The sequence below is a fragment of the Streptomyces vinaceus genome, from assembly GCF_008704935.1.
In the GTDB taxonomy this organism is placed as follows: Bacteria; Actinomycetota; Actinomycetes; order Streptomycetales; family Streptomycetaceae; genus Streptomyces; species Streptomyces vinaceus.
On sequence record NZ_CP023692.1, the window covers coordinates 6,914,618 to 6,972,074 of the forward strand.

Sequence of the window (57,457 nt, forward strand, 5' to 3'; positions counted from 1 at the left end):
CTTCCCGAGGGGCAGCTGATGGAGGAGTACCTGGGGCAGTTCGGGATCGGGTCGGCGACGCAGCACATGGCCTGGCTGGACTGCGGCAGCGGAGCCGACGGGCTGGAACGGGAGTGGGACCTGGGGGAGGACGGCGCGCACGGGCTCACCGATCAGGAACGGGACGCGGTGCGGTTCCGCGTGGCCCAGGGCATCCGCGGCCGTCCGGGCAGGACCCCGGCCGGGTGGAAGCGGTGGGCGGAGGAGGTCTTCCATCCCCCGCAGCCGTGGCGGGAGTTGCTGGGGGCCGCGGTCCGCTCGGCCGCCACGGGTTCGGGCGCGGGCGAGGACTACACCTACGGCCGCCCGTCACGGCGCTCCGCCGGAGTACCGGGCGCGGTGCTGCCGAGCCTGCGGCGCAGGCCGCCCCGGGTCTGCGTGGTCATCGACACCTCGGCTTCGGTCAGCGACGCGGAACTGGGCAGCGCGCTGCTGGAGGTCGCCGCGATCTCCCGCGCGGTGGGCGGCCGCCGGGACCTGGTCACGGTGGTGCCGTGCGACGCGGCGGCCCACGTCGCGCACCCGCTGTGCCGCGCCGAGGGCATTCCCCTGGTGGGCGGCGGAGGTACGGATCTGCGTACGGGCTTCGCCAAGGCCCTGCGGTCGGCGCCCCGGCCGGACGTCGTCGTGGTCCTGACCGACGGCCAGACGGCCTGGCCGGCCACCCGCCCCCCGTGCCGCACGGTGGTCGGCCTGTTCGCCCGGCAGGGCTCGTACGACGAGGACGACCCCGATTACGCCCCCGACACCCCGCCCGCCTGGGCCCGCGTGGTCGAGATCGGCTGACCCCCAGCGCCGCGCCGCGGCACGGCCGACCGCCGAGATCTCCTCGCCGGGACCCGCCGCGAGGGCGATCCACGGCGGCCTTGGGCCGACCGGTGGACCGGGGGGTCTGGGGTGAGCTGCGGCGCACTGCGATCGTCTACAGTGCCGGGCACCGTCCACGGACCTGTGGCCGGTCGCAGGTCGGGTGTCCTCCTCGGCTCCCGTCCTTTCACCGTACGGGAGTTGTTCCGCATGGCCCCCTTTCCTCTCCCGCTCGCGGCGGCGGCGCAGGGGCTCAGCCCCCAGGCCGTCAACCTGCTGGACGCCGGTTCCCTCCTCGCGGCCTTCGGGACGCTGGGCATCGCCGTCGTCCTGTTCGCCGAGACCGGCCTGCTCATCGGCTTCTTCCTGCCCGGCGACTCCCTCCTGTTCACCGCCGGCCTGTTCTGCGTACCGGGCGCGCACGGTCCCGTACACCTCTCGCTGCCCCTGGTCCTGTGCTCGGCCTCGGCCGGGGCCCTGCTCGGGGCGCAGGTCGGCTACCTCATCGGCCGGCGCGGCGGGCGGGCCCTGCTGGCGCGCAGCCGCAGCCGCAAACTCCACGAGGGCGCCGAACGGGCCGAGGAGCTCCTCGACCGCTACGGGCACGCCAAGGCCATCGTGCTCGCCCGCTTCGTCCCCATCGTGCGCACCGTGCTGAACCCGCTCGCCGGCGCCCTCGACGTACCCGCCCGCGTCTTCGCGCTCTGGCAGGTCATCGGCGGGCTCGTGTGGACCGTGGGCCTCGTCCTCGCCGGATACGCGCTCGGCTCCTCGGTGCCCGACGTGGACCGCTACCTGTTGCCGATCGTCGCCCTCGTCGTCCTGGTGTCCCTCACCCCGCTGGCCGTCGAAATGATCCGCAGGAGGGGCAGCCGTACCCCGAACGAAGGCTCGCGTTGATCCGTCTGTCGCTGGCCGCGGGGCTGTGCGCAGCCCTGTTCGGCCTGCTCGCCGCTCTGGTCGTGGCCCGGCACGGCGCCCCGTACGGCCTCGACCAGGAATGGCACCGCTGGTCCGTACAGCACCGCCCGTGCGTGGCGGTGGCCCTCGCGCGGGGCATCACGGCGACCGGTAGCGGGCCCGTGCCCTACGCGTGCGCCATCACCGCCGGGCTCGTCGCGGGCCGGGGGAGGAACGGCCGGCTGCTGACGGCCGCGGGCGCCCTGGGCTTCCTGCTCCTCGCCCAGGGGGTGCGCTACCTCCTCATGTACGAAGTGGCCCGGCCGCGTCCGCCCGTCGCCGACTGGGCCGCGCTCGCGACGGGGTCCGCCTACCCCTCCGGCCACGCCGCCACCTCGGCCCTGGTCGCCGGACTGCTGGCCTGGGCCGCGTGGCGTACGGCACCCCCGACGGCCGCCCGCCTCTACGGGGCCCTCGCGGCCTGCTGGGCCGTCGCCGTCGGCCTGACCCGGATCTACCTCGGCGTGCACTGGCCCACGGACGTCCTCGGGGGCTGGCTCTACGCGCTGACCTGGCTGACCGCGGCCGGGTCCGTGGCGGCGGCCGCCGAAAGCCGTGTGCGGGTCCGGCATCCGGTTGACAGGCTGGGGCCATGAAGGACCAGCCCGCATCGGCACCCGGCCCCTCCGACGGGACCGCCGCGACCCTCACCACGCCGCTCTCCGCGCACCTCCTGCGCGGCGCGCTCGACCTGGAGCGCACCGCGCACGGCCTCCTCCCGCACCGGCTCCCGGCGTGGGCCCGCGCGCAGTACGCCGACGGGCAGCTGGCGATGGCGCAGGCGCAGCCCTCGGGCGTACGGCTGGTCTTCCGCACCCGGGCCACCGTCATCGAGCTCGACGCGCTGCGCACCAAGATGGCCTACGTGGGCGCCCCGGCCCGCCCCGACGGCGTGTACGACCTGCTCGTCGACGGCCGCCTCGCCGGGCAGGCCGGCGTGAGCGGCGGGAACGTCCGTACGGTCGACATGACCACCGGATCCGTGGAGACGCGGCCGGGCCCGGTCGGCACCGTCCGGTTCGCCGGCCTGCCCGACCGCCCGAAGGACATCGAGATCTGGCTGCCGTACAACGAGCTCACCGAGCTCGTCGCCCTGCGCACCGACGCCCCCGTCGGGCCCGTACCGCAGGGCGGCCGCCGGGTGTGGCTGCACCACGGCAGCTCGGTGAGCCACGGCTCGGACGCCGCGAGCCCCTCCACGACGTGGCCGGCGCTGGCCGCCGCGCTCGGCGGCGTGGACCTGGTCAACCTGGGCTTCGGCGGCAGCGCCCTGCTCGACCCGTTCGTCGCCCGGGCCATGCGCGACACCCCGGCGGACCTGGTCAGCGTCAAGTTCGGCATCAACCTGGTCAACCACGACCTGATGCGCCTGCGCGCGTTCACCCCGGCCGTGCACGGCTTCCTCGACACGATCCGCGAAGGGCACCCCACCGCGCCCCTGCTGGTCGTCTCGTCCATCCTCTGTCCCCTCCACGAGGACACCCCCGGACCCACCGTGCCGGACTTCGGCTCGCTCGCCGAGGGCAGGCTCCGCTTCCGCGCCGCGGGCGATCCGGCGGAACGCGCCGCCGGGAAGCTGACGCTGGGCGTCATCCGTGAGGAACTGGCGCGCATCGTGGAACAGCGGTCGGCCGAGGACCCCCACCTCCACTACCTGGACGGCCGCGAGCTCTACGGAGAGGCGGACTCCGCCGAACTCCCGCTCCCCGACCAGCTCCACCCGGACGCCGCCACCCACCACCGCATGGGCACCCGTTTCGCGGACCGCGCCTTCGGCCCGACCGGCCCCTTCACCCCGTAGCCCGTTCTCGCGCGGGCAGCCGCCCCGACCGGACGGCTGCCCGCGCGGTCCGGAGTCAGGAGGAGGGGCTGACCTGGACGGTGGTCAGGGCGCCGGAGGAGGCTTCCTTGACCACCGCGATGCGGGTGCCGGTGTCCGGGACCTTGACGCCCACCTGGGGCAGGTCGGCGTTCCAGTAGGTGCCGCGGTGGTCGTCGAAGACGGGGACCCCGGGCCGCGACGGGACCAGTACCGGAACGCCCGCCTTGTGCAGGACGATCTCGTCGCTCGGGCGCGTGGAGAACGTCGCGTCGAAGGTCTGCGCCCGCGCGTTCAGCAGCGTCCCGTCGGCGTTGCGCAGCGGCTCCGGCCGGGCGTCGACCGGGAGCAGCAGGCCCGCGCCCGGGTGCGCCTTGGTGGTGTTGTCGCTGTACGCCGTGTCCCAGAGCCAGATGAGCACGCCCTGCTGGTACGGGTAGAACTCCACCGTGTCGTTCCCGGCGCCGAAGTTGTACGGCCCGGTCTTGAGGTAGGCCCCGTAGCCGGTGTAGCGCCGGTTCTCGACCAGGTACGCGCGCGGGTGCTCGGCGCTTCCCGTACGCCCCTCGGTGCGCGACCACTTGAGCGCGCTCCAGCCGTTCGCGCCCTCCTCGGCGCCGTCGTGCAGCAGCTCCCGCTCACCCGCCGTGATCCGGATGTCGTCGAACGCGACGCCCTTGCCGTGGGTGTTGCCGTCCGAGGTCACCCGCAGCCGCAGTTGGACCGCGTGGCCCGCGAACCGGTCGAGCGGCACGCTGAGTTCGGCCCAGCCGCCCGAGGTGCCGGAGACGCCCTTCGCCGGGATCGCCGCGCCGCCGACCGTGCCCGGCAGCGGGGACCAGGCGGTGCCGCCGTCCGTCGAGGCCTCCACCGTCAGGAAGTCGAAGTCCTGCTCGATGTCGTACCAGACGCGGGCGTCGAGCCGGGCGCTCTGTCCTGCCGCGCCCGACAGGTCGACCGTCCGGGTCAGGGTGTTGTCCATCAGGTCGCCGGTGCCGCTCCACCACTGGCTGGCGCCCTCGTACGGATCGGTGAGGTCGGTCCGCGTCACCGACGGCGGCAGATGCACCAGCAGGGCCTGCGGATCCTCGGTGTTGTACCCCGAGACGCCGAGCACGGCGCGCGTCTTGCGGCCCGCGTCCGCCTCCGTGTACTCCAGCCAGCCCAGTTGCAGCTTGCTCCAGGGGTCGAGGTCGCCGGGGTAGTCCCCGGTGGTGTTCTTCCCCTTGCCGAGGTAGGAGGCCGTGGACATCAGCGACCAGAAGTTGACGCCGTTGTCCCCGTCTGAGCTGTAGAGGTCCGGCAGCCCGAGATCGTGACCGAACTCGTGCGCGAACAGGCCGACCCCGCTGTTCTCGCCACCCGTCAGGTAGTCACCGGCCCAGATGCCGGAGTCCCCGACCGGGGCGCCGCCCGCCTTGTTGCCCGCGGGCCCCGCGCTGCCGGCCTGGTCCCAGTACGCGAACCAGCGGTGCGCCCAGACGGCGTCCTTGCCCTGGTCACCGCCGCCCCAGGTCTGGTCCTTGCCCGCGTGGACGACGACCAGGTGGTCCAGGTAGCCGTCCGGCTCGTCGAAGTTGCCGTCGTGGTCGGCGTCGTAGCGGTCCCATACGTCGTACTCGGCCAGCTGCGCCTTGATCTCCTCGGGCGTACGGCCCTTGGCGCGCTCGGTGTGGTACCACGCGTTGGTGGCATCGCGCACGAGGTCCCAGTTGGTGCGGCACTGGCCGGGCTCGGAGCAGTTGTCCGTCCCGTACCGGGCCTCGTTCCACGGCAGCCGCACCCAGTCGCTGACCTGGCCCTCCATGTCGTAGCGGCCGGAGGACTGGAGCCGGTAGTAGTTGCGCAGCGTGGCGGCGCCCGGGTCGGTGCCGAAGAACTGCCGCTGGTAGTAGGCCTGGTCGAAGTCCTTGCGCCACACGGTGTGGTTGTCGGTCTTCGCGGGCTTGGCGATGGTGTCGTGGCGGGGGCCGGGGGTGCCGCCGAAGCGCGGCTTGCCCTCGAACTCGGTGGTGTTGTCCACCTGGTCGCCGAACTCGGCCAGGATGACGAAGACCTTGTCCTTGCGCTCCTGGGCGAGTTCGACGTACCGCTTGCCCACCGCGGCCTTGCGGGGGAGCGTGCCGTCCGCCTCGGCCGCGGTCGTGCCGGCGGCTACGCCTTCGAGGGCCTGGCGGCGCAGGCTCTGGCGCTGGACCTCCAGCGGGGCGGAGGGCGGGGCGGGGGAGAGTTCTGGAGCCTGCTGCGCCGCGGCCGCCACCGGAGGCGGGGCGGCGGGTGCGGCGAGCGCGGGGGTGGCGAGGAGGGCGAGGGATATCGCCGCTACCACCGCTGGGAGTCTGCGCAACGTGACGGACCTTTCGGGGAGTTCGGTCGGAGCGCAGGTAATATTTCACATGTCACAGGTGACGGATAGACTGTCGACGGCACAAAAAACCGCCGCGGCAGGCGCCGGAAGGCGCCCACCGCGGCGGTGCGTACCCGGGCCGGAGTCCGGCCCGGGTGTCAGGTCAGCCGTCGATGCGGTGCTGGGTCCAGAACGAGGTCAGGTCCGTGGTCGTGGCCGCCTGGGCCGCGGCCTTGAACTCGGCGGTCGTGGAGACGCCGTACCAGTGCGAAGTGGCGTAGTCCTTCAGCAGCTTGGCCATCACCGTGTCACCGAGGACGCGCCGCAGGTCGTGCAGGGCGCACTTGCCGTACCCGTACACGACGGTGGAGTACCGGGAGGAGTGCGCGTCCCAGTAGCCCATCGAGTTGGTGATCTTCTCGGCGGACGAGGCCCACGAGACGCCGCTCCAGCAGTTGGCGCCCGTCTTGTTCAGCGCGAGGTCGGTGGCGTAGTCGGTGAACGCCTCGTCGAGCCACGGGCTCGTGTACTCGTCGTCACCGACGATGCCGTACCACCACTGGTGGCCGATCTCGTGGGTGAGCGCGGTCGTGCTGACCAGGTCGAGGACGAACCCGGGGTACTCCATCCCGCCGAACCAGTAGTTGTTGTCGATGACGGCGTCCAGCTCGCCGTAGGGGTAGGCGCCGAACCGCGCCGAGTGCGCGTCCACGGCCGACTTGGCGGTGGTCAGCATCGACTGCGAATCCGCCGAACTGATGCCGGACACCGAGTAGATGTTGATCGGGGTGCCCGCCGCCGAGGTGCCGGAGATCTTGCTGAACGGGCCGGCCGCCCAGGCGAAGTCGCGCACCTTGGTGGCGGTCGCCGTGGTGACCGTACGGCCGCTGCTGCCGGGGGTGTCCACCGAGGCGCCGGTGGCCGGGACGAGCAGGCCGCTCGGGTGGTCCAGGGCCACGCGGAAGTCGGAGGCCAGCGAGTAGAAGGACTCCCCGTTGTTGGTGTACGGGTCCAGGTGCCAGCCCGCGCCGTCCCTCACCGCGAGGACGGGCAGCGCGTTGCCGAGCATGCTGAACGCGCCGTCGTAGCCGAAGCGGTCGGCGCCGCTGGGCACGGTGATGCCCAGGTCGAAGCCGATCGTGGCGCTCTGTCCCTGGGTCAGGGGCGCCGGCAGGTCGATCTTGAGGGCGGTGCAGGCGACCGAGAGGGCTCCCGCCGTGCCACCGGTGACGTTGCTGACCGTGATCGGCATGGCGGAGCAGGTGCCGTGGTAGTTGTCCCACAGCCTCAGGTACACCTCGCTGAGCGGGGTGGGGGAGGCGTTGGTGAAGCTCGCGCTCTCGTGACCCGTCCAGGCGGTGCCGCTCGCGTTGCTGCTGAGGTCGACGGTGTACGAGGGCGCGGCGGGCGTACGGGTGGAGTCCCCGGGCGGAGTGGTGCCGCCCGAGGTGTCGAGCGCGACGTCGTCGACGACGAAGCTGGTCTGGAGGCTGGAGTCCTCGGTGCCGGAGAAGGCGACGCTGACGGTCTGCCCCGCGAACGCCGATACGTCGAAGGACTTCTGCGCGTACCCGGTGTTCTTGTCGAGGTTCGAGTACGTCGCGAGCGTCGTACTGCCGATCTTCGCCGTCAGCTTGTCGTACTTGGTCGACGTGGTCGTCTCGGCGGTGTCGACGTGCAGCCAGAAGGTCAGGGTGGTGGCGCTGCAGCCGGCCGGGATGGTGACGCTCTGGGAGAGCGTGTCGGTGTGGGTACGGCCGACGCCGTTGAGCCAGGCGAAGGAGCTTCCGCCGTGGGCGGCCTGACCGGCGCGGTTGGTGATGAGGCCGGTCTGCGACTGGCTCCAGGGCGAAGTGCCGCTCTCGAAGCCGCCGTTGGCGACGACCTGGCCTGGAGTGCAGGCGGCGGCCGTGCTCGGCGCCTGCTGCGGCGCGGCCACGGCCGCGGTGATGGACAGTGCTGCGGCGGCCAGGGCCGTGACGGCGGATACGCTCGCGGCGAGGGCCTTGTGGGGGGTGGATCTCACGCGGAACTCCTTTGAGGTGGCCGGGATTCCGGCCTGCTCGGGGGCCGCCCATCGGCTCGGGTGCGCCGGAGGGCGGCCGCGGGCTGTGCGTGTGGTGTGCCGGAAGGAGCCTGGCAGATTTGACCTGGGCATGCCATCAGGGGTGGGTAAAGTGTTCGTACTCCCTCGGCGTCTGACGTCCCGCCTTGCGGCCGCCGGGAATCGGCACCGGTTCCCGGGTCAGTACGATCACCGAGTCCTGTGGTCCCAGCCGCACGTGTTCGCGCTTGTCGGGGTTGATGCGCACCCCGTACGCGGGTCCTTCCCGGGCCTGCCCGTACAGCCGGTATCCGAGGACGCAGTGTCCCTGGCGGCGGCCGGACTCCACGACCGTGGCGAAGGTGACCTCCCGTCCCGGCAGGACGTAGTGGGGCGCGGGCTTCAGGTGGAGCGAGTCGCCCTCGGCCGAGAACAGGGCGTCGAAGACGTCGGCGAGGTGCCGGTTCTCCGCGATCTGCGTCATCAGCAGGCTGATGAGCCGGCCGCCGACGATGAAATCGCTGCCCTCCCGGGCCGGTGCGAGCAACCGGTTGCGGTCGTCGGCCATTTCGGTGACCACGGCGAGTTCCCGGCCCGAGGCCTCCTCCAGCGCGCGCAGGTGGAGCAGGGTCACCAGGGTCCGGTCGTCACCGGTCAGCGCGCCGGGGACGGCGCGGTCCGTCCCGTCGGCGTCGTCGTAGCCGAGGACGACGGCGCGGTCGAAGGACGGCACGTCGAGGGCGTCGAGATCCCGCGGATCGGTGATGTCCCCGTCGTGCACCGTGATCCGCATCCGGCCCGTACGCGAGCGTGCGCACCGGCCGGCTTCCCGCAGCGCCTCCTCGCCGGCCGCCATGACCACGAGCTCCGAACCCTCCGGGGCGCACGGCTCCAGCTGCTCGATGATCAGGGGAGCTCGCCGGTTCCAGCCGAGTACGAGGAAGCGCTCGGCGGCCGCGGCGGTCGCGCCGGGCTGCGTGATCGCCGCCTCGTCCACCGGCAGCGGCCCGTCCGCGAGCACAGCCGTGTCGTCGTCCTCGGTCACGAGGAGGATCCGGTCGTCGGCCCGAAGGACCCGGTCCTGCGCCGGGTTGAGCTCGACGCCCCCGCCCGCGGGCACGATGCCGATGACCGAGGACGTGGCGTACGCGAGGAGCAGCCGGCCGAAGGCGTGCCCGGTCAGGGCGGGCTCGCGGACCGTGTAGAACTCGTCCCCCTCGAAGTCCAGCAGTTCCTGGTGGACGAGCGAGAGGCCCGGCTCGCGCGAAGTCTGGGCGATGAGCCGGGCGGTGACGTCCTCGATGTTCAGCACCCGGCCCCGCGGCCCGGCGGCGAGCTGCGCCGCCCGGTGGTGGCGCCCGTCGCGGACCGCGGCGACGACCTCGGGGCGCCGCCGCCCCCGCCCCCGTACCGCGGCCTCCAGGGCGAGGAGGGTCTTCACCACGTGGGCGTCGCCGCCTTCGCCGGCGTGGGTGAGGACGAGTACGGCGCGCGCCGTCTCGGGGCGGGCGAGCGCGACCACCGCCGGATCCGTGGTCACACCGCTGCGGCAGATCAGCCGCGTGCGGCCCAGCCGGCCGACGGCGAGGGCGATCTCGTCCTCCATCTCCGCCTTGTCCTTCGGGCCGAGGACGGCGACGACCGCCCGGCGCCGGTTGGAGTTGGCGACGACCAGCTCGGACACGATCGGGAAGACCTGCTCGGACCAGCCCAGCAGGACGGTGTGCCGCTCCTCCAGCACGGTGGACCGGCCGCGCCGCAGGTCCAGGACCCTGTCGTTGAGCCCGTTGGTGATCAGGCCGACGAGCGTGGAGACGAACAGCAGCGCCACGAGGGCCAGCAGCACCGAGAGCAGCACGTACAGCGGGCTGCCGACCGCACCGCCGATCTTCAGGGTCTGCCCGACGCTGACCCAGACGGCCGCGAGCTGCCCCGACCAGGTCCGGGGCACCCGCCGGTCGGCCCACACCAGCGCCATGCTCGCCGGCACCACCACGGCCAGACAGACCAGGGTCAGCCAGCCGATCAGTACCGGGGTCCCGCGGGCGATGACGCTGTCGAACCAGTACCGCGTGCGCGGCAGGGCGGACCCGGGCGGTCCGTCCGTCGTCCTGCGTCCTGTCAACCGTGGTTCCTCGGGAAGCTGTCGGGTCCGGTGGCGGCGCGGCGGCGTCCGCCGGGCACCGGCGGTTCGGTGTACGGACCACGCTAGGGCTGGGGAGCGGGCGGAGGGTGGCAGAACCTCCCGAGTCCGCTCATCGCGTGACAACTCGGACCCGCTTTCGGATGTCCGCGTCCCGGCGGCACCGGGGTGAGCCGCGTCTCAACCGGGCGCCGCGGCTTGTCTATGCAACGAGTTGCATAGAAGGATCGGGGGCATGGCGCTCGAACACGCGATCCTCGTCTCGCTGCTGGAGCAGCCGGGCTCAGGCTATGAGCTCGCCCGGCGCTTCGACCGGTCCATCGGCTATTTCTGGACCGCCACCCATCAGCAGATCTACCGCGTGCTCAAGCGCATGGAGACCGACGGCCTGCTCGCCGTCCGCGAGGTGGCGCAGCAGGGCCGGCCGGACAAGAAGGAGTACTCCGTCGCCGCCCCGGGCCGCGCCGCGCTCTCGCAGTGGCTGCACGAGCCCATCGAACCCGAGAGCCTGCGCCACGACCTCGCCGTCAAGATCCGCGGCGCGGCCTTCGACGACCCGGCCGCCCTGGTCCGCGAGGTCGAGCGGCACCGCCGGGCGCACGGCGACCGGCTCGCCCGCTACCTCGCCGGAGAAGTGCGCGATTTCACCGGTCCCGAGGCCCCCGCGCCGCTCGACGCCGGTCAGGAACTCCAGCACGTCGTACTCCGCGGCGGCATCGCGTACGAGCGCATGACCATCGCCTGGCTCGACGACGTACTCGCCACCGTCCACCGGCTCTCCGCGCCCTGAGCCGTCTCCTGCCCGCGCCCCCAGCTCCTTTCCGCCTCACCCCTCAACCCACTCCGGAAGGCGAACCTCCATGGCCGACTCCCTCCTGTTCAACCCCCGCACCTACGATCCCCGGCACTTCGACCCCGAGACCCGCAGGCTGCTGCGGGCCACCGTCGACTGGTTCGAGGAGCGCGGCAAGCGCCGGCTGATCGAGGACTACCGCACCCGCGCATGGCTCGGCGACTTCCTCGCCTTCTCCGCCAAGGAAGGCCTGTTCGCCACCTTCCTCACCCCGTCCGCCGATGCCGAGGGACAGGCCGACAAGCGCTGGGACACGGCCCGCATCGCCGCCCTCAACGAGATCTTCGGCTTCTACGGCCTGGACTACTGGTACGCGTGGCAGGTGACGATCCTCGGCCTCGGCCCGGTCTGGCAGAGCGACAACGCCGCCGCCCGTGCCCGCGCCGCCGAACTCCTCTCCCAGGGCGAGGTGTTCGCCTTCGGCCTGTCCGAGAAGACCCACGGCGCCGACATCTACTCCACCGACATGCTGCTGGAGCCGTCCGCCGACGGCAGCGGCGGCTTCCGGGCCACCGGCTCCAAGTACTACATCGGCAACGGCAACGCGGCCGGCCTGGTCTCGGTGTTCGGCCGCCGCACCGACGTCGAGGGCCCGGACGGGTACGTCTTCTTCGCCGCCGACAGCCGCCACCCGGCCTACCACCTGGTGAAGAACGTCGTCGACTCCTCGAAGTACGTCAGCGAGTTCCGCCTGGAGGACTACCCCGTCGGCCCGGACGACGTCCTGCACACCGGCCGCGCCGCCTTCGACGCCGCCCTGAACACCGTCAACGTCGGCAAGTTCAACCTCTGCACGGCCTCGATCGGCATCTGCGAGCACGCGATGTACGAGGCCGTCACCCACGCGCAGAACCGCATCCTCTACGGCCGCCCCGTCACCGCCTTCCCGCACGTGCGCCGCGAACTGGCCGACGCGTACGTCCGCCTCGTCGGGATGAAGCTCTTCAGCGCCCGCGCCGTCGACTACTTCCGCACCGCGGGCCCCGACGACCGCCGCTACCTCCTCTTCAACCCGATGACGAAGATGAAGGTGACCACGGAGGGCGAGAAGGTCATCGACCTGATGTGGGACGTCATCGCCGCCAAGGGCTTCGAGAAGGACAACTACTTCGCCCAGGCCGCCGTCGAGATCCGCGGGCTGCCCAAGCTGGAGGGCACGGTCCACGTCAACCTCGCCCTGATCCTCAAGTTCATGCGCAACCACCTGCTCGACCCGGTGGACTACCCCGCCGTGCCGACCCGCCTCGACGCGGCCGACGACGAGTTCCTCTTCCGGCAGGGCCCGGCCCGCGGCCTCGGCTCCGTCCGCTTCCACGACTGGCGCCCCGCCTTCGACGCGTACGCCGCCGTGCCGAACGTCGCCCGGTTCCGCGAACAGGCCGACGCACTGTGCGAGTTCGTCACCAGCTGCGCCCCGGACGAGCAGCAGAGCCGCGACCTGGACCTGCTGCTCGCCGTCGGCCAGCTCTTCGCGCTCGTCGTCCACGGCCAGCTGATCCTGGAGCAGGCGAAGCTGACCGGTCTCGACGAGGACGTGCTGGACGAACTGTTCGCCGTCCTCGTACGGGACTTCTCCGCGCACGCCGTCGAACTGCACGGCAAGGACTCCGCCACCGAGCAGCAGCAGGGCTGGGCGCTCGGCGCGGTCCGGCGCCCGGTCGTCGACGAAGCCCGCTCGGGCCGGGTCTGGGACCGCGTCGAGGCGCTGTCCGGGGCGTACGAGATGGCGCCGTAGGCAAGGCCCGCGGCACTCGCCGAACGGCCCCGCCACCGCGCGATCCGTGCGGTGGCGGGCCCGCCGCCGGCCCGGCCCTCCCTCGCGAACTCGCGGGCCCGGGCGGGCCCCTGCACGTAGCGTGGTCGTATGACGACGAAGCCGACCCGTGCGAGCGGACCGAAGGTGCCGCCCTCCTACCCCCCGAGGACGCCACCGCCGCAGAAGAAGCCCGTGGAGGCCCCGCGGCCCCGGCCCGCCATCAGGCCGGCGGCCTCGTAGGGTGAGCGGCATGGAGATCACACCCCCGGAGAAGGACGGCGCCCGGCTGCTGTACGGATGCATGGCGCTCGGCGGCGACTGGGACACGGACGCGTACGGACCCGCCGACATCGACGCGGCCGAGGCGGCGATCGAGGCCGCGCTGGACTGCGGCATCGACACCTTCGACCACGCCGACATCTACCGCCGGGGCAAGGCCGAGGCCGTCTTCGGCGAGGTCCTGGCCCGCACCCCCGGCCTGCGCGAGCGGATCGTGCTGCAGACGAAATGCGGGATCCGGCTCGCGGCGGGCGAGCGGCCCGGCATCTACGACCTGCGGGGCGCCACGATCCTGCGGCGGGTCGAGGAGAGCCTGGAGCGGCTGCGCACCGACGCCATCGACGTGCTGCTCCTGCACCGGCCCGATCCGCTGGCTGACCCCGAGGACATCGCGGCGGCGCTCACCTCGTTGCGCGAGCAGGGGATCGTCCGCCGCTTCGGCGTCTCGAACATGAACGCCGCGCAGATCGCCCGGCTCCAGCGCCACCTCGCGTTCCCGCTGGTGGCGAACCAGTTGGAGATGAGCCTGGACCGGCGGGACTGGCTGGAGGACGGCGTCCTCGTCAACACGCCCGCGGCCGCGGCGGGCGGCTTCCCGTCCGGGACGGTGGAGTACTGCCTGGACCACGGTGTCCGCCTCCAGGCCTGGGGCGCGCTGGCACAGGGCCGTTTCACGGGACGGCAGGAGAGCCCCGCCGAGCGGGCGACGGCCCGTCTCGTACGGGGGCTGGCCGAGGCGAAGGGCACCACCCCGGAGACGGTGCTGCTCTGGTGGCTCCAGCGGCATCCGGCGCGGATCGCCCCCGTCGTGGGCAGCGGCCGCCCCGAGCGCATCCGCGCCTGCCGCGACGCCGCGCTGCGCGAACCCGACCTCACGCACGAGGAGTGGTACGACCTCTGGCTCACCGCCCGCGGGGCCCCGCTGCCGTAGCGGGACCGGCGGACGGGTCGCTCAGCCGATGCTCCACGACCAGGTCTGGTCCGCGCTGACCAGGCAGGCCAGGACCACGAGGTCCGCGACGCCCAGGACGAGGCCGAGCCGGGCGCGGCCGGGGCGGGTCGTACCGCGGCGCAGGGCCAGGGCCGCGAGGACGATCGAGGCCGGGCCGAGGAGCAGGTTCATCGCCAGGAGGCCGACGAGCCCGAGCACGAAGGAGGCCACCGCCATCCCGTCGGCCTGGCGGACGGCGGGGGCCAGGGCGGGGGCGGCGGCGGGCGCGGGCTCGGCCGCCGGGGTGCGGGTGGTGCGGGTGGTGCGCACGTTGCGGGAGCGGAGCGTGGTACCGGGGGTGTTCATGGTCATCCCTCCTGTCGGGTGGCCGGCCGGCGCCGGCGGGTCGTTCGTTCCCGGACCGCGAAGACCAGCAGCCAGCAGGCGATGAAGGCAGTGGCGGCGAGGGAGACGTGAACGGGGACGTGGGCCACGGTTCCCAGGGCGATCCCCATCAGCATGAGGGCCGCTATCAGGAAGAGCATCGTGCTTCCTCCAAAATAGGAGACAGTTGTGCACTGACTACCCAGTCTAAATGCAAGCATGCAGATTCCGGGAACCGAGGGTTGACTTTTCGTCATGAGTGAGACAGTCGGGGCACGCCAGGCCCAACGCCACAAAACCCGCAGGGCCTTGCTGGACGGCGCCCTGTCGCTGCTGGAGGAACAGAGCCTCGGCAGCCTCGGTCTGCGGGAGGTGACCCGGGTCGCCGGAGTGACCCCGACGGCGTTCTACCGGCACTTCCGGGACACCGAGGAGCTGGGCATCGCCCTGGTGGACGAGGCGCTGCAGAGCCTGCACGCCGCCGTACGCTCCACCCTCGCCGCCTCCGGCGAGGCGGCCCGGCGGATCGACACGACCGTGGAGCTGATGGCCGAACTCGTACGGGAGTACCCCGCGCACATCCGCTTCATCGTGCGCGAACGGCACGGTGGCGTGCGCAGGGTGAGGCAGGCGGTGGCGGCCCAGCTCGACGCGTTCGCCGACGAGGTGGCCGAACGCCTCGGCGCCGATCCCCTGGGCCGGGACTGGAGCGCGGAGGACCTGCTCATGCTGGCCCGGCTGTACGTCGACCACATGGTGATGACGGTGTCCGCGTACCTGGCCGCCGGCCCGGACCCCGAGGAGTGGGCGGCGGTCACCCGCACCGCCCGCCGCCAGCTCCGCCTGATCCACGCGGGCCGCCTCAACTGGGCCGACACCCAGCCCTAGGGAGTGCCGGAGCGCCCAAGTATCCTCTGCCGAACGGGCTTTCGGCTGACCGCCGACCAGGCCGCGGGACCACGAGGGGGACACATGTGGGGGCGGGGGACGGTCCTTGGGGACCGATACACACTGGCCGAGCGGATCGGCGGTGGCGGCATGGGGGAGGTGTGGCGCGCCGACGACGACGTGCTCCGGCGGCAGGTCGCGGTGAAGGTCCTGCTGCCCGCACTGCTGGACGACGCTTCGTTCGCGGCGCGCTTCCGCCGGGAGGCCACCGTCCTCGCCTCCCTGAGCCACCCGGGCATCGTGGACGTGCACGACTACGGCGAGAGCCGGATCGACTCCGGGGAGCAGGTCGCGTACATCGTCATGGACCTCGTCGAGGGACGGACGCTGACCGAGGTCCGCGCGCAGGCCGGGCCCCTGCCCGCCGAGCAGGCGCTCGACATCGCCGGCCAGGCCCTGGACGCGCTGCACGCCGCGCATCTCCAGGGGGTCACCCACCGGGACATCAAGCCGTCGAACCTGATGCTCGGGGAGGACGGCCGCGTGACGGTCACCGACTTCGGCATCGCCCGTTCCAGCGCGGCCAGCACCGGCATCACCGACTCGCACGCGGTCCTGGGCACGGCGCTCTACATGGCTCCCGAGCAGGCGGAGGGGCTCGGCGCCGTCGCGGCGTCGGACCTCTACTCCATGGGCGTGGTCTGCTACGAACTGCTCACCGGAGAACCGCCGTTCACCGGAGAGTCGGTGGTCGAGATCGCGCTCAAGCACATCCGGGAACCGGTGCCGGCCCTGCCCGCCGAATTCCCCGAGCCCGTCCGGGCCTTCGTCGCCCGGGCGATGGCCAAGAGGCCCGAGGAGCGGTACGCCGACGCCTCCGTGATGGCCGCGGCGGCGCGGCGCGCGGCGGCCGGCCGGCCGCTCGGCGAGCTCGACGCCCCGGCCGGGCCGGTGCTCGCCGGAGCCGGCGCAGGCCTGGAGCCGGCCGGCGCCGCCACCGAGCTGCGGCGCTCGTGGCGGGACCGGCTGCGCATCCCCGCGTCCGTCTCCGCGCCGCTCGCGATCGGATTCAGCGTGACGATCACGGTCTCGGTGGCCGTCACCGTCTTCTACCTCGACGCCGGGGCCCGGCAGACCGACGCGGACGGTCCGGGGCGCCCCTCGACCTCCGCGTCGGCGCCCGCCACCGGAAGTGGGGGCCAGAGCCCCGGCGCGGCCCCCGGGCAGAGCGCGGCGGAGGGTACGCCGCCCGCCGCCTCGGCCCCGCCCGCGGGCGAGATCGCGGGAGCGCAGGGCGGCGCCGGACCCGCCGCGGGCGGTGTCGGCGGCGCGGCGCCCGTACCGAACCCCCCGCCGGCCGCGGGCGGTTCCGGCAACCCCGGGGCCAAGCCCGGCTCGGGGCCGAGTGGCGGGGGCGGTGCGGGCGGCGGAGCAGGCGGCACCGCGCCCGGGGGCGGGAGCAAGACGCCCGGAGGCTCCGGGAACGGCGGGAACGGCGGGAACAACCCGCCGCAGGGCTGCGGCGGAGCCGGCTGGAGCGCGATCACCAATGTCGGCGATGGGCTCAAGATCGGCGTGAGCGGCTCCACCCCGCAGGCGAACGCCAAAGTGATCATGGGCGGCACCACCATGTTCGGCTGGTTCCACGAGAAGAACAGCTACGACAGCTTCAAGACCTGCAGCCCGTCCGGATTCGCGATGGCGCAGGCGCTGACGCAGTTCGGGGACACCGTGCGCGTCCAGCTCGCCGGCCAGTTCGACGGGGGCGTCTGGTGGAACCTGGAGCACGCCCCCACCTCCGGCGCCTACTACATCAAGGACATCTCGTTCCAGGGCGGCTGCCTGACGGACAACGGCGCCGGCAACCAGCTGACGGTCGTCACCTGCACCGGGAGCAAGGCCCAGCAGTGGCGGTTCGGATAGCCGGACCGCGGACGAAGACTCCCCGCCCCCCGTCCCGGCAGGGACGGAAGGCGGGGAGTTCGGGGCGCCGCCCGGGCCCGCGGTCCCTCCCGGTCAGCCCTCCCGTACCGCCACCGGGACGGGCCGCCGCCGGACGGACCGCGTCAGACCGGCGTCCACGTGGTTCGCCCTGAGCGCCGCGTACGCGCTGCACACCGCCTCCGTCCGGACCGGACGCCGGTCGGCGCAGGCGGTCAGATCTCCCGCGCACTGCAGCTCCCATCGCGGGAAGCGCCGACGTGACATGGCCACGGCGGCACTGGGGGCGAAGTAGAGCATCGTCGTGTTCTCGTGGGGGTTGTGCGCCGAGCCCTCGTAGACCATCCGGCCGGTGGTCTCCAGCCGGTCCGCCAGACGGGTCAGGGCCAGCTCCTCGGGCCGGTCCATGAACAGCCCCACGTGGTTCTCGAACCCGTGGACGCGCTCCTGCGCACCCACGGCCTCCGTGTACCCGGGGCTGCACCGGGGGAACAGGAAGACCTCGACCTCGGGCGCCAGACCGCTCGTGACGCGCAGCCGCGTCACCCGTATGTCCGCATCGTCCGGAAGCCAGTGGCGCTCCACCAGACGGCGCTTGACCAGCACGCTCGGTATCGTGGCCGACGCCGGCCAGCCGTTTTCCTCGAAGTACGCGAGAGCGGATTCCACTGTTTCCGGGAACAGTAGCGTTGCGCAATGCGATACAACGCATCCGCTCTTGATTTCCCGTTTGAGATCGCCCGGCATCCAGGGTGGCAGGAGAGCGTCCAGTGATTTGTTGGAGGCGTGGAGGGCGTAGTCAACAGCATGCTGGAGGCGCTGGACGTCGCACGGTTCGAACGTCACTTCAGGCATGTCGCAGCCTTTCTGTTGCCGACACCCGATTAAAGCCACGTCACCCATCAGGCGGCACTCGGCCATAGCCTGATCGGGTGAACGGCAGCGGCTGACCTGCACTTTCGAGATTTCTCGGACAACGCCGCGCTGTGAAAACCCGCTTCAACGCCGCACATCCAACGGAAGGCGTCTTTCCCAGGAGGTAGAGGGCATGTCTCCGTACGGCCGAAGGAATTCCCCGCGCATCCTCATAGCCGGTGCCGGAATTGGCGGATTGACGACGGCCCTGAGCCTTCATGCGGCAGGGCTGGACGACGTGCTCATCGTGGAGGCGTGCCCCAATCTGCGCGCCGTCGGAGCGGGAATCAATCTCCAGCCCGCCGCCGTCCGGGAGCTGACCGAACTCGGACTGGCGCCCGCACTGGAGGAAGCCGCCGTGGCGACCGCCCGGCTGGAGTACCACCACCGCTACGGCGGCCTGATCTGGTCCGAGCCCCGCGGCCGCGCCGCCGGCTACAACTGGCCGCAGTACTCCGTGCACCGGGCCGACCTCCAGGACATCCTGCTCACCGCCGTCCTGGACCGCCTCGGCCCCGAGGCCCTCGTCACCGGCGACCGGCTCATACGCTACGAGCAGGACCAGCACCCCGAGCGCGGCCGGCCCCCCGTTCGGGCGTACGTGGCCGATCGGCCGAGCCCGTACACCTGCGACCTGCTCATCGGCGCGGACGGGATCAACTCGGCGGTACGCGCCACCCTCTACCCGCACGAAGGGCCGCCCCTCGGCAACGGGATACGCATGTGGCGCGGGGTGACCGAGGGCCCCGCGTTCCTCGACGGACGCACGATGGTCATCCTCGGCTGCAACGCGCGGGTGAAGGCCGTGGCCTACCCCGTCACCCGGCCCGACGAGAGCGGCCGGTGCCTGCTCAACTGGGTCGTCGAAAGCCGCACCGCAGACGGCGTCGGCGAGGAGGAGGCGCGCGGCGCCGACTGGGACCGCGCGGTCCCCCCGGAAGAGGTCCTCACCCACATCGAGGGCTGGCGCAGCGACTTCCTCGACCTCCACGCCGTCATCGCCGCTGCGCCCCGCATCGGCTGCTACCCGATGATCGACCGGGATCCGCTGCCCACCTGGGTCGACGGCCGGGTCGTCCTGCTCGGCGACGCCGCGCACCCCCTGTACCCGACCGGCTCCAACGGCGCCTCGCAGGCGGTGGTCGACGCACGCGTGCTGGCGTACGAACTCGCCCACCACGGCCTCGCCGAGGCGCTGGCGCGCTACGAGGCGGACCGCCGGCCGCAGACCGCGAAGCTCCTGGCGGCCCACCGCCGGCTGGAACCGGACCCGGTGCTCCGCCAGGTGGAAGCCCTCGCCCCCGACGGCTTCCACGACATCCGCCACGTCCTGCCCGAGGACGGCCTGGACGGTCTCAAGTCCTGTACCCGCCAGGTCACCGGCGTGGACGCCACCGCGCTCAACGCGCGCACCTCATGGAGCGTCGCCGTATGAACACCTCCCGGATGCGTTCCACCGCCGCGGCCGCGCTCGGCTCCGCCGCACTGCTGGCGGCCCTCCTGTCCGCCACCGGACGGGCACCGGCCCCGCCGCCGCCCTCCGGCTCGGCAGCGCGTACGCCCGCCTGCGGCGAGCACACCGGCAGCGCAGCCTGCTCCGTGTACGGACCCGCCGCCCGGCTCGGCGGCGGCACGGTCCGTACGTACGGCGAGTACCAGGGCGGGATCCCCAAGACGCTCGGCATATCCCTGACCGCCCCGGCCGTCTCCGGTCTGCCCGTCTCCGCCGCCACCGACGGCAAGCACTGCTACGACGCGGACGGCGACGGGCACCTCGACGGCATGCACGAGTGCGTCGGCGGCCACAGCCTCGAACTCGCGCTGCCCGCCACCCCCGCCGCCGCGGCCGGCGTCCCCTTCCAGTGGGTGCTGTTCAACTGGAACCCGCACGGCCACAACCCGGACGGCCGCTACGACGTCGCCCACTTCGACGTGCACTTCTACCTCGTCCCCCGGAAGGTCCGGGCGGCGATCAGGACCGGCGGCTGCGCCCTGCTCATCGCCTGCGACCAACTGGCCGCCGCCGGAAAGCCCGTCCCGGCCGCGTACCTCCCGGCGGGCTACCCCGCGAGCAGCCCGCAGACCGCGGAAGGCGCCATGGGCGCGCACCTCGACAGCCGCCCCCCGACCACGGGCACGCTCAGTGGCCAGACCTTCATCTACGGGGCGTACGCGGGCGACCTCATCTTCATGGAACCCATGCTCACCCGGGACTTCCTCCAGCGGCACCGCACGGCGCCCGCCCACCGGACCTGCGAGGCCGTTCCGCAGCCGGCCTCCTGGCGGATCCCCGGCTGGTACCCCACCCGCTACTGCACCGCCTACCGCGCCGACGAGGGCGACTACACCGTCTCCCTGACGGACTTCGTCCACTCGGGCGGGGCGCACGGCCTCGCCACGGTGAGCCGCTGAGGTCGTGCCGCGTGGTGCGCCCGCCGAGCCCGCGGGCGTCGAGGAGCGGGCCTCCGGGGCGGCGTCCGCGTCGGCCGGACCACGGCCCGTCGGTCGCGTGCGGACGGCGTCCGCGTTCGCCGCGCTGCCGCCGCTGTCGCGGAGCGTATCCGGGGAACTACCCTTCGGTGAGCGGATCGTAGGACTAGCATCACCCGACGTGAGCCATCCGGGGGACCCTGAGCGCACCGTACGACCGGCCGCGAAGGCGGCGATGGACGCAACGGCGGCGCGGCTGCGGCGTGTTGTGCGATCGGGTGACGTGACACCGGTACGGGAGGCGGAGGCCCTGCGCGAAGCACGGCGGCTGGTGAAGTTGCCGCCCGGTGCGCACGACCTCGCCGTTCGCCATCTGCTCGGCTGGTTCCACTGGTTCCGCCACCAGGCGCTGGTCCTGCGGACGGGCCCGGACCCCGGAGGGGAGCGGGGCCGGTACCTGGACCAGGGGCAACCGGACCTGCGGATCGCCGTGCAGGCCCTCACCGCGTGCTTCCTCGCGGGCGAGGAGGATCTGCCGGAGCCGCTGCTGCCCGTCCTCGCGGTGAACGCGGCCGGCCACGCCCTTCCGCTGGTCGAGGAGTTGGGCCGGTCGAGCGACCCCGTGCGGCTCGCCGGCGCGGCGGAGCTGTGGCAGCGCATCGCGGACCACGTGCCCGCCGGTCATCCCCACCGCGCCCTCCACCTGACCGCCCTGGCCAACGTACTGCGGATCGCATGGCGCGAGGGGGGTCCGCAGGCCGACCTCGACACCGCGATCGACCGCTTCGAGGAGGCGTTGTCCGCGGCCCCCGAGGAGCCCGCGCACCGCGCCATGTACCTCTACAACCTCGGCGACGCGCTGGGCGCCCGCTTCCAGCGGACCGGAGCGATGGAGGACGTAGACAGGGCCGTCGCCCTGCTGGAGGAGGCGGAGCGGGGGACCCCCGAAGACGGCCCCTACCGGGCGCTCGTCCTGACCGGATCCGGGAGCGCCCTGCGCGCCCGCTACGGAAGAGCCGGAGCACTGCCGGACCTGGACGGCGCCGTCGCGCGGTACCGGGAAGCGGTGTCCACGCCCTCGGCGTTCCCCGAGGACCCCTCGGGCCTCGTCACGACGCTCTGCGACTTAGGGAGCGTACTGCGGCTGCGCTTCGAACGGACCGGCGCCATCGAGGACGCGGACGCCGCCGTGGAGGCCGGCCGGCGCGCGGTGGCGACGATGCCCGAAGGACACCCCGGTCGCGTCGTGACGCTGTCGGGCCTCGGCGCCGCGCTCCGGGCCCGGTACGTCCGGACCGGCCTGGCGGCGGACGCGGACGGCGCCGTCGAAACGGGGCGCCTGGCGGTGGAGGCCGTTCCCTCCGACCACCCCGAGCGCGCCGTCTACCTGAACGACCTCGGGGACGCGCTGCTCGTACGGTACGACCGGTGCGGCGACCCGGCGGACCGGGACGCGGCGGTCACCGCCTGGTCGGCGGCTGCGGCGCACGCGTCGTCGACGGCGTCCGTCCGGATCCGGGCGGGAATGGCCGCGGCCCGTCTGCTGGCGAAGTCGGGCGAGGCGGAGCGCGCGGCGCGGGCGGCGGACGAAGCCGTGCGCCTGATGCCGCAGATGACCGGATGCCGCCTGGAGCGCCACGACCGGCGGGACGCGATCGGCGACATGGCGGGCCTGGTCGCCTCCGCCGCCGCTTTCGTGCTCGCGGCCCCGGGCGGCACCGCGCACGGGCGGGCGGAGCGCGCCCTGGGTCTGCTGGAGGTGGGCCGCGCCGTCATGTTCGGCCAGGCGCCGGACAACCGCGGCGATCTGACCGACCTGCGCGAACGCCACCCCGAACTGGCGCGCCGGTTCACCGAGTTGCGCGACGGCCTCGACGGCCTCGACGGGCCGACGTACGACCGGCACCGGTCGGCGCAGGAGTTCACCGCACTCCTGGCCGAGATCCGCGACCTGGACGGCTTCGCCTCCTTCGCCCTGCCGCCCACCGTCGGCGAGCTCAGGGCCGAGGCCTCCCACGGGCCGATCGTGGTCTTCAACGTCAGCGGCCTCCGCAGCGACGCCCTGCTGCTCACGGCCGAGGGTCTCACCGGCCTCCCGCTCCCCGGCCTCGGCCGGGCCACGGTGGTCGCGCGGACCAACGCCTTCCGGCAGGCGCAGCACACGGCGTCGAGGGCGGCGGACCCCGTGGAGCGGGAACAGGCGCAGGCCGTACTCGTCGACGTCCTGGAGTGGCTGTGGGACGCGGCCGCCGGACCCGTGCTGGACGTCCTGGGGTACAAGGGCCCGCCCCCGCCCGAAGCGGAGGCCGAGCTGCCGCGCGTCTGGTGGGCGCCGGGCGGGCTGCTGGGACTTCTTCCGCTGCACGCCGCCGGCCATCACGCCGACGCGCCGCAGGACCCGTACCGGCGCACCGTGATGGACCGGGTCGTCTCCTCCTACACCCCGACCGTACGAGCGTTGCGCCGCGCCCGCGGACGCACCCCCGGCGGCCGTGCGGGCGCGGCCGCCACCGAGCGGGCGCTGATCGTCGCCATGCCGACCACGCCCGGGCTGCCCGGCGGGGGCCGGCTGCGCTTCGCCGACGCCGAGGCCGCCGTGCCGGCGGACCTCTTCCCCGATCGCGTCGTGCTCAGGGAGCAGGTCGGCGCCGAAGGGGACGCCGCCCCGACGAAGGCCAACGTACTGGCGCACCTGCCCCGCTGCGCCGTCGCGCACTTCGCCTGCCACGGCACGAGCGACCCCGCCGACCCCGCGCGGAGCCGGCTGCTGCTCCACGACCACGCGGTCGCCCCGCTCACCGTGGGGAGCCTGGCCCCGGTCGCCCTCGACCACCCCAAGCTGGCCTACCTGTCCGCCTGCCGGACGGCGGCCATCGACACCGCCGGCCTGTTCGACGAGGCCATCCACCTCACGTCCGCGTTCCAGCTCGCCGGCTTCCCCCACGCCATCGGCACCCTGTGGGAGATCGACGACCCGATCGCGGTGCGCATCGCGCGGGCCTTCTACGAGGGCCTCAGGACGGACTCGGGGTCCATCGACCCCGACCGGGCCGCGCGCGCCCTGCACTCCGCCGTGCGCCAGGTCCGGGACGGGCACGACCTGCCGCCCGGACACGACCGCAGGCGGGCCCCGCTCCTGTGGGCGGCCCATCTCCACGCGGGCGCGTGAGCCTCCCGCGCCGACACGGCCCGTCGGTGGGACGCTGGGAGGGGCGAACCGTGGAGGACCACCCATGAAACGCTCAACGCGATGCGTCGCGATCAAGGCCTCGTCCGTACTCCTGCTGGCGGGCTTCGTGTCCGCCACGCTCGTGGCCGGCTCCGGGGCCGCCGCCACCGGCGAGGGCCCGCGCCGGGCGCCCGCCGCCCCGTGCACGAGCAGCCAGATCGCGGCCGGCGGTGCACAGCCGACCGGGGCCGCGCAGGTACGGGTCACGGTGACCAACAAGGGGACCAAGCCGTGCGTGCTGAACGGCTTCCCGACCGTGGCGCTGGCGGGCCAGGGCTCGCCGGACAAGAACAAGCCGCTCCAGGTGATCCGGGTCGGCAAGGCTCGTCCCGTGCAGCTGGCGGCCGGGGGCCGCGCCTCGGCGCAGCTCACCTTCACCCCGGTGCTCGGTGAGGCGGACGGCTACTGCGCCTCCGGCTCCGACCCCGTCGTCGCGCCGACGATGGTGGTGGGCGTCGCGGGCGGGCGGTACCAGCTGGCGCCGAGCGACGGCAGTGAGTTCGCGCTCTGCGGCACCACCGTTCGCGCGACCGCCTTCCGCGGGTAGGACCCGCGACGCCGCAGGTCAATGCGGGGCCGATGCGGGACACACCTTTCCGGCGCGGGCACGTCGGGCCCGGGGGAGGGCCACTGAGCCGGTCGGGGGAGCGGCAGTCACGGCGGGGGCGGCCCGTCGTTTCCCGGATATGACTGATCTGATGGTCCAGATCCCGGCCGACTGGCTGGCCCGGGTGTTCCTGTCCCTCCGCCGCGGCTCCTCGGAGGACGCCCAGGTCTCGGCGGCGGAGCTCCAGCCGTTCACCGAGAAACCCGGGCAGCGGATCCCGGTGCCGAGGGCGACCGTGCTGCGCAGCGAACTGGCGCTGAGGGCGGAGCTCGAACGCGCCCGGGAGGAGGAACGGCGGGCCCGGCTCTCCGAGGAGGCCGCCTACCTGATCAGCGCCCGTCTGGGCGGACAGGCCGACCGCGCCGATCAGTAGACGAGCTTGTACGTCACGTCCTTGGAGACCGGCGGCGGTGCGGTGTCCGTGTACAGCAGCCGGATGCTGGTGTAGCGCTGGACATCGGGGTGGCCGGGCCAGGGCCGCGGGTGGCTCAGGGTCACCCTCACCGGGTACGCGCGGAATTTGCCCGCCGCGCAGTACGGGGTGCAGTCGTTCACCATGTCCGTGCCCGTCGCCGTCGCGGTCCGCTGCCCCCAGCTGTCCCAGCGCAGCCTGACGAGACGGTTGTTCCCGTCTCCGCAGGCCAGCAGGTACTCCCGGGGGCGCACCTGGGCCTGGGAGAAGCAGTCGACGACCACGACCGGGCTCGGATCCATGGGGGCGCGGGCCGTCTGCGCGGCAGCGGGTACGGCGGCGGGCACGGCGGCGCCGGCCGCCAGGGCCGCGGCCGCGCACAGCAGCGTGGCCGTCCGCACCCGCACCCGCACGGGGATCCGGGTCGAGGTCGCGGGAGCGCGCCCGCCGATTCGTGAAGCGTCGACTCGTGAAGCGTCCACGCGGCCCTCCTCGCATCGGCGGTCCGGCTCTGTTCTCTGGTCCGCCTCGTGGCTACAGCCGTCCCCAGCTTCGCTCATCCTGCCGTGCCCCGCACCCGCTGGGACGCGCCGCGGGCCGGGCCGGGATCAAGAGACGGCGTACCACTGGCTGGCCCAGCCGGTGTTGATGGTGCTGGTGGACTGCTCGGCGAGGTTCACGGTGGCCGGCAGGGAGGTCTGGCCCGTCAGGACGGTGCTGTAGCGCAGGTTCGGCGGGGTCAGGCCGGCGTTCACCGAGATTCCGGCGCCCGTCGACTTGAGGGTGAGGGCGTTGGTGGCCCAGGTGCCGTTGAGGAGGAGGGCGATGAAGTACGTGCCCGGGGCGGCCGTGAAGGGCTTGGCGAGGGGGAACGGCTTGGCGACCGCGTCGGTCATCAGCTGCGGGGAGACGTCCGCCGTGGACGCGCGCAGGGTGCCGCTCGCGTCGTACACGCCGAGGTAGTTCTGGGAGAGCTGGGCGCCGGGGTCGATGCCGGCCAGCCCGAGCCAGATGTTGGACCAGGTGATCTGCTCGCGCAGCACGATCCGTACCAGGGTGACCCGTCCGGCCACGCCGGCGGCGGACTGGGCGGTCACGTGCCCCGCGTCGTTGGGGTCGCCGGTCCACGCGAGGAGGTTCTGGTCCTGCGGCCGCGGGCCCTCGTACGCGGAGCCACCGCCGGGCGCCACCGGAGCGGGCGCCGCCGCGCTGCCGGCGCCCGTGCCCTTCGGGTTCCCGCCGGACGCGGTGCAGCCGGTCAGGACGAGCACCGCCGCGAGTACGGCGGCGAGGCCCGTGGAGACGGTGGTGGTACGGGTGCGCATGGTCCCCCCATGAAATGCGGCGGTGCTGATGTGCGTGTGCCGAGGGAGGCCATGGTCACACGCGGTCTTCGACGGACCGTGACCGGGGACTACTTGGCCTCGGTGGCCACCGGCGCGGGCCAGAGGTGGTCGGGGGTCACGATGGACGTGACGGCGTTCCCGATCAGGCTGGACAGGTTCTTGCCCTGGTGGTCGATGTCGCTGTTGACGAGCACCACCAGCGTGGCCTTCTCGGCGGGGAGCTGGGCGGCGATGGTCTCGTAGCCGGGCAGTTCCCCGTTGTGGCCGAGCCAGCCGTTGAAGTCGAGGATGCCGAGGCCGTACGAGGCGCCGGGGACGACCCCGACCGGAAGCGTCCGCAGCCGTTCGGCCTGCGTCTTGGGGGTCAGCAGCCGGCCGTCCGCGAGCGCCGGTGCCCACGTGTGCAGATCGTCGAGGTCGGAGACGACCCCGCCCGCCGCCCAGGCCCAGGAGGGGTTCCAGTTCGTGGCGTCGGCGACGGTGCCCTTCGGAGTGAAGTCCGTGTACCCGTGGGCGTGCGGATCGGGCATGGCGCCGTCGCCGGGCAGGGAGGTGTCGGTCAGCTTCAGCGGGGCGAACACGTGCTCCCGGAGATAGTCGGACAGGCCCTGCCCGCTGACCTTCTCGACCAGCATGCCGAGCAGGACGGTGTTCGTGTTGCTGTACTCCCACTTGGCGCCGGGCTCGACGTTCGGGGGATGGCCGAAGCCGATGTCCACCAGCCGGCGCGGGGTGTAGGCGCGGTGCGGGTCGGCGCGCAGGCCCGCGAGCCACTTCTCGTCCTTCGTGTAGTCGAAGAGGCCGCTGCGCATGTCCGCCAGTTGCCGCACGGTGATGGCGTCCCCGCCGGGGACGCCGGGGACGTACCGGGATATGGGGTCGTCGAGGCCGACCTTGCCCTGGCCGACCAGCTGGAGGACGCCGGTGACGGTGAAGGTCTTGGTGACGCTGCCGACCCTTGTGTAGTGGTCGGACTTCATGGGGGTGCCGGTCTGCCGCTCCGCGACGCCGAAGGACTTCTCGTACACGCCGCGGCCCGGTATCCACAGACCGATGTCGAGGCCGGGCATGCCGGTCTGCTCCATGACCTTCGTGATCGCCGCGTCCAGTCTCCGCACGGTGGCGGGATCGAAGTCCGCGCGTGAGGAGGGGGAAGCGGAGCCGGTACTCGCGCACAGCGCGGCCAGCAGCAGCGCCACCGCCGCCGGCGCGCCCGCCCGACGGACCCGGCGTCCACGCATCGCACGGCCCCTGCCCATGACGCTCACCTGCCCAGGCTCGACACCGCCACTCCCCGAGCCCCGACGTACTTCCTCAAGCCCAAGACCGTCCCGTGATCCCCGACGGGCGCGCGGCGTACGGGACAGCCCTCAGCTGCGCCGCCAGTAGGTGCAGCCGCTCGCCGTGGGGGCCACGCTTCCGTCGCTCTGCGTGGGGCACGGGACCGGCTCGTCGGCGGGGCCGGTGCCCGTTCCCAGTGCTGCGGCCCCCGTGGGGCGCTCGTCGAGTCGTCCAGGTACAGCGTGTACGCGGCGCCGGCCAGGACGAGGGCGATCCAGCCCACCGCGACGCCGCGCCGGACCCGGCGCGGCGTCACGGCGCGATCGGGAGCCGGCGCTTGTGCTCGGTCTGGCGGTAGCGGCGGACGATCGTGTCGAAGGCCCGCTCGTCGACCGGCTTGCCCTCCAGGAAGTCGTCGATGTCGTCGTACGTGACACCCAGGGCGTCCTCGTCGGCCTTGCCCGGGTCCAGGGTCTCCAGATCCGCGGTGGGGGTCTTCCAGACCAGCTCGGCGGGGGCGCCCAGGACGTCGGCCACGGCGCGCACCCGGCGCTTGGTCAGGCCGGTGAGCGGGACCAGGTCGGCCGCACCGTCGCCGAACTTCGTGAAGAAGCCGGACACGGCCTCGGCCGCGTGGTCGGTACCGACGACCAGTCCGTCGTGGGCGCCGGCCACCGCGTACTGGGCGATCATGCGCTGGCGGGCCTTGATGTTGCCCTGGACGAAGTCCTGGTGGTGGGCGTCGCGGAAGACGGTGCCGCCGGCGAGGGAGGCCTCCAGCGCGGCGTCGCTGGCGGGCTTGACGTCCACCGTCAGCACCCGGTCCGCCTGGATGAAGCCGAGCGCCAGCTGGGCGTCCTTCTCGTCGGCCTGGACCCCGTACGGCAGCCGCATCGCGTAGAACGTCGCCTCGTGACCGGCCTCGCGGGCCCGCTCCACGGCGAGCTGGCAGAGCCGTCCGGCGGTGGTGGAGTCCACCCCGCCGCTGATGCCGAGGACCAGGGAGCGCAGGCCGGTGGAGGTGAGCCGCTCCGCCAGGAAGGCCACCCGGCGCTCGATCTCCTCGTGTGCGTCGAAGGTCTCCGACACCCCGAGTTCCCGGGCGATCTCCTGCTGCAGGACGGTGGACGCCGGCCGGTTCACGGCTGCTCCTCTGGTCGATGGGGATACGTGGTCGCGCTGTGCTGCCGACCCTAGTCGAACCCCTCTCGCGGTCCGAAAGCAGCCGGGCTTGACGGATTCGCCCGAAGTTATGACACTCGAAGTGCAAGTTGTTTGGTGTGGCAACCCTGTCGGATCAGGAGGCAGTCATGGCCGAGCGCCGGATCTACGTGGTCGCGGGGGCCGTCATGGGCGGGATCTGGGCCTGGGGCTCGGGCACCCCGGCCTGGGAGCACGCGCTGCGCCTCCTGGTGCTCGTCGTGTGCGCCGCGGTCCTGATGTCGCTGGCACACCGCCGCCGGGCGCGCCTCGGCCGGCCGGTCCACCGCCGTCTGCACTCCGGCCTGCTGGCGGGGAAGGTGCTGCTGGTAGCGGCGGCCCTGCTGCTGGATCAGCTGCTCGGCCCGTGGGTCTCGGAGCCGAGCCTGATCACCGCCGTGGTCCTGTTCGCGGGCATCGCGGCGGGCGGCCCCGCCCTGCACCGGTGGCTCTCCCGGGGTGGGGGCGGTGCGCCGGACCGGCGCTCCGAGCCCTCGGGCCGCCGGGTGCTGTCCGGGGTGGACGCGCACTAGACCGTGTCCTGCGGGGCGGGGCGGGGCGCCCTACGGCCGGTCGGCCGGCCCGGCGGGATCCGTACTGGCCAGGAGGGCGTGTACGGCCGTCGCCATCGTCCGGGTGGCGGCCTCGACGCTCAGGCCGCTGCTGCGCCAGTGGTACCAGGCGCCCCAGGTGGTCACCGCGTCCAGGCCGTGGAGCACCTCGGTCCTGCGCTCGGTGGGCAGCCGGTCGAGTTCCTCGCCGAAGACCTCGGCCAACCGGCCCCGGGCGAAGTCCAGGACCTGCCGAGTGACCTCCCTGATCCGGTCCCCGTTCTGTTCCAGCCGCATCAGGGCCAGCTGGGCCGGGGTGATCCACTCCAGGATCCGTGAGCGCTGTTCCGTGAGCGCGGCGACCCGTGCGGCCCGCGGGCCGTCGGTCGGCAGGGGCCTGGTCTGCTCCATGAGCTGCTCCAGGCGCCGCGCGATGGCCGTCTCCACCAGCTGGGACATGTCGGCGTAATGGTGGAAGACCAGGCGGCGCGAGACGCCGGCGCGTTCCGCGACGCGGTCGGCGGGGAATTGGGACTCGCCCTCGTCGAGCAGGGACAGCACCGCGTCGGCGATCTTCACCCGGGACAGCCGGCTGCGCTCGGCGCGGCCGTCCGCGCGTCGTTCCTCCGGCCGTCCCGCCGCCGACTGCTCCACGTTGACCCCTCCCGGTTCCGCTCGCCGCCATTGTCGCAAATGGGGGCGGAGCGTCCGCCGCCCCGCGCCGCCCGCTGCCCGCCCGCGCCGCCTGCCGCCCGCTGCCCCGCCGCGCGCCGCGGCGAGCGGGAGCGCGCGTTGATTTAATTGCACTCGTAGTGCAATGATGACGGAAACACGCCGCACCGCACGAGGGGGATCCCGTACGCATGTTCGTCACCCTGGGGCGCTGGTGCGCCCGGCGGCCGAAGCGGGTGATCACCGCCTGGCTCCTGCTGCTAGCGGGCCTGGTGGCCGCGGTGGGCGTGCTCGGCACCGCCACGACCGAGACGGTCTCCATACCCGGCAGCGACAGCCAGGCCGCCCACGACGCCGCGCGAGCGTTCGCGGACTCCGCCTCCGGGCGCCAGCCCCTGGTCCTGCACACGCCGGCCGACGGTCCGCTCCTCACCTCGGACCGCGCACGCGAAGCCGTCGAGCGGACGGCCCGCTCCCTCGCCGCCCGCGACCACGTGGTCGCCGTCACCACCCCGTACGAGCCGGCCGGCGGGGCGGCCCTCGCAGCCGACGGGCACACCGCCTACCTCGCCGTGGAACTGGACCTGGCGGGGCGGGACATCACCGCCGCCGTCGTCCACGACCTCATGGCCGCCGCCGCACCGGCCGAAGCGGCCGGGATCGAGGTCACCCCCGGCGGCAACCTCGCCGAGGCGGCGGACAAGAAGTCCACGCGGCGCAGCGAGGTCATCGGGCTCGTCGCCGCCTTCGCCGTCCTCTACCTCGGGTTCCGCAAGCCGATCGCGGCCGCCGTACCGCTGGCCACGGCCGTCGTCGGCCTCGGCATCTCGCTCGAAGTGATCGGCCTGGCCGGCCACGTGACGGACATGCCGTCCTCCGGCGCCACCATCGCGGCGATGATCGGGCTCGGTGTGGGCATCGACTACAGCCTCTTCTGCCTCACCCGCTTCCGTGAACTGCTCGCCACCGGGAAGCCGGTCGAGGAGGCGGCCGCCCTCACGATCGGCGCCTCGGGCAAGGCCGTCGCCTTCGCCGGTACGGCGGTCATCGCCGCCCTCGCCGGCCTGGCCCTCGGTGGCCTGCCGCTGCTCCGCGCGCTGGCCCTCGCGCCCGGTATCGCCGTCCTGGTCGCCATGGCCGCCACCCTCACCCTGCTCCCCGCGCTGTTCGCCCTGCTGGGCCGGCGCCTGGCCCCCGTGCCGGGTGCCCCGTCCGCCGCCCCGGGTGCGGCGGACGGGCCGCAGGCGCTGCCCGTCCGCGGCTGGGCGCGCATCGCCCGGCACGTGGCCGACCGGCCGTGGCGGTACCTGCTCGCGGGCCTGGCCTTCTTCGTCCTGCCGGCGCTCGCCGCGTCCCAGCTGTCGTTCGGGCAGCTCGACGGCGGGGACAAGTCCCCGGGCACCGCCGGGCGTACGGCGTACGACCGGCTCGCCTCCGCCTTCGGCCCGGGCGTCAACGGACCCCTCCAGGTGATCGGTACGCTGCCGGGGCCCGCGTCCGGACCGGCGGACCCGGCCGTTACGGCCGTGGGCCGGGCACTGGAGGACACCAGCGGCGTCGCCGCGGTCTCGCCCGCCCAGCTCAGCCGCGACGGCAGGACCGTACGCTGGCAGGTCACCCCCACCACGGCGCCCGGCGATCCGCGCACCGCGGCCCTGGTGGACCGGCTGCGCGCCGGCACCCTCCCCGCCGTCGCGAAGGACACCGGCCAGGAAGCACACGTGGGCGGCATCCCCGCCACCCAGCTGGACCTCAACGACCGGCTCGCGCAGCGCCTGCCCGCCGTCATCGGGGTCGTCCTCGCCATCGCCGGACTGCTCCTGCTGCTGGCCTTCCGCTCCCCGCTCGTCGCCGCGAAGGCGGCCGTGCTCAACCTCCTCTCGGTGGCCGCCGCGTACGGAGTGCTCACCGCGCTGTTCCCGTGGGGCTGGGGAGCGGCGCCGCTCGGCCTCGGCGGGCCGGTACCCGTTCCCGGGTACGTACCGCTGCTCATGTTCGCGGTCCTGTTCGGGCTCTCCATGGACTACGAGGTCTTCCTGCTGAGCGCCGTCCGCGAGGCCTGGCTGGCGAGCGGGGACAACCGTGGGGCGGTGATCACCGGCCTGGCGAGGACCGGCAGGATCATCACCTCCGCCGCGCTGATCATGGTGTGCGTCTTCCTCGGCTACCTCCTGTGGGACGACCCCGTCGTGAAGATGTTCGGGATCGGCCTCGCTACCGCGGTCGCGCTCGACGCCACCGTCGTCCGCGGACTCCTGGTCCCCACCACGATGGTCCTGCTCGGCAGGGCCAACTGGTGGCTTCCGCGATGGCTCGACCGGCTGCTGCCGCAGATGCACATCGAAGGCGGTGGAGAGGACCTCGCCCGTACCTCTTCCGTCCCCGAACCCGTGAGGAACACATGAACCACCGCACCGCCCGGCCCGACGCCCGCGCGAAGGGCGCCGTACGAGGAGGCGGCGTACGCGGAGGCGCCGTACGCGCCGCCGCCGCGCGCGGCCCACGCCGCCCGGGCCGCCCGGGCCGCACCCGGCGGTGGGCGCTCGCCGGAGCGTGCGCCCTGCTCGCCGTGCTCGTACTCGCCGACCGCGTGGCGGCCGGCGTCGCCGAGGACCGGATGGCCGGCCGGATCGCCGCGCGGCAGAGCGCCCTGGTGGGGGCGCCGGACGTCTCGATCGACGGCTTCCCGTTCCTGTGGAACGCGGCGGCGGGCAACTACCCGGAGGTGGAGGTCGAGGGCCGGGCGAGGACGGACGACGGACTGCCCGTCACCGCCTCCCTCGACCTGCGCGAGGTCTCCAGGACGGCGGGCGGGTACGCGGCGGCGACGGCGCGGGGGCAGTTCAAGGTCCCGCTCGACGCGCTCGCGGCCAAGCGCGGTGCCGGGGTCCGGCTGACCGGGCGGGACGGACGGCTGGAGATCACCCGCTCCTTCATGGGAGTCCCGCTGGTCGTCACCGCCGCGCTGAAGCTGACCGGCGACACCGTCACGCTCGAACCGGCTGCGGCGTCCTTGGGCGGTCGCCCGCTCGACCCGGGCAATCCGCAGATCGCCGCCGCGCTCAGGGCGGCGGAACGCAAAATACCGGAGCTGCCGCTCGGCCTCGTCCCGTCCGGAATCTCGGTCGACGCCGGCGCGGTCACGGTGCGCGGCGAGGCGAGGGAGGTCGCCCTCGCGGACACGGCATGAGCGGGGGGCGGGGGCTCCGCGGGGGGCCTGCCGGTCAGCGGCTCTTCTTCTGGGCCTCGACGATCTCCCGCACCGTGTCGTCCACCCCGGCGCGGCTCTGCACCCACTCCGAGAGGGCGGGGAACTGCCCGGCGATCGCGATCAGCACCTTCATCTCGGGTGGAGCGATGTTGACTTCGCACAGATTGCGCTCGATGGCCCGGATCACCCCCCGCGCCACCTGATCCGGTGAGGACGTCCGCGCTCCGCCGGGGGTCCTGGCGCCGGTCGCGGCGTGCATGCCCGCATCGCGGACGAACCCCGGCTGGATGACGGACACGCCCACGCCCGTGCCGCGCAGGTCCTGACGGAACGCCAGCGCGAAACCGCGCAGACCGAACTTCGTCGCGTCGTACAACGAGGACGACTTGGTGGCGGCCTTCCCGGAGACGGAGCCGATCAGCGCGATGTGACCCCGTCCCGCGCCGACCATGCGGGGCGCGAGCAGGCGGGCCAGCATGACCGGTGCCCGCAGGTTCACGGCGAGGGCCCGGTCGATCTGCTCCGGGGTGTAGTCGAGCAGATCGCCGCTCGACGGGAGGGCCGCGTTGGCGATGAGGACGTCGGTGTCCGGGCACTGCGCCGCCAGCCGTTCTACATCGGCGGCGTCGGCGAGATCGGCGAGGACGGCCCGGGCGCCGAGCTCGTCGGCCACGGCCTTGAGCGCGTCCTCGCGCCGCCCGGTCACCACGAGCCGCGCGCCCTTCGCGGCGAGCGTACGGGCCAGCGTGCGGCCTATGCCGCCCGTGACTCCGGTCAGCAGAACCGTCGATCCGGTGATGCGCATCCCAACCCCTCCCAGTCGTCCGTCCGGACGAACACTGGCAGGCAGGCGGACAGGGAGACCAGAGGATTCACCGAACTGGCTTGTGTACGCGGGCCTTTGGCCGCGTGCCGCTCGCACCCTCGCACGGCACGCACCGCCCGGTCGGATCGGATCAGGCGCTCGGCGGCATGGTGGTCGCGCGCAGGCCGGTGAGCAGCGTGGCGAGGTAGCGCCGGGCGGTGTCGATCCGGTCAGCGGGAGCGCCGCCGTGGACGTCCACGGCGTAGGCGATGCCGCACATGAGCGGGACCAGATCGCCCGGGGCCAGATCCGGGCGGACGGCCCCGGCCGCACGGGCCCGGTCGAGCAGGACCCGGCCTGCCGACCACAGCGCCGCCTTGAGTTCCGTGGTCCGCGGCAGGGCGTCTTCGGCCGCGGCCGTGACCGGGGCCAGGGAGGCGTCGGTCACCTGCGCTTCGAGGGTGCGGGAGAGGAAGCCCTCCAGCGCACCCCAGGGATCGGGGTCGGCCAGCGCCCGCTCGCCGTACGCGGTCAGGCCCTCCAGGCAGGGGGTGGCCACGGTCTCCAGCAGGGCTTCGGGCGTGGCGAAGTGGCGGTAGACCGTGCCGACGCCGAGTCCGGCGCGGCGGGCGACGTCGTTGAGCTGCAGCGCCGTGCCCTGGTCCACCAGATCGCGGGCCACGGCGACGATCTGCTCCCAGTTGCGGGCCGCGTCCTTGCGCAGGGGCGTCGTCGTCATGGGGCCATGCTAACTGGATGGCCCATCCGCATGTGCCGCCGGTGTTGGCCGTGGTCCTTCGTGGCGCCCCCGGGCGTCGGCCGCGGCGGCGGTCCTGGTCACTCGGGGTCTGCGGGGCCCGCCGGTTCCGTGGGGTCTGCGGGGTCCGTGACTGGAGGGAGCCCTTGCATCTGCCGGTACTGGTCCATGATCGCCGTGATGGCCAGGAGGTGTTCCTTCTTCATACCGGCCGCGCGCATCGCCACGGAACGCACGCCGGCCTGACGCAGGACCTCGACGACGGCGGCCTCGTCGAGCACGGATTCGGCCACCTCGTCGTCGAAGAAGTAGGCGACCGATACCCCGAAGAAACGGGCGAGGGCGGCCAGCAGGTCCGGCGAGGGGTTGGAGCGCTTGCCCGTCCGCAGCTGCGACAAGTACACGCCGCCGGCCTTGATGTCGGGGTTGGCCCGCTTCAGCTCCTCGGCCACCTCGGCGTTGGTCCACTGCCTTCCCCGGGGGCGGACCGTCTTGAAGAGGTCGTCCAGGCGCACTGCCAGCACGGGTCGGTCGTCAGTACCGGACACTGCGCATCTCCCTCCCCCCACCCCTAGGAATTGCTCACAGCTATTTTCCAGTTTTGCAGATTAGCGGTCAGTTGACAATCGGGCGTAAGTCCGCCACCGTGGACGCGTCGATAGCTGGCAGCTAACTTTGCTTCACGGGGGTAGCCGAGTGAGTTGCCGGCCGCTTCGGCCTGGTCCGGGCCGGCCCCCGGGGGATGGGGGCCGGCCCGGACCGCTGCGCGCCCGCAGGGTCCCGTGCGGGCCGTGTCAGCGGTCCGCCGCCCCGTCCAGGGGGACGGTCAGCCCGATGCTCTCGGCCGCCACGGCGATCGCGAAGTCGAAGTACGCGGCCTCGTCCCGGACGCTGTCGTGGGTGCGGCTGAAGACCTGGAACACCAGGAGCCCGACCAGATTGCTCCACAGCACCATGCCGCGCTCGATCAGGTCCGAGAAGGGTTCCTCGGGCGTACCGCCGAAGAGCTGCACCGCCTCGGGCAGGAGCAGGGGCGGACCGGGCACCGCACTTCGCGGCGGGGTGAGTTCACCGGCGGCCAGGGCGGAGCGCACGATGCCGGCCAGTACCGCGGGGGTGCGCGTGGCGGCCGGGACGGTGTCCTGCGGGGCGTGGTAGCCGGGTACGGGCGAACCGTAGATCAGCGTGAATTGCTCGGAGTTGTCGAAGGCCCACTTCCGCAGGGCGCGCGTCACGGCGAGGAGCCGGGCCCCGGCCGTCGCGCCGGTGGCGCCCGCGCCGCGGTCGGCCTCCTCCATCGCGGCCGCGGACTCCTCGTACGCGTCGATCACGAGCGCGGTCAACAGGTCGTCCCGGTGCGGGAAAACGCCCTCCACGTCGGCGAGGGCGAGCCCGCTGCCCTCGGCGACGGCATCCAGGGACAGCCCTCCGGCGCCCAGTTTCACGAGCAGTTGGCGTGCGGTGGCCTTGAGGGCCGTGCGGCGCGCGGTGTTCTCATCGTCGGCAGCAGCGGTAGCAGTGGTGGTGGAAACGTCCATGAGGCGAACCGTACCCGCCGGTTGACCGAGGCCCCGATCGGTTTCCGGCACCGGACTCACGCGGGCGTACGGTCACCGAGGGCCTTCACCGCGCCGACCATCCGGTCCCAGAACGCGCCGGAGTCCAGGGTGAGCGCAACCTGGGCGTTCACCGGTCGGCCCGTGTACCGGTGCAGGTCCACGACGGTGGCGCCCCGTGTGTAGCGGCCCTGCAGCTCGACGACCACGTTCGCGTCCACGCAGTGGACGATGCCCGGGTCGAGCACCCGGGCGACCGCGACCGGATCGTGTAGCGGCGGGTCCTGGAACCCCCAGAGCGTGCGGTAGGTGGACGCGAAGAAGGTCAGCAACTCGACGCAGACCTGGCCCAGTTCGGTGCCCAGCCGCTCGAATCGGGCGACGATCTCGGGTGTGGCGAGCGCCTGGTGCGTGACGTTGAGGCCGCACATGGTGAGCGGGACCCCGCTGCGGAAGACGATGTCGGCGGCTTCCGGGTCCGCCTGGATGTTGAACTCGGCCGCCGGGCTCCGGTTGCCCCGCTCCGTCGAGCCGCCCATGAGGACGATCTCCCGGATGCGGCGGGCGGCGTCGGGATGGCGGGTGAGCAGCAGGGCGATGTTGGTCAACGGCGCCGTCGGGACCAGGGTGACCGGCTCCGGGTGCCGGGCCAGGATCCGGTACATGAGGTCCACCGCGTGCTCGGCGACCACGTCCACGGTGGGTTCGGGGAAGCGCGGCCCGTCCAGGCCGGACGCGCCGTGCACGTCGTCCGCCACGTGCAGCGCCTGGACCAGCGGCCGGGCGCAGCCGGCGGCGACGGGCACACCGGTGATGCCCGCGACCGTGCAGACCCGGCGCGCGTTCAGGGTGGTCTTCGCGAGCGTCTGATTGCCCGCGACGGTGGTGATCGCCAGCAGGTCGACCGCGGGGTCACCCGCCGCGAGCATGATCGCGAGGGCGTCGTCGTGTCCGGGGTCGCAGTCGACGATGATCGGTACGGGCACACGCACTCCTGCCGGACGGCGCTGACCCGGCCCATTGTGCCGCTCCGTCACCTCCGTCGCCAGACGGGCCGAATTCGCGCAGGGGCGGTGGTGGTGCATGATCGGGGGATGTCTGATCGCATCATTGCCGCCTGCGACGGCGCGGCCAAGGGCAACCCCGGACCGGCCGGTTGGGCGTGGGTCGTCGCCGACGCGCAGGGCCGGCCGGAGCGCTGGGAGGCGGGCCCCCTGGGCCGGGCCACCAACAACGTGGGTGAGCTCACCGCGCTCCAGCGGCTGCTGGAGACCCTGGCCCCCGGAACCGCCGTCGAGGTCCGCATGGACTCCCAGTACGCCATGAAGGCGGTGACCCAGTGGCTGCCGGCCTGGAAGCGCAACGGGTGGAAGACCGCGGCGGGCAAGCCCGTGGCCAACCGGGAGCTCGTCGAGCGGATCGACGCGCTGCTGGCCGAGCGGGACGTGGAATTCCGCTACGTTCCGGCCCACCGCGCGGACGGCGACCACTTGAACGCGATCGCCGACCAGGCCGCCAGTGACGCCGCCGTCACCCAGCAGGCGGCCGGAACGGCACTCGGCGCGGCGGCGATGCCCGAGCCCGCTCCCGCCCGCGCTTCGGCGCCGCGCGCGAGGTCCGGAGCGGGATCCGGAGCGGGATCCGGAGCCGGATCCGGATCCCGCTCCGCGGCCACGGCGACGGCCCCTGCCAAGAAGCCCGGCCGCGGCGGCCGGGCCTCGATCAAGGCGAAGTTCCCCGGGAGCTGTCCCTGCGGGACCTCGTACGCGGCCGGAGAGATGATCACCAAGCTGGGCAACCGCTGGGGCCACCCGGGCTGCGGCAGCGCCGCGCAAGCGTAAAGGATTGCCCAAAACGCGTCGGCGCGTGTGCTAGGCGGGCACGTGCCTCGTGTCTGTAGTGCAGGAATGCAAACTCGAAACGGCGGCCACTTCGGGTCGTCGGCAGGTCCACCGTGGGTCCCCGTACCGCTCATGAGCGGACATACCACCCGCAATCGGCGCCCGTGACGGAAGTCATCGCCATTGCCTGCCCTGCACGCCTTTGCACATAGTTGCCGATGTGAAACGCACCCGGCATGACTCTCCCGCGCGCCCTTGCGGCCCCTCGACCGACGCCGGCCCCGGCGGCGCGGGGCGCCGCAGATGAAGACCGCGCCCGAGCGGCTGCGCGCCGGCCTTGCCGCCGGGGCGGCCGCCGTCACCCTGCTGTGGGCCGTGCAGGTACATCCCTCCGCCCGCCCCGACGAGCTGATCGCGGGGACCGCACACCTCACCGGGCTCCTCGCGGGCTACGGGATCCTCGCCATGCTCTTCCTCATGGCGCGCGTGCCCGCGGTCGAGCACGGAGTGGGCGCCGACCGCCTCGCCCGCTGGCACGCCTTCGGCGGCCGGTGGGTCCTGGTCCTGTGCGCTACGCACGCCCTGTTCGCCCTCGTCGTCCACGCCCTGCGCACCGGGACCGATCTGCTCGGCGCCACCGGCGCCCTGTTCCGGTACCCGGCGGTCGCCGCCGCGTTCGCCGGAGCCGCCCTGCTGGCGGGGGTGGGCCTGGTCAGCGCCCGGGCCGTCCGCCGCCGGGTCTCGCAGGAGACGTGGCGCGGCATCCACCTCCTGACCTACCTCGCCGCCGCGCTCGGCTTCGTCCACCAGCTGGCCGGCCCCGACGTCGCCGTCACCGCCTTCACCGCCTGGTTCTGGGCCCTGCTGCACGCCGTCGTCGGCGTACTGCTCACCTGGTACCGCGGGATCGTCCCGGCCCGGCAGGCCCTGCGGCACGGGCTGCGCGTCGCCACCGTCGAACGCGAGGGGCCCGGGGTCGTCTCCGTCACCGTCCAGGGCGGGCGGCTGCGCGAGCTCCGGGCCGAGCCGGGCCAGTTCTTCCGCTGGCGGTTCCTGACCCGCGGCCTGTGGCACACCTCCCTGCCGTTCTCGCTCTCCGCGCCCGCCAGCGACGACCGTCTCCGCATCACGGTGAAGGCGCTCGGCAGGCACTCGCGGCGCGTGCGCGGGCTCCGGCCCGGCACCAGGGTCCTCGCGACCGGTCCCTTCGGCGCCCTCACCGGACGGCGGCGCACCCGGCCCAAGGTGTTGCTGATCGCCGGGGGCATCGGGATCACTCCGATGCGGGCGCTCTTCGAGTCCCTGCCCGCGGGCCCCGGCGACCTGACCCTGCTCTACCGGGCGGGTGACGCCGGCCAGCTGGTCCTGCGTGACGAGCTGGAGGCCATCGCGGCGGAGCGCCAGGCGGCCCTGCACTACCTGGTGGGACGCTCCGACGCCGCGTACGACCCGCTCGCGCCCCAGGCCCTGCGCGCGCTCGTCCCCGACCTGTCCGACCGCGACGTCTACCTCTGCGGACCGCCCGGCATGGCCGACGCCACCACCGCGGCACTGCTCAGGGCGGGCGTCCCCGCCGAGAGCATCCATACGGAGTGCTTCACCTACTGAGCCGGCCGCCGCCTCCGCCGGCTCCGCCGCCACCGTCGAACCCGTCGAACCCGTCGAACCCACCGGCCCCACTGGACCCACCGAGGACCCCGACCCGCGATGAACCGGTACCCCGCACCCCAGGAACCCCTCCACCAGGGCGAGGCCGCCCCGCCCCCGCGCTCCCGCAGGGCCGCCCGGCACCGTAAGGGCCCGCGCCCGCGATGGCTCGCCGCCGGGCTCGCCCTGGCCAGCGTGGTGGCCGCCACGGTCATCACGGCGACCGTCGACCCGGCCGCGCCGGCCCCCGGCCCGCAGCCGAACCTGCGGGCCGGGCGCTGACCGACCGCTCGGGCACCGCCGCGCTCACCGGCTCCCGTTGAGCTCCGCCACGATCGAAGCGGGGGTGTGACCGCTGCCGTCCGACAGCCGGTGGAAGTCGACGGAGACGTAGTTCGGGGTGCGGCCCCCGGTGGCGGTCCGGCACTGCCCGGCGACGCGGCCCCGCAGCTTGGCGCCGTTGTCCAGGGCCGCGGTGAGGACGGTGGGCACGTTGCGGTGGTGGCTCATCGTGAACAGCCGCCGAAATCCCGGCTCCTGGCGGTCCAGGGGCACGTCGGGCCAGCGGGTGACGCACGACAGGTCGTCGCCCAGGTCCCCGAGGCTCCAGTAGTTGCTCACCGTCCAGGACTTGTCGTACATGACGCCCAGGTGCTCGCGGTCGGACCGGTCGGAGAAGATCAGCAGGCGCTTGCCGGCGGTGACGAGGTCCGCCACCTTCGGCCATCCGTTCTGCCGTACGCCCCAGTCGTCGGGCCGGAACAGCATCTCCTGCAGGCCCCTGACCCGGCCGAGGGACTGCCCCAGCCGGCCTGCCTCCACGTAGTCCTCCAGGAAGACGGTCACGACCTCCTGCGGATGGGAGGCGAGGAAGTCCACCACGGTCTGCATCGTGCCCTGGAAGGACTGGCGCGGCAGGGCGTACGTGGCTCCGGCGAAGGTCTTGCAGTCGCCGTGGCACAGGTAGACGTCGCTCGGGTAGCAGTCGCTGCCGAAGCTGATGACGCACAGCCAGGTGCTGCGCTCGTACCAGTGCGTGTCCAGGCTCAGGCCGCGGACGCCGTTGTCGAGCTGGGCGCGCACCGACTCGGCCTGGTTCACCGAACTCCAGCGGGAGTCCTCGTAGTTGGTGAACGCGTTGTGGGTGGTCAGGAAGGCGGCCTCGTCGAGGCGGCGGTCGCCCCAGCGGGCGGCGGCCGCCTCGGCCGGACCGGTACCGGGGGAGACCCGGGCGGCGAAGGAGCCTCCGGCCGCCGCCCCCGCGAGGGCCAGCAGGAGGAGGCAGACGAACGTGAGCCGGCCGGCCCTCCTCGCGAGCGCGGCGGGGGTGGTCCGCGGGCGGCGTGCCGGTGTGCCGCGAAGGCGCACACCGGACGAGGTTTGGAGCGTGTCCATGTCAACCATGCGCAGGAGGGTAGCGTCCGGCCCCGCGATGGCCCAGGGATATGGGTGGCGACCTCGTCCACGGGTTGCCTTCATGGGTTTGCATAGCCATGCGTTTCGATGCATACTCTTCCCATGTCCAAGGTTCTCACCTCCCTGCCCACCGGCGAGCGCGTCGGCATCGCCTTCTCCGGCGGCCTCGACACCTCCGTCGCCGTCGCCTGGATGCGCGACAAGGGTGCCGTCCCCTGCACCTACACCGCCGACATCGGCCAGTACGACGAGCCCGACATCGCGTCGGTGCCCGGCCGTGCCAAGACCTACGGTGCCGAGATCGCGCGCCTGGTCGACTGCCGGGCGGCGCTGGTCGAGGAGGGCCTGGCCGCACTCGCCTGCGGCGCGTTCCACATCCGCTCGGGCGGCCGCGCGTACTTCAACACCACGCCGCTCGGCCGCGCCGTCACCGGCACCCTGCTGGTCCGGGCGATGCTTGAGGACGACGTACAGATCTGGGGCGACGGCTCGACCTTCAAGGGCAACGACATCGAGCGGTTCTACCGCTACGGCCTGCTCGCCAACCCCCACCTGCGCATCTACAAGCCCTGGCTCGACGCCGACTTCGTCCACGAGCTCGGCGGCCGCAAGGAGATGTCCGAGTGGCTGGTGGCCCACGGGCTGCCCTACCGCGACAGCACCGAGAAGGCGTACTCCACCGACGCCAACATCTGGGGCGCCACCCACGAGGCCAAGACGCTGGAGCACCTCGACACCGGCGTGGAGACCGTGCAGCCGATCATGGGCGTGCGGTTCTGGGACCCGTCGGTCGAGATCGCCGCCGAGGACGTGACCATCGGCTTCGACCAGGGCCGCCCGGTGACGATCAACGGCAAGGAGTTCCACTCCCCGGTCGACCTGGTGATGGAGGCCAACGCCATCGGCGGCCGCCACGGCATGGGCATGTCGGACCAGATCGAGAACCGGATCATCGAGGCCAAGAGCCGCGGCATCTACGAGGCGCCCGGCATGGCGCTCCTGCACGCCGCGTACGAGCGTCTCGTCAACGCGATCCACAACGAGGACACCCTCGCGCACTACCACAACGAGGGCCGGCGCCTCGGCCGGCTGATGTACGAGGGCCGCTGGCTGGACCCGCAGGCCCTGATGGTCCGCGAGTCGCTCCAGCGCTGGGTCGGCTCGGCGGTCACCGGTGAGGTCACCCTGCGGCTGCGGCGCGGCGAGGACTACTCGATCCTCGACACGACCGGCCCGGCCTTCAGCTACCACCCGGACAAGCTCTCGATGGAGCGCACCGAGGACTCGGCGTTCGGCCCGGTGGACCGGATCGGTCAGCTCACCATGCGCAACCTCGACATCGCCGACTCGCGGGCGCGGCTGGAGCAGTACGCCGGCCTCGGCATCGTCGGTACCGCGCACCCCGAGCTCATCGGCGCGGCGCAGGCCGCGGCGACCGGCCTCATCGGCGCCATGCCGGAGGGCGGCGCGGAGGCCATCGCCTCCCGCGGCGAGATCTCGGAGGACGACGAGCTGCTCGACCGCGCGGCGATGGAGTTCGGCACCGACTGACCGGCAAGTCCGGGCCCGCCCCGGGCGGTTCGACACGCGACGGCGTGGCGAACCGCCCGGGGCGCAGTCGCGTCCTGCGCCGATCCGAATAGGCGTGCCATTACGCTGGGCCTGCTCGGCAGGCGAGTTGGCGAAGGCGACGGACGGGGCGTGTGGTGACGGCGGGGGAGGCGAACGGCGCGGAGCTGGTCGGCAGGGTGCTCGGCGGGCGGTACCGGGTGACCGCGATGATCGGACGCGGCGGAATGGGCGTGGTCGCCCGCGCCGTGGACGAACTGCTCGGCCGGGAAGTGGCCGTCAAGGTCATGCGCGCCTACACCGACGCGTCCGCCGTCGAACTGGCCGATCTGCGCACGCGGATGCAGCGCGAAGCACAGGCCGCCGCCCGCATCCGGCACGGCGGTGTGGTCACCGTGCACGACGTGACCGAGGAGGAAGGCCTCCCGGTCATCGTCATGGAACTCGTCGACGGGCCCTCGCTCGACGACGTACTGGAGCGGCGCGGCCCGCTGGAGCCGCGCGAGGCCGCGGCGATCGGCGCCAAGCTGATGGACGCCCTCGACGCCGCGCACCGGGCCGGGGTCCTGCACCGCGACGTCAAACCGGCCAACGTGCTGCTGGAGCGCGACGGGCGCGTCGTCCTCACCGACTTCGGCATAGCCACCGTGCAGGCCGCGGGCGACGAGGACATGGCCAAGCTGACCCGCAGCGGCGACATCATCGGCTCCCTCGACTACCTCCCGCCGGAGCGCGCGCAAGGCCGGGAACCGGGACCTGCGTCGGACATCTGGTCGCTCGGCATGACGCTGTACGCCGCGGTCGAGGGCGCGTACCCCTTCCGCCGTACGTCCGCCTGGTCCACCCTGTCGGCGATCGTCACCGAGCCGCTGCCGGAGCCGCGCCGGGCCGCAGCGCTCGCACCCGTACTGCGCGCCCTCATGGCCAAGGAGCCGGAGCACCGGCCCACCGCCGGCCAGGCGCGCGAGATGCTCCAGGCGGTGGCCGAGGGCAGGAGCGCGTACGGAGGGGCCCCGACGCCCCCGCCCGGCTACGGCCCCGCGCCGGTCCCGTACCCCCAGCCGTCCCCGCAACCGCCGTACCCCGGCCACCCCTTCCCCGCCCACACCCCCGCCGCAGCCCACATCCCCGCCCACACCCCCTCCCCGTCCGGGCCGATCGCCTACACGGGCGCACCGACGACCGGGCCCCAGGCCTCCGGTACCACCACGGCGGCGACCCGCGGACGCGTCGTCGTCGGTGCGGCGGTCGCCGTCGTCCTGGCCGGGGGCGGGATCACGTACGCCGCGATGGGGGACCACGGCGACAAGGGCGGCGGCGCGCAGGCCCATGCCGCGCCGCCCCGGAGCACCACCCGCACCACCGCGTCCACCGCGCCGGACCCCCGGACCCCGAAGCCGGCCAAGGACTCCGGCAAGCCCGGCAAGTCACCGACGCCCGCACCGAGCGGCAACAGCGGCGGCGCGTCCCCCAAGGCATCCTCCTCGGCGCACTCCCAGCCCACTCCCGTGTCGACGGGCTGCACCGGCTGGAGCCATCAGGACCGCAACCGGGGAACGTACGGCTTCATGTCCGGCACCCACCACATCACCACCGGGCCCTACCAGGAATGCCCCGCCGTCGCCGTGGCCAAGTCGGGTACGAAGCTCACGTACCAGTGCTACGTCGTCAACGCGTACGGCAACAAGTGGACCTACGTCCACGCCACCGACACGAACGCGTCCGGCTGGATGTCCAACGACAACCTGACCCGCCAGAACGGCGCGTCCAACCGCTGCTGACATTAGGCTGGCGCCCATGTCGGACGCCTCCCGTCGCCCCGAGCCGTTCATCCCGCACACCGACCCCGCGGACCTCGAAGACCTCCGCGCGCGACTGCGCGCGACGCGCTGGCCGGACGCACCCGAGGACGCCGGCTGGTCCCTCGGGACCGACCTCGGCTACCTGCGCGAACTCGTCGCCTACTGGGCGGACGGGTTCGACTGGCCGGCCCGGGAGGCGGAGCTCGCCCGCCTGCCGCACTTCCGCGTCGCGCTCGGCGGCGGATCCGGGCCCGGGATCCACTTCGTGCACGCCCGTGCCGTCGCCCCGCCCGGGGCGCCCGTCCTGCCGCTGGTCCTCGGCCACGGCTGGCCCGACTCGTTCTGGCGGTACGTGAAGGTCGTCCCGCTCCTCGCCGACCCCGGCGCGCACGGCGCCGATCCCGCCGACGCGTTCGACGTGGTCGTCCCCGACGCGCCGGGCTTCGGGTACTCCGAGCGCCCCACCGGAGCGCCTCTCGACACCGTCGCCGTCGCCGGACTGTGGGCCGAGCTCATGGACGTGCTGGGGTACGAGCGGTTCGGCGCGGCGGGCGGGGACCTCGGCAGCCACGTGAGCCGCTACCTCGCGCTCGACCACCCCGAACGGGTCGTGGCGGTCCACCGTACGGACGCGGGCCTGCCGCTCTTCACCGGCGACCCGGCGGAACTCGCCCCCGAGGAGCGCGCCTGGCTGGAGGCCGCCGCGGCCTGGGGGGCGACCGAGGGCGCGTACGCCGCAGTGCAGCGTACGAAACCCCAGACCGCGGCCTTCGGGCTCACCGACTCGCCGGCCGGGCTCGCCGCCTGGATCGTCGAGAAGCTCCGGGCGTGGAGCGACTGCGACGGTGACATCGAGCGGAGCTTCACGAAGGACGAGATCCTCACCAACGTCACGCTCTACTGGCTCACCGGGACGATCGGCTCGTCGATGCGCATGTACCGGGCGAACGCCGCCATCCCGCCCGCGCAGCACGCCCGCCGGGTCGAGGTCCCGTCCGGGTTCTCGATCTTCCAGGGCGATGTGGTCCGGCCGCCGCGGGCATGGCTGGAGCGTACGGCGAACGTCGTGTACGCGACCGAGCCCCCGCGCGGCGGCCACTTCGCACCCTTCGAGGAGCCGGAGCTGTACGCCGAGGAGCTCCGCGCGTTCTTCCGCCCCTACCGGGAGGCAGCGGCCCGCGACCTGCGCCGGTAGGCCTGCGGCGGGCGCCGGTCGTACGGCGGAACGCCGGCTGTACGGCTGAACCGCCGGTCGTACGGCTGAACCGCCGGCGCGGTCGCGTTCGGTGCCGGCGCTCAGGCAGAGGCACGTCCGGCCGCCCGGCCGTTCGTGGGCGGGTACCCCGGCTTCGCCGGCGTCGACGCCGAGGGCCGTACGGGCGGCGGCACGGGCAGCGGGGGCAGGGAGGGTTCGTACAGCCAGGCCGAGAACACCTCGTCCACCGGCTCGCTCGCGTACCGGCCCACGTGCGTCGTGAAGGCGGCGGTGCTCACCACGCCGTGGCGGTGCACCGTGGCCCAGTCGCGCAGCATCCGGAAGAACGCGCCGTCGCCCAGCGCGCAGCGGATCGCGTGCACCGCGAGCCCCCCGCGCTGGTACAGGCGGTCGTCGAACATCAGCTTGCGGCCCGGGTCCACCAGCCGCAGGTCCTGCGGCAGCGTGGCCAGCAGCCGGTGCGCCGCGGCCGCGTGCTCGTGCGCGCTGCGGCCGCCGGAGCGCTCCGACCACAGCCACTCCGCGTACTTCGCGAAGCCCTCGTTGAGCCAGATGTGCCGCCAGTCGGTGATGGTCAGGCTGTTGCCGAACCACTGGTGCGCGAGCTCGTGGGCGACGAGCCGCTCCGACCCGCGGGCGCCGTCGACGTGGTTGGCGCCGAACAGGGACAGGCCCTGCGCCTCCACCGGCACGTCCAGTTCCTCGTCGGCGACGAGGACCGCGTACTCGCCGAAGGGATAGGGCCCGAACAGGTCCTCGAACAGCTGCATCATGGCCGGCTGCCGGGCGAAGTCGCGGGAGAACTGCGGCAGCAGGTGCGCCGGTACGTGCGCCGTCATCGGCACCCCGCCGAGGCCCGGATCGCCGAGCAGCACCGTCTGGTAGACCCCGATGGACAGGCCGACCAGGTAGCTGGAGGTCGGCGCGGGCTGCTCGTACACCCACGTCGTCGTGGAGGCCTTGGTCGTCCGGGTGAGCAGCCGCCCGCCCGCCACCACCGTGTATGAGGAGGGGGTGTTCACCGAGATCTGGTACGAGGCCTTGTCGGCGGGCCGGTCGTTGCACGGGTACCAGGAGGGCGCGCCGACCGGCTGGCTGGCCACCAGCGCGCCGTCGGTCAGCTCCTCCCAGCCGAGCCCGCCCCAGGGGCTGCGGACCGGCTTGGGGTTGCCGGCCCAGTGCACCTCCACCGTGAAGGCGGCGCCGGCCGGCAGCGGCTTGGCCGGGCGGATGCGGAGCTTGCCGCCCCGGTGGGTGTAGTGCGGGGCCCGGCCGTTCACCATGACCCGGCCTATCTTGAACTCGGCCAGGTTCAGGTGGAACTCGGCGAGCGGGGCCCGCCCGGCGATCGCGCTGATCCGGGCGGTACCGGTCAGCCGGTTGGGGCCGGGCCGGTACTCCAGAGCGAGTTCGTACCGGTGCGCGCGGTAACGGGAGTCTCCGTTGTCGGGGAAGTACGGGTCCGATGCCGCTGTTCTCTGGCCGTTCATTGCCGCTTCCGCTCCCTGCGCTGTGCCCGGGCCCTCGTCAGGTCCGCCATGCCTCGATCGGGTTGCCCAGCCAACGGGTGTCGGCGGGGACGGATTCCCCGGCCATCACGAGAGAGGCGGGACCCAGTGTGCTGTGGGCCCCGACCGAACTTCCGGGCAGGACGATGCCGCCCGGGCCCAGCGTGGCGCCCTCGCGGAGGACCACAGTATCCGTCCTCAAGATCCGGTCGTGGAAGAGGTGAGTCTGCAACACGCACCCGCGGTTCACGGTGACCCCGTCACCCAGCTCCACCAGGTCCGACTCGGGCAGCCAGTAGCTCTCGCACCACACGCCCCGGCCGATGCGGGCCCCCAGCGCGCGCAGCCACAGGTTCAGCAGCGGCGTACCGGGAACCGCGCCGGCCAGCCAGGGCACGGCCAGCACCTCGACGAAGGTGTCGGCCAGCTCGTTGCGCCATACGAAGCCGCTCCACAGCGGGTGCTCACCCGTCCGGTGCCGGCCCACGAGCAGCCACTTCGCGACCACCGAGACGGCGCCCGCGGCCAGGCCCGCGGCGAGCAGGACCACCCCGGACAGCAGCGCGGTACCCCAGACCCCCGGGCCGCCGCTCGCCGTGGCCAGGGCGCACAGCGCCGCCACCATCAGCACGGCCAGCGCCGCCGAGCAGAACACCGGCAGGAGCCGGCACAGCTCCACCAGTCCGCGCGCCCACAGCAGCCGCGCGGGCGGATCGTAGGTCCGGCTCTGGTCGGAGGACTCGGCCGACCGGGGCAGTTTCACCGGCGGCAGGCCCAGGTACGAGCTGCCCTTCTTGGCCTTCTTCGGGGTCGCCGACAGGACGCCGACCAGGCCGCCGTCCGGCACGCTGCGGCCGGGAGCGGTCATGCCCGAGTTGCCGAGGAAAGCCCGGCGGCCGATCTCGGAGTGCCCGATGCGCATCCAGCCGCCGCCCAGCTCGTAGGGGGCGGTCAGCGTGTCGTCGGCGAGGAACGCGCCCTCGCCGACGGTGGTCAGGCTCGGCAGCGCGAGCACGGTGGAGACCTCCGCGCCCCGGCCGATCTTCATCCCGAGCAGCCGCAGCCACACCGGGGTGATCAGACCCGCGTACAGCGGGAAGAGCGTCTCTCGGGCCAGGTCCATCAGCTGCGTGACGGTCCAGGCCTGCCAGCCGACCCGGCTGTGCGTCGGATGCGTTCCGGAGCGCAGGCCCAGGCTGAGCAGGCGTACGGAGACCAGCAGCAGGGCCGCGTACGTGAACCCGTAGGCGAGCGCCCCGGGCACTACGGCGACCAGCGCCCCGCGCAGGGCCTCGGCCAGACCCGCGTCGGCGGGCACGAACCGGCTCACCACGAGCAGCGCGGGCAGCGTGGAGAGCACCGGCAGCGCGGTGAGGCCGATGCCGGCGGCCCCGTAGGCGGCCCGCCAGAAGAGCCCGCGCGGCGGGCGCTGCTTGGGCCAGTTGTGCTTGGCCTTGCCGAGCTTGACGGCCGGGGCCCCGGCCCAGCGCTGGCCGGTGGGAACCGTACCGGACACGGCCGAGCCGGGGGCCACCTCGGCCCGCTTGCCGACGCGGGCGCCGGGGAAGAGGAGGCTGCGGGTGCCGACCACGGCGCCCGCGCCCACCTTGACCGGGCCGATCACCAGGCGGTCGCCGTCCAGCCAGTGCCCGCAGAGGTCCACCTCGGACTCCACGGCGCAGCCGCGGCCCAGCTTGAGCATGCCCGTCACCGGAGGCAGCGAGTGCAGGTCCACCTCGGGGCCGACCTTCGCGCCGAGGGCCCGTGCGTACCGCTCCAGCCAGGAACCGGTGAGCGAGGTCGCGCCCGCGTACTCGGCAAGCCGCTCGGCCGTCCACAGCCTCAGGTGCACGCTTCCGCCGCGTGGGTGGCGTCCCGCCTTCACCCCGCGCAGCAGCAGGCGAGCGCCGCCGGCCGCGATCGCGAGGCGGCCCGGCGGGCTGAAGAGGAGCGCGGCGGCGGGTACGACGGCCCACCAGGAGGCGGTCGGCGCCCACGCGTAGGCACCGAACCAGTGCAGCGCGTTGCCCAGCGCCAGCAGGGCCACGCTCCAGCGCAGCCCGACCACGGTGAACAGCGGAAGCAGCAGGAGCGTCTGCACGACCTTGGCACGCAGCGGAACGGGCGCGACGCTCCGGGCCGCGTCGTCGTCCTGTACGGACTTCTCCAGCCGCCGGGCCAGCTTGCGCAGGACGGGCTGCTGGTAGATGTCGAGGACGGCCGCGCGCGGGTAGCGGGTGCGCAGGCGGGTGGTGAGCTGGGCGGCGGCGAGGCTGTTGCCGCCTATGGCGAAGAAGTCGTCGGCGGCGCCGCTGACGCTCACCCCGAGCGTCTCGGTCCACTGCTCGGCGAGCCAGGCCTCGGTGCCGTACAGCTGCTCGGTCGGCCCCGTGGTCTCCAGCTCCGGCAGCGGCCAGGGCAGGGCGTTGCGGTCGACCTTGCCGGACGTGCGGGTCGGCAGCTCGTCGACCCGGGCCAGCAGCGGTACGAGCGCCGCCGGGAGCTCGGCGCGCAGCCGCTCCACGGCCGCCGCCTGGTCCCAGCCCTCCTGGGCGACCAGGTAGCCGACCAGCAGCTGGTTGCCGCTGCGCGCCGTACGGACGGCCGCGGCCGCGCCGGCGACGCCGGGCAGCGCCTGGAGCGCCGCGTCCACCTCGCCCAGCTCGATCCGGCGGCCGCCGAGCTTGATCTGCTCGTCGGCCCGACCGAGGAAGATCAGGCCTTCCGGTTCGGCGCGGACGAGGTCGCCGCTGCGGTAGGCGCGGTCCCAGCCGAGGGATTCCAGCGGGGCGTACTTCTCGGCGTCCTTCTCGGGGTCGAGGTAGCGGGCCAGGCCGACGCCGCCGATCACGAGCTGGCCGCTGCCGCCCATCGGCACCGGCTCGCCGGACTCGTCGACGACGGCCAGCTCCCAGCCGTTCAGCGGGAGACCGATCCGGATCGGCTCCTCACCGGTCAGGAGTGAGGCGCAGGCGACGACGGTGGCCTCGGTGGGCCCGTACGTGTTCCAGACCTCGCGCCCCTCGGTGACCAGGCGCTGGGTCAGCTCGGGCGGGCAGGCCTCGCCACCGAAGATCAGCAGCCGGACCTCGTCGAGGGTCTCGGGCTCCCAGAGCGCGGCCAGGGTCGGCACGGTGGAGACCACGGTGATCTCCTGCTCCACCAGCCAGGGGCCGAGGTCGGCGCCGCTGCGGACCTGGGAGCGGGGGACCGGCACGAGGCAGGCGCCGTAGCGCCAGGCCAGCCACATCTCCTCGCAGGAGGCGTCGAAGGCGACCGACAGGCCGGCCATGACCCGGTCGCCGGGGCCGATGGGCTCCTCGGCGAGGAAGAGCGCGGCCTCGGCGTCCACGAACGCGGCGGCGCTGCGGTGGCTGACGGCGACGCCCTTGGGCTTGCCGGTGGAGCCGGAGGTGAAGATGATCCACGCGTCGTGCTCGGGGCCCGGGCGCGCGGCGGACGCGGCGGCGTCCGGCGGGCCGGTGACGTCGATGCGCTGCCCGCCGCCCAGTACGGCCCGTACGCCGGCCTCGCCGAAGACCAGCTCGGCGCGCTCGTCGGGGTCCTCGGCGTCGACCGGGACATAGGCGGCGCCGGCGGCGAGTACGGCGAGAATGGCCACATACAGTTCGTTGGTGCCGGAGGGCACGCGGACGCCGACCCGGTCGCCGAGCCCCACGCCGGCCGCGGCGAGCGCGCGCCGGCGGCGCTCGACCTCGACGGCCAGAGCCCGGTAGGTCAGCTGGGCGGAGCCGTCGTCGAGGGCGAGTTCGTCGGGGTAGGCCCGTACGGACGACTCGAAGATGTCGACGAGGGTGCGCGTGCCGGCGGCGGGCCCGGCGGAGAACCGGGCGAACTTGCCGGAATCCTCGTGCGCGTCGTCGTCGAGCAGGGTCAGGTCACCGTGCTCAGGTGTGGCTGCCATCGGCCCTCGCGTCTCGCTCCCGGGGGACATCCGGGTTGCCGGCGGAGCCCAGGTTTGCCCGGGTTGTTCCGGTCCGGCGTCGAACAACCCGCCATTCTACTGCGGCATCAAGAGTTTTCCCGCTGAAGGCTTGGTCGGTGGCGGAGAACGAGCGGTCCGGCCGGGGCGCTGATCAGGGCTTTCGCGGAGGGATGGGGGGTACTCGGGACGGCGCCGAACCGGTGAGGCAGCCGTCGGCGCGCTCCCGGGGCAGGGACCCGATCCGCACCGCCCCCGACGCGGCGCCCCGGCGTTCCCGGCGGGCGGAATCCGGGGTGACTCGCCCATCCCGGGCGTACGCGAGGTGGTCGGCTCGGCGGACGCCACGCTGCGAGGTGACGGGGCACGGCGCCCCGTACGCTGCCACGCCCCGCCGTCGTGCCCGCCGCCCCGCCCAAGTCTGGTATTTCGTAGGCGACTTAGGCGCCTACCCCGTCCGGCGCCCCCACCTCCTGCCGTCCGCCGTCGAGAACGGCGCCCACCCCGAAACCCCCGGCGCGGTGCGGGCCTTCACGTACGAGGGGCGCGGGTCCGGGGTGCGGCGGATATCCGCGCGCGCCGGGTGACCGGTGTGGGGAACACTGTCCGGATGAGTTTCGATGCCTCCGGGACGCCGCAGGAGCGGGCCGTTCGCCATGTCGCGCAGTTGTCGTCCGGCCCTGCGGTCGACCCGGCGCTGCGGGTGACCCTCAACTTCCACCCCGACCGTGTGGCACACGGCCGGTCGACGCTGGACGCGCTGGCCGACGACGAGGTCTACCACTCGCAGTTCGTCACCGGAACGAGCAACGGCGGCCTGACGGCCCACCCCGGGGGCGACCGGTGGCGCTGGGAGAGCCGGATCTTCGGCGGAGCCTATGACGCGGAACCGGCGCAGGAACGCCCCGCCTACGGGGCGTTGAACTTCCGCGACAAGGCGGTCGGTGCGGCGCCACGCTTCGGTTCCGCCCACTTCCGGCTCACCGTCGCGACGCTGGCGCGGACCACGTTCTGCTACCCCGACAGTTTCCTGGAGCCGTCCGACTTCGGTGTCGCCGAACGCATGGGGCTGATAAAGCTCGCCGAGGCCGACGACCAGGACGCGCTCGACGACTACATCGAGGCACAGGTGCACGGACCGGTCCGGATGGACCGCGACGTGGAGGCGTTGGTCCTGGACCCCTGTTTCCAGGACACGGCCGTGGAGGAAGCCGCCCGGCGTCTCGGCTGCCCCCTGGAATGGCACCCCGGCTTCCGCCTAGGCGTCGAGGAGCTCAGCCTCCACCCCGACTACCGCGGTCGGGAGTACGTCGAGTTGGGCGTCCGCGTCGCGGTCGACGGCTTCCTCGACCCCCGCGTCCTCGGGGACGCCGCCCGGACGGGTGAGCACGACCCCCAGGCCCTCAAGAGGGTGTGGCACTACCTCGCGCGTTTCGGTGCGCCCCGGGACCAGGACCAGGGGCAGGGGCAGGGGCAGGGCTAGAGGACCGGTACCGGGGCCGGGATCAGGAGCGGTGGCTCAGGTGGCTCAGGTGGCACGGGTATAGCGGACGTTTCCGCTCCAGATGCGTTCGAGCCGTACGCGGGTGCCTGGCCGCGGGGCGTGCCAGATCTTGTCATGACCGGCGTAGATTCCCACATGTCCTATGGTCGCACCGGCGGGGAAGAACACCAGATCCCCCGGTACGCGCTGCACACGGCCGATGTGTCGCGTGTGTTCGTACTGTTCGTCGGCGGTGCGGGGAAGCACCCGGCCGGCCTTTCGGAAGGCGTAGAGGGTGAGGCCCGAGCAATCGAATTCCCTCGGCCCGGTCGCTCCGTACACGTAGGGTGCACCCCGCTTGGATGCGGCGATCTCGACGGCCTTGGCGCCGTAGGGTGAGGCCGCCTCGGCCTCGGCGGCGGGGCCGGTGAAGCTGGCCAGGGAGATTATGACGCAGAACGTGAGGACGGTGGCGATACGGCGGGTCGTGCGCTGCTCGGTGCGACGTTTTCGGTTGTCCGTTCTGGTGCAACTCAATCGTGATACCTCCGCATTGTGTTGCTGAAACAGCCCCGGACGGGATCTGTGTCGGGTGACATTGCGTACTGGCTCTCGACGGCGGACCAGTTTTGTCCGATCGGCGCGAAGTTGCGGCCATCGGACACGGCTTCAAAATATCTCGGTTCAGTAAAATCGTCCGAGCTTGTACGTATGGCTTACTTTTCGAATTCCCAGGATTCGATGTCGCGGTAGTGGATCGGGCCGGGGCCGCGGCCTATGTTGCTGCCGACCAGATGGAGGCGCTCGGCCCGCCATGTGCGGCCGGCGAACTCCGTGAGCGTGGCCGCCACTTCCAGGGTGCTCGACGGGTCGCTGCGGCGGGAGCGGGCCAGCGTGAGGTGGGGACGCAGGGGCCGGTCCTCGAACGCGATGCCGCACTCCCTGACGATGGTACGGACCTGGGAAGTGAGCAGGTGCAGCCCTTCGACCTCCCCGTCGATCCCGCTCCACAGGACACGCCGGTCGAAGTGCCCGCTGCCGCGCAGCGCCAGCTCCAGAGGCCGGTGCGCCGCCGCGAGGGCGGCGAGCGGTGGCTGGAGGAGGGGGACCGCGGAAACCGGGAGTTCGCCGAGGAACGCCAGGGTGATGTGCCAGTCCTCGATACGGTTCCACCGCAGGTCCGGGTAGGCCCGGTAAGAGGCCCGCAGCTCCCGCGCCAGCTCCTCCTTGGCGTCGTCGGGCGGGGCGAGGGCGATGAACACGCGGGTGGTCGCGGTGGCGGACGGGGGCTGGATCTGATCGTTCACGTGGGACTTCGTACCGCACCCCGGCGATCCAGTCACCTTCCGCCGTCCCCGCGGGGTGCCCCGGATCCCGGTGCGCACGCCGAACCGCGCAGCTCGGCCCCGGAGTTGTGCCCGATCAGTCGTGCGCGGTCAAGCGCTTCGTGAGCAGGCCGCCGACCACGATCAGCGCCACGCCCAGCCACCACACGTTGTCGTCGAAGATCAGGACGGCGATGCCGATCGGCACCAGCAGTCCGGCCAGGGGTACGAACATCCCGGCGAGGTTCGGCGGCGCGGGCCCGGGCTGCCCCGCGTCCCGCAGGGCCCGGGCGCGTGCGACCTCCGGATACCAGGCGGTGAAGCGCAGGGCCGCCACGATGGCCAGGATCTGGATGATCCATCCGGTCCAGATGTTGCTGGGATTGTGCAGGACGAGGTCGCCGTACGCGCCCGCCACCGCGGCCACCAGGAACGCCAGCCCCCACACCCCGGTGATGAGGTAGTTCGTCCGCAGGAACGTGGGCTTGTTCCAGTACTCCGGGTCGACGCGCTCCCGCGCGTACTGGAGGGTGAACGGCATCCGGATCGCCATCGACCCGAAGGCGATCACGACGAGGGCGATGTTGGAGACCTCACCCGCGTACGTCTCCAGCCACGTGCGGGTCTCCTCGCTCGCGAGCAGGCCGACGACGGCGAGGATCGCGAAGAAGACCAGGTCGGCGATTTCCAGCAGCTTCCACGAGCTGCCCCGGTTGATGACCCGCCCGGCCGTGACCAGCACGATCGTCGTCGCGAGGGCGAGAGCCACCGCGATCTCGAACCTGCCCGGTCCGACGAGCAGCGAAAAGATGATCCACGGCGCCATGCCGATGACGGGATTCTCCAGGAATCCCGCGATCGCACCGCGGGCCGTGGCGCTCCCTTCGGTCTTCACCCCTCCAGGGTGCGACGGCGCGTGCCGGGGGGCCATTCGGGGGGTGGAGGCGCGGGGAAGGGGAGTGGCCGCCGCCGGTGCGCGGCGCGGCGGGCAGAGTGGAGGCATGAACGCCGACGACGGGAACACCCTGGCCCGCGCGCACGTCTCGACCCGGCTTCCGGCCCGGGACCTGGACCGGGCGCGGCGGTTCTACGCCGAGCGGCTCGGGCTGGAGCCCGTCGACGAGCGGCCCGGCGGGCTGCTGTACCGGTGCGGGACGACGGAGTTCGTGCTGTTCACGTCGACGGGATCCTCGCCCGGCACGTTCACCCAGATGGCGCTGACGGTCGAGGACATCGAGGCGGTCGTGGCGGAACTGAGGGGGCGCGGTGTGACGTTCGAAAACGTGGACGCGCCCGGTTTCCGGACGGAGGACGGGATCGCCGAGATCGCGGGGAACTACCCGAGCAAGGGGGCGCGGGGGGAGCGCGCCGCCTGGTTCCGGGACAGCGAGGGCAACCTGCTGGGCATCGGCGAGCCCGTCCTCTGACCGGGGCGCCGGGCTTCCCCCCGGCCGGCCCTCAGCCGAGGTGTGACGGGGCCGTCACGCGGCGCTCGTCATACGGCGCTCGTCATGCGGGCGAACACGACCACGTTGCTGTCGTAGTAGTGCTTCTTCGGGTCGAAGTCGCCGCCGCAGGTGACCAGGCGCAGGCCCGCGTAGTCGAGGTTCCTGTAGACGTCGAGGGTGGGGAACTCGGCCTTCGGGTACTCGGCCACCCGCTCCACCGTGAACGTGGCCGTCTTGGCGTCCCGCCGGGTGACCTGGATGGTGTCACCGGCCTTCATCGTCTTCAGCTTCTCGAACACGGCCGCCGCGCCGTTCCAGGTCACATGGCCGGCGATGACGGCCGGGCCCTGGGAGCCGGGGGTCGGGCCCGGCTCGTACCAGCCCGCGAGGGCGGGGTTCTTCGGCGTCTCCATGCTGCCGTCCGCGTTCTGGCGCAGCGTCTCCAGGGTGCTGGAGAGACCGAGGGAGGGGATGGCGATCTTCTGCGGTTCCGAGCGGGCGAGGGCGGGCTCGGCCTGCGCTCCGGCCTTCGGCGGCGATGAGTGGTGTCCGCCCGCCGACGCCTCCGCGGTGGGAACGCTCGCGGCGGCGCCGCCGGCCGGGGCGGAGGACGCCGCCGGGCCCTTGCCCCCGCAGGCGGTCAGCAGCAGCGTGGCGAGGGCGGCGGCGCCGAGGGCGCGGCGCACGGTGCGCGGGGAGGTGTGACCGGGATTCATGCGGCGGCGCCCTCGGTCTCCGTACGGACCGGAGCCGGCGAGGAGCGCCGCCGTGCGAGGAGCACCACCCCGGCCGCCGCCGCGGACACGGCGAGCGCGGCTCCGGCCGGCAGGGTCGCGTTCCCGTGCCCGCTCTGGGCGGCGCCGCCGCCCGTCTCGATGCCCCCGACCGGGAGGGAGCCCACCGAAGCGCCCATCACCATGCCGCAGTTGGTCGGAGCGGTCGCCTCCTGCGGCAGCTTCGGGTCGAGCTCGCTCTTGCCGGCCCCTTGGACGTCGTACGTGCCGTTGCCGTTGCGGTCGATGCCGTGCTGCACGATGTGCAGGTCCTTGATGTGGTCGACCACGTCCTGCGCCACGGTGATCGTCCGCTTGTACGAGAGCTTGCCCTGCTTGTCGGCGACGGGCATCCGGTCCACGGCGAGCCCGCTGGCCGCCTTGGTGTCCCCCGACGTGGTGAGCGAGATGTTGATGTCGCCGTAGTCGACGGTGGCCTCGGTGTTGCTGAGGACCCCGTCGCGGTTGGTGTCGTCGGTGGCGTCCGGGCACTTGAAGTCGTGCCCCTTGGTCGAGCCGTGCAGGTGCTGGGCCGAGGGCTGCCCGGGCACCATGCCCTCGGACTCGATCTGCACGGTCAGCTGGTTGCCCTTGAGGCTCAGCATGGCCGTACCGCGCGAGCCGGAGTCGTTGAGCTGCGCGAGGTCGATCTGGTACGCCTTGCCTCCCTCCGCGGCGAGGGCCGGGCAGGAGAGCCCGAGGGCGAGGCAGACGGCGGCGGGCCCGGCGGTCAGCACCATGAGGCGACCAGTGCGCTTGGCTATCACATTCGCTCCTGTTCCGCGGTCCTCCCCCTCCCGGGAGGGGGACCGCAGATCGTACGGGGGTGAAGTGAGCCCCCGGAGAGGGTCTCGCCGCTACTTCGGAGCCCCGGAGCCCCCGGATGGGTGCCTCTTCGAAAAATCTCGCGGAAGGGCGAGGGCGGCCGCGAAGTCGGGCCAGGAGTCGGCCGAGACGTACACGGTCGTCGCGTCCACCACCCCGGCGGGACCGAGGTCGAGACGGACCGGCGGCTCCAGGCGCAGGGCCGCGTTCAGTGGGCCGGCCACCGAACAGGCCACCGCCCCCGGCTCACCCGGCACCGGCCGCGGGCCGCGGCCGGGGACGGTCCGGACGGCCGGCGTAACGGAGCGGACCGACGGGCGGGGCAGCGTCACGTCCCCCAGGAACCCGGTGCGCAGGACGACCCGTTCCGCGTCCACGGTGTGCGGATGCCGGGCCACCGCCGCCAGCAGCCCCAACCCGGCCAGTATCAGCAGCAGTTCCAGCGCGGCATGCACCGGCCGGACGCCGGGCGGCAGCATCGTCGAGAGCAGCACGGCC

At 73.2% G+C, this 57,457-nt stretch carries 49 protein-coding genes and 1 pseudogene (2 of these 50 cut by a window edge); 25 read left to right on the forward strand and 25 right to left on the reverse strand.

Features of this window, described 5'->3' with window-relative positions; translation table 11 throughout:
* From CP980_RS31175 to CP980_RS36775, 4 genes and pseudogenes are all read left to right on the forward strand, one after another.
* Positions 1-825, forward strand: partial view of a vWA domain-containing protein gene (locus CP980_RS31175; protein ID WP_132760010.1) — the 3' portion only. It extends 405 nt beyond the left edge of the window; 825 of the gene's 1,230 nt are visible here — the last part of the coding sequence; the start codon falls outside the window, past its left edge; the stop codon is at positions 823-825.
* A gap of 231 nt (positions 826-1,056) precedes the next feature.
* Entirely contained in the window at positions 1,057-1,746 is a 690-nt protein-coding gene (locus CP980_RS31180) for a DedA family protein (protein WP_099888191.1), read from the forward strand.
* Positions 1,743-2,402 (forward strand): phosphatase PAP2 family protein, encoded by a 660-nt coding sequence (locus tag CP980_RS31185; RefSeq protein WP_150529630.1) that lies wholly within the window; start codon positions 1,743-1,745, stop codon positions 2,400-2,402. Before CP980_RS31180 ends, CP980_RS31185 begins: the two co-directional genes overlap by 4 nt.
* A 371-nt stretch (positions 2,403-2,773) precedes the next feature.
* Positions 2,774-3,487, forward strand: a pseudogene (locus CP980_RS36775) (SGNH/GDSL hydrolase family protein); the annotation flags it as partial.
* A 175-nt stretch (positions 3,488-3,662) separates the two neighbouring features.
* On the opposite strand, the gene CP980_RS31195 reads toward CP980_RS36775, so the two are convergent.
* The 3 genes from CP980_RS31195 to CP980_RS31205 form a co-directional block, all read right to left on the reverse strand.
* Positions 3,663-5,954 (reverse strand): immune inhibitor A domain-containing protein, encoded by a 2,292-nt coding sequence (locus CP980_RS31195; RefSeq protein WP_150529632.1) that lies wholly within the window; start codon positions 5,952-5,954, stop codon positions 3,663-3,665.
* A gap of 181 nt (positions 5,955-6,135) precedes the next feature.
* Positions 6,136-7,998, reverse strand: coding sequence for a M1 family aminopeptidase (locus CP980_RS31200; RefSeq protein ID WP_150529633.1), 1,863 nt, complete (start codon positions 7,996-7,998; stop codon positions 6,136-6,138).
* Between the two features lie 136 nt (positions 7,999-8,134).
* Positions 8,135-10,141: a CASTOR/POLLUX-related putative ion channel gene (locus CP980_RS31205; protein ID WP_229907014.1), complete on the reverse strand. Its 2,007-nt coding sequence runs from the start codon at positions 10,139-10,141 to the stop codon at positions 8,135-8,137.
* A gap of 253 nt (positions 10,142-10,394) precedes the next feature.
* On the opposite strand from CP980_RS31205, the gene CP980_RS31210 reads away from it, so the two are divergent.
* From CP980_RS31210 to CP980_RS31220, 3 genes are all read left to right on the forward strand, one after another.
* Positions 10,395-10,949 carry a PadR family transcriptional regulator gene (locus CP980_RS31210; protein ID WP_150529634.1) on the forward strand — a complete coding sequence of 185 codons (555 nt, stop codon included), beginning with the start codon at positions 10,395-10,397 and terminating at the stop codon, positions 10,947-10,949.
* 70 nt (positions 10,950-11,019) lie between these two features.
* A complete protein-coding gene (locus tag CP980_RS31215) occupies positions 11,020-12,747 on the forward strand; it encodes an acyl-CoA dehydrogenase family protein (protein WP_150529635.1) in 1,728 nt (575 codons plus the stop codon).
* 271 nt (positions 12,748-13,018) lie between these two features.
* On the forward strand, positions 13,019-13,978 hold the full coding sequence (locus CP980_RS31220) for an aldo/keto reductase (protein WP_229907015.1): 960 nt from the start codon (positions 13,019-13,021) through the stop codon (positions 13,976-13,978).
* A 21-nt stretch (positions 13,979-13,999) separates the two neighbouring features.
* Here CP980_RS31220 and CP980_RS31225 read toward each other — a convergent pair whose 3' ends face one another.
* Both CP980_RS31225 and CP980_RS35315 read right to left on the reverse strand, forming a co-directional pair.
* Positions 14,000-14,344, reverse strand: coding sequence for a hypothetical protein (locus CP980_RS31225; RefSeq protein ID WP_229907016.1), 345 nt, complete (start codon positions 14,342-14,344; stop codon positions 14,000-14,002).
* Between the two features lie 2 nt (positions 14,345-14,346).
* The gene (locus tag CP980_RS35315) at positions 14,347-14,523 is read right to left on the reverse strand and encodes a hypothetical protein (RefSeq protein WP_099888182.1); all 177 of its coding nucleotides are present in this window, start codon (positions 14,521-14,523) and stop codon (positions 14,347-14,349) included.
* Between the two features lie 94 nt (positions 14,524-14,617).
* On the opposite strand from CP980_RS35315, the gene CP980_RS31230 reads away from it, so the two are divergent.
* Together CP980_RS31230 and CP980_RS36440 are read left to right on the forward strand one after the other, a co-directional pair.
* Positions 14,618-15,250 (forward strand): TetR family transcriptional regulator, encoded by a 633-nt coding sequence (locus CP980_RS31230; protein ID WP_150529636.1) that lies wholly within the window; start codon positions 14,618-14,620, stop codon positions 15,248-15,250.
* An 84-nt stretch (positions 15,251-15,334) separates the two neighbouring features.
* The gene (locus tag CP980_RS36440; RefSeq protein WP_150529637.1) at positions 15,335-17,173 is read left to right on the forward strand and encodes a protein kinase domain-containing protein; all 1,839 of its coding nucleotides are present in this window, start codon (positions 15,335-15,337) and stop codon (positions 17,171-17,173) included.
* Between the two features lie 93 nt (positions 17,174-17,266).
* Here CP980_RS36440 and CP980_RS31240 read toward each other — a convergent pair whose 3' ends face one another.
* Entirely contained in the window at positions 17,267-17,797 is a 531-nt protein-coding gene (locus CP980_RS31240) for a hypothetical protein (RefSeq protein WP_150529638.1), read from the reverse strand.
* A gap of 442 nt (positions 17,798-18,239) precedes the next feature.
* Between CP980_RS31240 and CP980_RS31245 the strand changes: the two genes are divergently transcribed.
* From CP980_RS31245 to CP980_RS31265, 5 genes are all read left to right on the forward strand, one after another.
* Complete coding sequence (locus tag CP980_RS31245) at positions 18,240-19,541, forward strand: flavin-dependent oxidoreductase (RefSeq protein ID WP_150529639.1); 1,302 nt, start codon at positions 18,240-18,242, stop codon at positions 19,539-19,541.
* Positions 19,538-20,518 carry a hypothetical protein gene (locus tag CP980_RS31250; protein ID WP_132760021.1) on the forward strand — a complete coding sequence of 327 codons (981 nt, stop codon included), beginning with the start codon at positions 19,538-19,540 and terminating at the stop codon, positions 20,516-20,518. Before CP980_RS31245 ends, CP980_RS31250 begins: the two co-directional genes overlap by 4 nt.
* A gap of 301 nt (positions 20,519-20,819) precedes the next feature.
* Complete coding sequence (locus CP980_RS31255) at positions 20,820-23,705, forward strand: CHAT domain-containing protein (RefSeq protein WP_150529640.1); 2,886 nt, start codon at positions 20,820-20,822, stop codon at positions 23,703-23,705.
* A gap of 64 nt (positions 23,706-23,769) precedes the next feature.
* Positions 23,770-24,312, forward strand: a complete 543-nt coding sequence (locus CP980_RS31260; RefSeq protein WP_150529641.1) for a DUF4232 domain-containing protein — start codon at positions 23,770-23,772, stop codon at positions 24,310-24,312.
* 139 nt (positions 24,313-24,451) lie between these two features.
* On the forward strand, positions 24,452-24,745 hold the full coding sequence (locus CP980_RS31265) for a hypothetical protein (RefSeq protein WP_132760024.1): 294 nt from the start codon (positions 24,452-24,454) through the stop codon (positions 24,743-24,745).
* Here CP980_RS31265 and CP980_RS31270 read toward each other — a convergent pair.
* The 4 genes from CP980_RS31270 to nadE form a co-directional block, all read right to left on the reverse strand.
* Positions 24,739-25,266 carry a hypothetical protein gene (locus tag CP980_RS31270; RefSeq protein ID WP_308439359.1) on the reverse strand — a complete coding sequence of 176 codons (528 nt, stop codon included), beginning with the start codon at positions 25,264-25,266 and terminating at the stop codon, positions 24,739-24,741. The genes CP980_RS31265 and CP980_RS31270 overlap by 7 nt on opposite strands.
* Positions 25,267-25,392: 126 nt before the next feature.
* Positions 25,393-26,109 carry a hypothetical protein gene (locus tag CP980_RS31275; RefSeq protein WP_150529642.1) on the reverse strand — a complete coding sequence of 239 codons (717 nt, stop codon included), beginning with the start codon at positions 26,107-26,109 and terminating at the stop codon, positions 25,393-25,395.
* Between the two features lie 89 nt (positions 26,110-26,198).
* Positions 26,199-27,371 carry a serine hydrolase domain-containing protein gene (locus CP980_RS31280; protein ID WP_150529643.1) on the reverse strand — a complete coding sequence of 391 codons (1,173 nt, stop codon included), beginning with the start codon at positions 27,369-27,371 and terminating at the stop codon, positions 26,199-26,201.
* 352 nt (positions 27,372-27,723) lie between these two features.
* A complete protein-coding gene (gene nadE / locus CP980_RS31285; RefSeq protein ID WP_132760027.1) occupies positions 27,724-28,554 on the reverse strand; it encodes an ammonia-dependent NAD(+) synthetase in 831 nt (276 codons plus the stop codon).
* A 167-nt stretch (positions 28,555-28,721) separates the two neighbouring features.
* Between nadE and CP980_RS31290 the strand changes: the two genes are divergently transcribed.
* Positions 28,722-29,144, forward strand: coding sequence for a hypothetical protein (locus CP980_RS31290; RefSeq protein WP_150529644.1), 423 nt, complete (start codon positions 28,722-28,724; stop codon positions 29,142-29,144).
* A gap of 30 nt (positions 29,145-29,174) precedes the next feature.
* Here the strand turns inward: CP980_RS31290 and CP980_RS31295 are convergent, their stop codons facing one another.
* The gene (locus CP980_RS31295) at positions 29,175-29,816 is read right to left on the reverse strand and encodes a TetR/AcrR family transcriptional regulator (RefSeq protein WP_229907019.1); all 642 of its coding nucleotides are present in this window, start codon (positions 29,814-29,816) and stop codon (positions 29,175-29,177) included.
* A 209-nt stretch (positions 29,817-30,025) separates the two neighbouring features.
* Between CP980_RS31295 and CP980_RS31300 the strand changes: the two genes are divergently transcribed.
* Positions 30,026-32,239 carry an MMPL family transporter gene (locus tag CP980_RS31300; RefSeq protein ID WP_150529645.1) on the forward strand — a complete coding sequence of 738 codons (2,214 nt, stop codon included), beginning with the start codon at positions 30,026-30,028 and terminating at the stop codon, positions 32,237-32,239.
* Positions 32,236-33,024, forward strand: a complete 789-nt coding sequence (locus CP980_RS31305; protein WP_150529646.1) for an LmeA family phospholipid-binding protein — start codon at positions 32,236-32,238, stop codon at positions 33,022-33,024. The genes CP980_RS31300 and CP980_RS31305 overlap by 4 nt, the downstream gene beginning before the upstream one ends.
* A 34-nt stretch (positions 33,025-33,058) precedes the next feature.
* Here CP980_RS31305 and CP980_RS31310 read toward each other — a convergent pair whose 3' ends face one another.
* From CP980_RS31310 to CP980_RS31330, 5 genes are all read right to left on the reverse strand, one after another.
* Entirely contained in the window at positions 33,059-33,850 is a 792-nt protein-coding gene (locus tag CP980_RS31310) for an SDR family NAD(P)-dependent oxidoreductase (RefSeq protein WP_132760032.1), read from the reverse strand.
* 151 nt (positions 33,851-34,001) lie between these two features.
* Positions 34,002-34,589, reverse strand: a complete 588-nt coding sequence (locus tag CP980_RS31315) for a TetR/AcrR family transcriptional regulator (RefSeq protein ID WP_150529647.1) — start codon at positions 34,587-34,589, stop codon at positions 34,002-34,004.
* A gap of 98 nt (positions 34,590-34,687) precedes the next feature.
* Positions 34,688-35,155 carry a helix-turn-helix domain-containing protein gene (locus CP980_RS31320; RefSeq protein ID WP_150529648.1) on the reverse strand — a complete coding sequence of 156 codons (468 nt, stop codon included), beginning with the start codon at positions 35,153-35,155 and terminating at the stop codon, positions 34,688-34,690.
* A 246-nt stretch (positions 35,156-35,401) separates the two neighbouring features.
* On the reverse strand, positions 35,402-36,145 hold the full coding sequence (locus CP980_RS31325; protein WP_150529649.1) for a TetR-like C-terminal domain-containing protein: 744 nt from the start codon (positions 36,143-36,145) through the stop codon (positions 35,402-35,404).
* A 56-nt stretch (positions 36,146-36,201) separates the two neighbouring features.
* The gene (locus CP980_RS31330) at positions 36,202-37,149 is read right to left on the reverse strand and encodes a nucleoside hydrolase (protein ID WP_150529650.1); all 948 of its coding nucleotides are present in this window, start codon (positions 37,147-37,149) and stop codon (positions 36,202-36,204) included.
* Between the two features lie 108 nt (positions 37,150-37,257).
* Here CP980_RS31330 and CP980_RS31335 point away from each other — a divergent pair, with 108 nt between their 5' ends.
* The 3 genes from CP980_RS31335 (at position 37,258) to CP980_RS31345 (ending at position 39,933) form a co-directional block, all read left to right on the forward strand.
* Positions 37,258-38,004 carry a ribonuclease H family protein gene (locus tag CP980_RS31335; protein ID WP_150529651.1) on the forward strand — a complete coding sequence of 249 codons (747 nt, stop codon included), beginning with the start codon at positions 37,258-37,260 and terminating at the stop codon, positions 38,002-38,004.
* A gap of 303 nt (positions 38,005-38,307) precedes the next feature.
* Entirely contained in the window at positions 38,308-39,612 is a 1,305-nt protein-coding gene (locus tag CP980_RS31340; protein WP_132760038.1) for a ferredoxin reductase family protein, read from the forward strand.
* Between the two features lie 99 nt (positions 39,613-39,711).
* Positions 39,712-39,933 (forward strand): hypothetical protein, encoded by a 222-nt coding sequence (locus tag CP980_RS31345; protein ID WP_150529652.1) that lies wholly within the window; start codon positions 39,712-39,714, stop codon positions 39,931-39,933.
* Positions 39,934-39,957: 24 nt separating this feature from the next.
* Here the strand turns inward: CP980_RS31345 and CP980_RS31350 are convergent, their stop codons facing one another.
* Positions 39,958-41,055, reverse strand: a complete 1,098-nt coding sequence (locus CP980_RS31350; protein ID WP_150529653.1) for a PI-PLC domain-containing protein — start codon at positions 41,053-41,055, stop codon at positions 39,958-39,960.
* Between the two features lie 114 nt (positions 41,056-41,169).
* On the opposite strand from CP980_RS31350, the gene argG reads away from it, so the two are divergent.
* From argG to CP980_RS31365, 3 genes are all read left to right on the forward strand, one after another.
* Entirely contained in the window at positions 41,170-42,618 is a 1,449-nt protein-coding gene (argG, locus tag CP980_RS31355) for an argininosuccinate synthase (RefSeq protein ID WP_099888155.1), read from the forward strand.
* A gap of 152 nt (positions 42,619-42,770) precedes the next feature.
* Complete coding sequence (locus CP980_RS31360; protein ID WP_373312867.1) at positions 42,771-44,417, forward strand: serine/threonine-protein kinase; 1,647 nt, start codon at positions 42,771-42,773, stop codon at positions 44,415-44,417.
* Between the two features lie 16 nt (positions 44,418-44,433).
* Entirely contained in the window at positions 44,434-45,633 is a 1,200-nt protein-coding gene (locus CP980_RS31365) for an epoxide hydrolase family protein (protein ID WP_150529654.1), read from the forward strand.
* Positions 45,634-45,734: 101 nt separating this feature from the next.
* Here CP980_RS31365 and CP980_RS31370 read toward each other — a convergent pair whose 3' ends face one another.
* Positions 45,735-47,144 (reverse strand): M1 family metallopeptidase, encoded by a 1,410-nt coding sequence (locus CP980_RS31370; RefSeq protein WP_150529655.1) that lies wholly within the window; start codon positions 47,142-47,144, stop codon positions 45,735-45,737.
* A 37-nt stretch (positions 47,145-47,181) separates the two neighbouring features.
* Positions 47,182-51,087, reverse strand: coding sequence for a Pls/PosA family non-ribosomal peptide synthetase (locus CP980_RS31375; protein ID WP_150529656.1), 3,906 nt, complete (start codon positions 51,085-51,087; stop codon positions 47,182-47,184).
* Positions 51,088-51,715: 628 nt separating this feature from the next.
* On the opposite strand from CP980_RS31375, the gene CP980_RS31385 reads away from it, so the two are divergent.
* Positions 51,716-52,588, forward strand: coding sequence for a DUF3626 domain-containing protein (locus CP980_RS31385; protein ID WP_150529658.1), 873 nt, complete (start codon positions 51,716-51,718; stop codon positions 52,586-52,588).
* Positions 52,589-52,633: 45 nt separating this feature from the next.
* Here CP980_RS31385 and CP980_RS31390 read toward each other — a convergent pair whose 3' ends face one another.
* The 3 genes from CP980_RS31390 to CP980_RS31400 all read right to left on the reverse strand — a co-directional run bounded on the left by CP980_RS31390 (position 52,634) and on the right by CP980_RS31400 (position 54,808).
* Positions 52,634-53,065: a C40 family peptidase gene (locus CP980_RS31390; protein WP_123516881.1), complete on the reverse strand. Its 432-nt coding sequence runs from the start codon at positions 53,063-53,065 to the stop codon at positions 52,634-52,636.
* A 239-nt stretch (positions 53,066-53,304) separates the two neighbouring features.
* Positions 53,305-53,895 carry an RNA 2',3'-cyclic phosphodiesterase gene (thpR, locus tag CP980_RS31395; RefSeq protein WP_150529659.1) on the reverse strand — a complete coding sequence of 197 codons (591 nt, stop codon included), beginning with the start codon at positions 53,893-53,895 and terminating at the stop codon, positions 53,305-53,307.
* Positions 53,896-54,010: 115 nt separating this feature from the next.
* Complete coding sequence (locus tag CP980_RS31400; protein ID WP_229907020.1) at positions 54,011-54,808, reverse strand: hypothetical protein; 798 nt, start codon at positions 54,806-54,808, stop codon at positions 54,011-54,013.
* A gap of 106 nt (positions 54,809-54,914) precedes the next feature.
* Between CP980_RS31400 and CP980_RS31405 the strand changes: the two genes are divergently transcribed.
* A complete protein-coding gene (locus tag CP980_RS31405; RefSeq protein WP_150529661.1) occupies positions 54,915-55,340 on the forward strand; it encodes a VOC family protein in 426 nt (141 codons plus the stop codon).
* A 68-nt stretch (positions 55,341-55,408) separates the two neighbouring features.
* Here CP980_RS31405 and CP980_RS31410 read toward each other — a convergent pair whose 3' ends face one another.
* The 3 genes from CP980_RS31410 to CP980_RS35320 form a co-directional block, all read right to left on the reverse strand.
* Positions 55,409-56,077 carry a class F sortase gene (locus tag CP980_RS31410; protein WP_132760048.1) on the reverse strand — a complete coding sequence of 223 codons (669 nt, stop codon included), beginning with the start codon at positions 56,075-56,077 and terminating at the stop codon, positions 55,409-55,411.
* A complete protein-coding gene (locus CP980_RS31415) occupies positions 56,074-56,901 on the reverse strand; it encodes a hypothetical protein (protein ID WP_150529662.1) in 828 nt (275 codons plus the stop codon). The genes CP980_RS31410 and CP980_RS31415 overlap by 4 nt, the downstream gene beginning before the upstream one ends.
* Before the next feature lie 90 nt (positions 56,902-56,991).
* Positions 56,992-57,457, reverse strand: partial view of a hypothetical protein gene (locus tag CP980_RS35320; protein WP_167535907.1) — the 3' portion only. It continues 182 nt past the right edge of the window; only the last 466 of its 648 coding nucleotides appear in the window; its start codon lies beyond the right edge, outside the window; the stop codon is at positions 56,992-56,994.

Bases quoted from the DNA above. Each gene is read 5' to 3' on its own strand.
- CP980_RS31375 (WP_150529656.1), bottom strand. From the start codon at position 51,087: ATGGCAGCCACACCTGAGCACGGTGACCTGACCCTGCTCGACGACGAC.
- CP980_RS31310 (WP_132760032.1), bottom strand. From the start codon at position 33,850: ATGCGCATCACCGGATCGACGGTTCTGCTGACCGGAGTCACGGGCGGC.
- CP980_RS31305 (WP_150529646.1), top strand. From the start codon at position 32,236: ATGAACCACCGCACCGCCCGGCCCGACGCCCGCGCGAAGGGCGCCGTA.
- CP980_RS31345 (WP_150529652.1), top strand. From the start codon at position 39,712: ATGAACCGGTACCCCGCACCCCAGGAACCCCTCCACCAGGGCGAGGCC.
- CP980_RS31335 (WP_150529651.1), top strand. From the start codon at position 37,258: ATGTCTGATCGCATCATTGCCGCCTGCGACGGCGCGGCCAAGGGCAAC.
- CP980_RS31180 (WP_099888191.1), top strand. From the start codon at position 1,057: ATGGCCCCCTTTCCTCTCCCGCTCGCGGCGGCGGCGCAGGGGCTCAGC.
- CP980_RS31280 (WP_150529643.1), bottom strand. From the start codon at position 27,371: ATGCGTGGACGCCGGGTCCGTCGGGCGGGCGCGCCGGCGGCGGTGGCG.
- CP980_RS31275 (WP_150529642.1), bottom strand. From the start codon at position 26,109: ATGCGCACCCGTACCACCACCGTCTCCACGGGCCTCGCCGCCGTACTC.
- CP980_RS31260 (WP_150529641.1), top strand. From the start codon at position 23,770: ATGAAACGCTCAACGCGATGCGTCGCGATCAAGGCCTCGTCCGTACTC.
- CP980_RS31210 (WP_150529634.1), top strand. From the start codon at position 10,395: ATGGCGCTCGAACACGCGATCCTCGTCTCGCTGCTGGAGCAGCCGGGC.
- CP980_RS31230 (WP_150529636.1), top strand. From the start codon at position 14,618: ATGAGTGAGACAGTCGGGGCACGCCAGGCCCAACGCCACAAAACCCGC.
- CP980_RS31250 (WP_132760021.1), top strand. From the start codon at position 19,538: ATGAACACCTCCCGGATGCGTTCCACCGCCGCGGCCGCGCTCGGCTCC.
- CP980_RS31265 (WP_132760024.1), top strand. From the start codon at position 24,452: ATGACTGATCTGATGGTCCAGATCCCGGCCGACTGGCTGGCCCGGGTG.
- CP980_RS31385 (WP_150529658.1), top strand. From the start codon at position 51,716: ATGAGTTTCGATGCCTCCGGGACGCCGCAGGAGCGGGCCGTTCGCCAT.
- CP980_RS31225 (WP_229907016.1), bottom strand. From the start codon at position 14,344: ATGAACACCCCCGGTACCACGCTCCGCTCCCGCAACGTGCGCACCACC.
- argG (WP_099888155.1), top strand. From the start codon at position 41,170: ATGTCCAAGGTTCTCACCTCCCTGCCCACCGGCGAGCGCGTCGGCATC.
- CP980_RS31300 (WP_150529645.1), top strand. From the start codon at position 30,026: ATGTTCGTCACCCTGGGGCGCTGGTGCGCCCGGCGGCCGAAGCGGGTG.
- CP980_RS31340 (WP_132760038.1), top strand. From the start codon at position 38,308: ATGAAGACCGCGCCCGAGCGGCTGCGCGCCGGCCTTGCCGCCGGGGCG.
- CP980_RS35315 (WP_099888182.1), bottom strand. From the start codon at position 14,523: ATGCTCTTCCTGATAGCGGCCCTCATGCTGATGGGGATCGCCCTGGGA.
- CP980_RS31290 (WP_150529644.1), top strand. From the start codon at position 28,722: ATGGCCGAGCGCCGGATCTACGTGGTCGCGGGGGCCGTCATGGGCGGG.
- CP980_RS31350 (WP_150529653.1), bottom strand. From the start codon at position 41,055: ATGGTTGACATGGACACGCTCCAAACCTCGTCCGGTGTGCGCCTTCGC.
- CP980_RS31245 (WP_150529639.1), top strand. From the start codon at position 18,240: ATGTCTCCGTACGGCCGAAGGAATTCCCCGCGCATCCTCATAGCCGGT.
- CP980_RS31220 (WP_229907015.1), top strand. From the start codon at position 13,019: ATGGAGATCACACCCCCGGAGAAGGACGGCGCCCGGCTGCTGTACGGA.
- CP980_RS31215 (WP_150529635.1), top strand. From the start codon at position 11,020: ATGGCCGACTCCCTCCTGTTCAACCCCCGCACCTACGATCCCCGGCAC.
- CP980_RS31410 (WP_132760048.1), bottom strand. From the start codon at position 56,077: ATGAATCCCGGTCACACCTCCCCGCGCACCGTGCGCCGCGCCCTCGGC.
- CP980_RS31365 (WP_150529654.1), top strand. From the start codon at position 44,434: ATGTCGGACGCCTCCCGTCGCCCCGAGCCGTTCATCCCGCACACCGAC.
- CP980_RS31325 (WP_150529649.1), bottom strand. From the start codon at position 36,145: ATGGACGTTTCCACCACCACTGCTACCGCTGCTGCCGACGATGAGAAC.
- CP980_RS36440 (WP_150529637.1), top strand. From the start codon at position 15,335: ATGTGGGGGCGGGGGACGGTCCTTGGGGACCGATACACACTGGCCGAG.
- CP980_RS31405 (WP_150529661.1), top strand. From the start codon at position 54,915: ATGAACGCCGACGACGGGAACACCCTGGCCCGCGCGCACGTCTCGACC.
- CP980_RS31315 (WP_150529647.1), bottom strand. From the start codon at position 34,589: ATGACGACGACGCCCCTGCGCAAGGACGCGGCCCGCAACTGGGAGCAG.
- CP980_RS31370 (WP_150529655.1), bottom strand. From the start codon at position 47,144: ATGAACGGCCAGAGAACAGCGGCATCGGACCCGTACTTCCCCGACAAC.